Genomic DNA, 55,980 nt, shown 5'->3' with positions numbered 1-55,980 from the left:
CCCGCTTGATGTCGTTGTCCCACAACACCGGGGCGATCTCCGGTGGGCGGCCGAGGCTGACGTCCACATACGGCGCGAAGGCGTCGGACCCGGCCACCGCCGGCGGCGGCCCGAGCGGAGCGGGCTCCGGGCCGGGCAGGGCGAACGCGCATCCGGTGACCGACACGGTGCACAGGGCGGCGGCACACACCCACCCGCTGCTGATCGTCCGTCGAGTGCGCATCCGTCACCGGCCCGCCGGCAGGTCGGGAACCTCGACCGTGTTCGTGCGGCGAAGCTTGTGCCACCCCATCCGCACGCCCGAGACCGCGGTGACCACCGACTGGATCACGACGAGATACATGAGCTGGCGGTAGAAGATCTGTTGCAGCGGCAGGGTCCACAACGGCCGCAGCCGTTCGGCGTCCAGCCGGAAGGCGTACACCGCCGACAGCACCTGCAGCAGGAACAGACCCGACCACACCAGTGCGGTGCGCAGCGGGTCGAGGAACACCAGCCCGTAGAGCAGGTACCCGTCCATGACCGGCGCGATCAGCGGCAACAGCACCTGGAACAGCCCCAGGAACACCAGGCCACGGCGGCCGAGACGGCCGGCAGGGCCCCGGCGCAGGATGGTGCCGCGGTGCTTCCACATCGCCTGCACCGTGCCGTAACACCAGCGGTAGCGCTGTTTCCACAGCTGGCCCAGCGATGCGGGCGCCTCCGTCCAGGCCACGGCGCGTTCCTCGTACACGACCCGCCAGCCCGCACCGACCAGCGCCAGGGTGACGTCGGTGTCCTCGGCCAGCGTGTCGTCGCTGACACCGCCCACCTCGTCCATGGCCGCGCGGCGGAACGCGCCCACCGCGCCGGGCACCGTGGGCATGCACCCCAGCACGTCGTAGGTGCGCCGGTCCAGGTTGAACCCGACCACGTACTCGATGTGCTGCCACCGCCCGAGCAGGCCGCGGCGGTTGCCGACCTTGGCGTTGCCCGACACCGCACCGATTCCGGGGTCGGCGAACGGGGCCACCAGACGGCGGATCGTGTCCGGCTGGAACACCGTGTCCGCGTCGACGAACACCAGCAGGTCGTGGCGCGCGTGCGCGATCCCGGTGTTGAGCGCGGACGGCTTGCCCCCGTTGGGTTTCCGGATCACGCGCACGCCGGGCAGGTTCAGTTCCTCGACCAGGTCCGCGGTGCCGTCGGTGGAACCGTCGTCCACCACGAGGATCTCGAACTCCGGGTGGTCGCTGGCCGCGAGTGCTCGCACCGTGGCCTGGATGTGCTCGCACTCCTGGTAGGCGGGCACCACCACCGACACCGGTTCCGACGGTGTCGCGGCCCAGCCGTTCCGGCGTCGTCTGGCGTGCCGCCGGGCGATCGCGACCAGCAGCAGCACCCGGCCGAGCATGAGCACGCCCACCGCGGACAGGAGAACCTGGAGCGCCACGGAGACCGCGACGGAGGCGCGGTAGGCCCACAGCACCGCCTCACCGCGCCAGCGCTGTGCCGGAGTCGCCGCAGCGTTCCCGCTCGACAGTCCCACCGCGGCGCTCGCCGTCGTGAAGCGGTAGCCGCGTTGCTGGAGCCGGTCGATGAGTTCGTCCAGCGCGGCCACCGTCTGCGCGCGGTCACCGCCCGCGTCGTGCAGCAGCACGATCGCGCCGTCGTCGCCCTGCGGCATCGCGTTGTTCACGATCTGGTCCACACCGGGCCGCGCCCAGTCCTCGCCGTCCCGGTCGGCGAACACGGTGACATAGCCCAGCGCCGCGGATCTGCGCACGACCGCCCAGTCCTTGTCGTCAAGGGAGTCGGAGTTGGACGCGTACGGTGGGCGCAGCAACGAGGTCGCCAATCCTGTGGTGCCTGCCAGCGCCACCTCCGTCTGGGACAGTTCGAGACGTTGCCGCCACGCCGGGACGCCGCCGAGGTCGGCGTGTGTGAAGGTGTGCGCGCCGATCTCGTGGCCCGCGGCCACCTCCTGGCGGACGAGGTCCGGGTACTGCAGCACGTGCGCGCCGAGGACGAAGAAGGTCGCCGGAACGTGGCGGCGTGCCAGCACCTGGAGCACCTGTGGTGTCCATTGTGGATCAGGTCCGTCATCGAAGGTCAGCGCGACCGTGCGCGGCGAAGGTTTTCGCGCCCGCAGCGGACCGTGCTGCAGATCCACCACCGGCCCGCCCTCGCGCAGCGACTCCGGCACCGAGTCCGAACCCGCGGCCGGATGGCCGGTCGTCGAGCCGCCCACGTCGTGCCGCACGTAGCCGTACAGCAACAGGGCGGCGGCCATCGTCAGCAGCACCGCCACCAGCACCACCCAATGCGCCCGCGGCAGAACCTCGCGGGCGGTTCGTCCGCGCCTCACGATTCCGGTTCCTCCGCGGGATGCGCCACCCGGTGCGCGGGCGGAACGGAGACCCGCGACGGCGCCGGCGGCACGATTCGCACCGGCTTCGTCGTCGGCGGCTGTATGGCCGCGACCGCCGTCGGCGGCGGGGCAGGAGGTGTTGCCGGCGCCGGTCGTGCGGCCGGTCTGTGTGACGTGGCGGGCGCGGGCGGGGTTGCCGCGTCATGCCGGGGCGGGCTCGCCGGCATCGCACCACCGTGCCGGCCGTCGGCTACTTTTCCGTGCGGTGCCTCGTAATCGGGCTGCCAGGGCGGAGCCGGATTCGCGACGAAATCACCGACGAGTAACAGAGCGTATGCCAGGCATACCGCTCCGGCGGTATATCCCGCGCGTCGCAGGGCCCGCCCGCGCCGGCCCGTCACGTCGACGAACACCGGAACCCGGCCACCGCTTTCCACGGGCACGCTGCACCTCACGTCCTGCTGGATCGACGACATCACCGGCGGTTTCCGCGTTCGCGATCGGTTTTCTCAAACCGCTGCGGGCACGGTAAGGTTCGGTTCCTGTGCGGGAACTGAGAATCGAATGAACAGAATCTGTCTACCTGGGACAAACGCCGATCAGACGCTATTAATGTGCAATTTGACGCGAAATTCCCGGAAAGAAATTGGTTGTTATCCGAAATGAACATTTCCATCGATGAGGCGGCGGCCGCGCTGGCCGTGGCGATCCGCACCGGCGACGTCGCGAAGCTGCGTGAGGTCCTGGCCGGCCACCCGCACCTGGCATCGGCCCCGCTCGGTGGGGCCCTGCGGATGCGGACCGCGTTGCACGTGGTGACCGACTGGCCCGGCTATTTTCCGAACGGGCCGCAGATCGTCGGCATCCTGGTGGCGGCGGGCGCGGACCCCGACGCCCGCGCGAAACCGGGCGGGGAGACGCCATTGCACTGGGCGGCGAGCAGCGACGACGTGGAGGTCGCGGAGGCCCTGCTCGACGCCGGCGCGGACGTCGAAGCCCCGGACGGTTCGATCGGCACCCCGCTGGCCAATGCCGTCGGCTACGCGTGCTGGCACGTGGCCCGGCTGCTGGTGGCCAGGGGCGCGGCGGTGGACGAGCCCTGGCAGGCCGCGGCGCTGGGCATGACCGGCAGGCTCGCGCAGCTGCTGGGCGAGCGGCCGGAGCGGGAGGAAGTGTCGAAGAAGGCTTTCTGGCACGCGTGCTCGGGCGCGCAGCGTCGCACGGCCGAATACCTGCTCTCCCGCGGCGCCGACCTGAACTGGGTGCCCGGCTACGCCAAGGGAACCCCGCTGGACGCGGCAAGCGACGACGGCACCCGCCGGGGGCAGGTCGTCTCGTGGCTGCGCGAGCTGGGGGCGCGCTCGGCGCGGCCCGGGGCGTAGTGGCTATTCCTTACCGAGAATGCGGTCCTGGTAGAAGGACGTGATGTGGTCGGCGACGAGATCCGCGGCGCGTTCGCCCTCGCCCTTGTCGATCGCCTCGACGATGGCCTCGTGTTCGTCGATCAGTGTCGACGCGACCGTGCGCCAGTCCGCGAAACGCGTGAACGTCGCGGCCATTTCCGACTCCACCGCGCCGCGCAGCGCCTGCATCAGGTCCACCGACAGCGCGTTGCCCGAGATGCGCGCGATGCTGACGTGGAATTCGGTGTCCAGGGCGTTGAATTCCTGGTAGCCGGACTCGGCGTTGCGCATCGCGGTCAGCAGGTCCTTCATGCGCCGCACGTCGTCGGCGGTATGCGCGGACGCCGCGGCGCGGGCGGCGTTGCGTTCCAGCTGCACGCGGGTTTCCACCAGATCGGCGAGGCTGATCCTGGCCAGCGCGAGATGCAGCCGCAGCAGGTTGGTCAGCGCCGGGGTGGACTTGCCGGTGACGACGGCGCCCGCGTTCTGCCCGGAGCCGGTGCGGGCCTCGATGATGCCCATCGCTTCCAGCGCCCGCAGCGCCTCGCGCACGCTGGTCCGGCTGACGCCCAGCGCCGTGACCAGTTCCCGCTCACTGGGCAGCTTCTCCCCGGCACGCAGGGTGCCGTCAAGGATCTTCTGCTCGATCTGGGCCAGCACCTGCTCGTGGGTGCGGACGCGCCGGACCGGCTCCCACGCCGCTTCGCTCGTCACGATCGGCCCCCGGCAACCGCCATCATGTCTTCCTCCTTGGGCTCTTGCGACCCAGTCAAGGATGGCCGCGGATCGAGGGTCTGCCTGCGAACCACGCCGTGCGGGCGGGGTCCGATCACAGTGGCGCGACCGGCCCGGAGTCTCACCGGAGTTCCTCTTCACCGCGAAAACTGTCACTCCAGGTAATCAGAGCAGCCAGGGGCTGTCAATATGACCTCTCTGTTGGTCTGACCACATCGATGCACAAACCCAGCGGCACCTGGCCCCGCTCGTGCTCCTCCGCGCGAAACGCCGCGGTGAGCAGGACATCGGCGAGCAGGTCCAGGTAGTCGCGAACGGGTCCGCGCGCAGCGGTGTGCGCGGCCCGCCGGACGACGGTCCGGGCGAGCTTGAGCAACCCACCGCCGGGGCTGAGGCCGCCGAGGACCGCGAACCCGCGTGGCGGTTCGGCTGTGTGCGCGCCGGCGAGCACCTTTTGAAGCCGATCCGGCGGCGGGGGGCTCGCGCCCGTGGTGAGTGCGTCGGCGAGGTCGAGCAGGTCTTGCTGGATGTCGCCGAGCAGGTCTTCCAGGTCGCCGGGCAGGGACTGGGTGGAGATCGCCGCGCCGATCGCGGCGTTGGCTTCGTCGACGGCGTCGCGGGCAGGGTTCATCAGGGCACCATCCAGGACAGGATCGGGGTGGACTGCAGGTACACGAGCACGCACATCAGCGGCACGAACACCGCCGACGCGGCCAGCACCCGGCGGAAGAGCAGGCCCTCCTTGCCTGCCAGGCCCACGGCACTGGCGCCGATGGCGAGGTTCTGCGGACTGATCATCTTGCCCAGCACGCCACCGCTGCTGTTGGCGGCGGCCATGAGCAGGGGCGAGAGCCCGGCCCCGTTCGCCGCGCCGACCTGCAGCGCGCCGAACAGCGAGTTCGACGAGGTGTCGGATCCGGTGACCGCGGTGCCGAACCAGCCGAGCAGCGGCGACAGCAGCGCGAACAGCCCGCCCGCCCCGGCCAGGAACAGGCCCAGCGTCGCGGTCTGGCCGGACATGTTCATCACGTAGGCGAGCGCGAGCACTGCCATCACGGTCAGCCCGGCCGTACGCAGTTGCACCACCGTCTCGCCGTAGGAGCGCACCGCTTCGCGCACCCGGAGCCGGAGCAACGGAACCGTCAGCAACCCCGCGACGAACAACACCGTGCCGCTGTTGGCGAGCCAGTCGAACTTGAACAACGCGAGGCTCAGCGGTTTGCCGCCGGCGTTCGCGACATGCAGGCCGGGCCAGCTGAACGTGCGGGTCGTGTGCGCGAGTGCGGTGGACACGGCGGGAACGGCCGCGACGGAGAACAGCACGATGACCGCCACGTAGGGCGCGAACGCGCGCACGACGTCGACACGGGTGTCGGTCCGCACGGCGGCGGTGCGCACGACGGTCGGCGCCCCGCCCGCGCCGGAGGGCGCCACGCCCGATGTGGGTGCCGGATCGGCGGGACGCGGCTTCCACACCCGCAGCAGGAGCAGCACGGCCGCGGCCGACACGAGTGCGGCGACGATGTCGGTCAGTTCCACCGCCCCGAAGTTCGCCATCAGGAACTGCGCGACCGCGAAACTGCCGCCGCACACCAGGGCCGCGGGCCACGCCTGCCGCAGGCCGCGCTTGCCGTCCAACACGACGATCAGCACCAGCGGGACGATCAGGGCGAGCAGCGGAACCTGGCGGCCGGTCATCGCGGACAGGTCCGGCAACGGCAGCCCGGTCACCTTCGCCAGCGTGATCACCGGGAGCGCGACCGCACCGTAGGCGACCGGCGCGGTATTGGCGATCAGCGCGATCGTTGCGGCCTTGATCGGTTTGAGCCCGACCGCGACGAGCATGACCGAGCAGATCGCCACCGGCGCGCCGAACCCGGCCAGCGCCTCCAGCAGCGCGCCGAAGGAAAACGCGATGATGATGCCCTGCACCCGCTGGTCGTCGCTGATCCGCGCGAAGCTGCGGCGCAGCACGTCGAAATGGCCCGAGCGGCGGGTCATCTGGTAGATCCAGATCGCGTTGACCACGATCCACAATGCGGGAAACAGGCCGAATGCCGCGCCTTCGAGCGCGGAGTTCAGTGCCGCGCCCGTGGGCATTCCGTACGCGACGATCGCGACGACGAGCGACAGCGCCAGCCCGACGAGCGAGGCGAGCCACGCCCGGACACGGAACACGCCGAGCAACACGAACAACACGAGCAGGGGGAGCGCGGCCACCAGCGCGGACCAGCCCAGCCCGCCCAACGGTGCGGAAACCTGGTGATACATGGGGACCTCCGGAACTCTCGACGTTGAGAGGGGACGGGTCAGAACACGGGGGTTTCGGTGTAGGTGCCGAAGATGTCGCGCAACGCGCCGGTGATCTCGCCCATCGACAGATGCGCCTCGACGGCCTCGATCGTGGCGGGCACGAGGTTGGCCGCCGGCTGCGCCGCGACGGCGAGCAACTGCTCCATCGCCGCCTTCGCGCGGCGAGGATCGCGGTTCCCGCGGACCTGTTTCAGGCGTGTGATCTGCCGGGCCTCGGACTCCGGATCGAGTTTGTGCGTCTCGATCTTCTCCCCGGCGCCCTCGTCGACGTGCTTGTTCACGCCGATCACCGGCCGGTCGCCGCTGGCCTTACGGCGCGCGTACTCGTAGGCGGTGTCGGAGATCTCGCGCTGGAAGAAGCCCTGCTCGATGGCGGCGACCACACCGCCGAGCTCCTCGATCTTCTCGAAATAGTCCGAGATTCCGCGTTCCAGTTCATCGGTGAGGTGCTCGACGTAGTACGAGCCACCGAGCGGGTCGATGACGTTGGTGATGCCGGTTTCGCCGGCGATGATCTGCTGCGTGCGCAGCGCGATCTTCATCGCCTGTTCGCTCGGGATCGTGTACGCCTCGTCCAGTCCGTTGGTGTGCAGGGACTGCGCGCCGCCGAGCACTGCGGACAGTGCCTGCAGCGCGGTGCGGATGATGTTGTTCATCGGCTGCGGTTTGGTCAGCGTCGCCGCCGCCGTCTGGGCGTGGAACCGCAGCCGCATGGACTCCGGCTTCTTCGCGCCGAAGGTGTCCTTCATCATCCGTGCGTAGAACCGCCGCACCGCGCGGAATTTCGCCACCTCCTCGAACAGATCGGCCTGGCTGACGAAGAAGAACGACAGCCGCGAGGCGAAGGAGTCGACGTCGATCCCGGTCGCCACCACGTCCTCGACATAGGCCTTGGTGATCGCCATCGTGAACGCGATCTCCTGTTGCGCGTTCGCCCCGGCCTCGCTGATGTGGTAGCCGCTGATGTTGACCGGGTTGTACCGCGCCATGTGCTCCGCGCAGTAGGCGATCGTGTCGCGCACGATGCGCATGCTGGGCTGGACCGGGAAGATCCATTCCTTCTGCGCCACGTATTCCTTGAGGATGTCGTTCTGAATGGTGCCGGAGAGCTTGTCGAGGTCGTAGCCGCGCTGCTTCGCGACGGTGACGTACATCGCGAGCAGGATCCACGCCGACGGGTTGATCGTCATCGAGACGCTGATCTTCTCCAGGTCGATCCCGTCGAACAGTGCCTCCATGTCGGGCAGGGTGTCGATCGCGACGCCCTCGCGCCCGACCTCGCCGAGGCTCATCGGATCGTCGCTGTCCAGGCCCATCAGCGTCGGCATGTCGAAGTCGATCGACAGCCCGGTCTGGCCCTGCGCGATCAGGTACTGGAAGCGCTTGTTGGTCTCCTCCGCCTGGCCGAAACCGGCGATCTGGCGCATCGTCCACGTCCGCCCGCGATACATCGTCGGGTAGGGCCCGCGGGTGAAGGGAAACCGGCCGGGCAGCCCGATGTCGCGCCAGTCCCCGGTCAGGTCGGCCGGGGTGTAGACGCGGTTGACGGGCAGCCCGCTGCCGGAGCGGTAGTGTTCGCGGGATTCCGGTTGGCGCCGAAGGAATGCGGCGAGTTCGTCGCCTTCCCAGTTCGCGAGGTCTTGGGCTGCCGCCTCGGCGAGCGCGTCGGTGGTCAGCCGGTACCGGTCGTCGTTCATGAAGTCCTCCTCCGAGTCAAAGCCGGGCGATCAGGTCGCGCGCGGCGGAGAGCGGATCGCCACGGCGCGCGGCCACGTCGTCGACGGCGCGGTCGAAATCCGCGCTGCCAGGCCGCAGCCTGTCGAGCACGAGATGCTCGGCGCTCCAGCGGATGCGGGTGGCGGCGTTGCGGCGGGCACGGCGTTCGCGTTCGCCGTGCTCGGTCATCCATGCCAGGTGCTGGGCGAAGCGCCCGGCCAGCTCCGGCACGCCCTGCCCGCTGGCCGCGACGGTCTGCTGGATCGGCACGTTCCACTGGCCGGCCTGCCTCCGGGACAGCCGCAGCATGTCGCGCAGCTCCGCGACCGTGCGCCCGGCGCCTTCCCGGTCTGCCTTGTTCACCACGTGCACGTCGGCGATCTCCAGCAGGCCGGCCTTGATCGCCTGCACGTCGTCGCCCATCCCCGGCACGCTCACCACGGCTACCGTCTGCGCGGCGCTGATGACGTCCACTTCGGCCTGCCCGACGCCGACCGTTTCCAGGATGACGACGTCCTTGCCCGCCGCGTCGAGCACGGTGATCGCGTCCAGGCTGGCGCGGGAGAGCCCGCCCAGCGCACCGCGGGTGGCGATGGACCGGATGAACACGCCGGGATCGCCGCCCAGATCGCTCATCCTGATCCGGTCGCCGAGAATCGCGCCGCCACTGTACACACTGGACGGGTCCACGGCGAGAACTCCGATCGTACGGCCGTTTTCCCGGTAGTGGCGGGACAACGCGGCGACGAGCGTGCTCTTACCGCTGCCCGGCGGGCCGGTCAGGCCGAGCACATGGGCACCACCCGCGTGCTGGTGCAGCTTCGCGAGCGCCTCGTCGACACCCTCGGTCCTGCGCTCGACGAACGTGAGCATGCGGGCGATCGCCGCGTGCTCCCCGGCGAGAACGCCGTCGACCAGTTCGCCCGGCGACCTCACGACGCGCTCCCGAGCCGGCGGAGCAAGTCGCGGTCGTCGATCACCCGCCGAGCCTTGAACTCGGTGCGGTCGAAGCTCTGGTGCGCCACCGGCACGACCTTGGCACCGACGCCGAGCACCTTCCGCAGTTCGTCGGCCATGGCGCCGGCCCAGGCCGGGAGCGCGGGCTGTGGCACGTCCTTGTACTCGACCTGCACGACCAGGCTGTCCATAGTGGACTCGCGGCTGATCACGATCCGGTGCTCGCCGCCGTAGCCGTCGGCCGCCATCACGACGTCGTCGATCGCGCTCGGGTACACGTTCTCGCCGCGGATCGTGAACATGTCGTCGATGCGGCCGTAGATCCCCCTCGGCAGGAACGGATATGTGCGCCCCCGTTCGGCCGAGGGGGCTTCCCAGCGCGTCAGATCGTTGGACAGCAAGCGGATCATCGGCTGGCTCGTGCGCTCCAGCGTCGTGTAGACCGGCGTGCCCTCGCGGCCGTAGTCCAGCCGCAGGTGATCCGACGGGTCGCACACCTCGGTGTAGACGAGGTCCTGCCAGCACAGCACGCCGGGCTCGTTGCCGCCGGCGCCCAGGTGCATCCACGGGCTGACCTCGGCCATGCTGCCCGAGTCGTAGACCTGCGCGTCGAACGCTTCGACGATGCGCGACCGGATCGCCGGAATGCTGGCTCCCGGCTCGCCGGAGAAGAACAGTTTGCGCAGCCCCAGCGACGCCGGATCGATACCCTCGTCCTGGGCTACCTCGGCCAGATGCAAGGCATACGAAGGAGTTCCGTAGAAAACGGTGACGCCCATCTGCCGCATCCAGCGCACGGTGCGTGCGGTCTGGCCCGCCGTGCCTGCCCCGAACGGGAAAACCCTTGCCCCGAGCCGTTCCGCTCCGATGTAGGCACCCCACGAACCCCAGTACAGGCTCAGCGGGGAGGCGACCAGCACGACGTCGTCCGGGCGGATCCCCATCGCCCACATCACCCGGGCGTGCGCGTTGGCCACGCTCCGCCAGTCGCGTTCGCTGATCCCGAACGCGGTCGGCCGCCCCGTCGTGCCCGAGGTGCCGTTGATGTGCTTGACCTCGCCGGGCGCTACCGCGAGATAGCTGCCGAACGGCTCGTGGGCGGCCTGGTCGGCGCGCAGTTCTTCCTTGCGCACCACGGGAACCTTCTCGAAATCGGCCAGGCTCCGTATCGAGGACGGGTGGATGCCCGCCTCGTCCCACTTGCGGCGGTAGAACGGCGCGTTGTCCCACGCGTAGGCCATCACGTCACGGATCCGGGCGAGGATCGCCTCGTCCCGTTCCTCCGCCGGCATCGTTTCCCGGTGCGGGAACCAGAACCGCTGTCCCGGCTCCGGCCGGTAGGACTCGTCGTAGCGCGGCGGCCAGCTCCACTGCTCCATCACGCCTCCCTCGCGAGTGCGGTCAGCTCGCGGATCCGCCCGACGATCGTGTCCGGAGTGGTGTCCTGCCCGAGCACCTCGGCCACGCCCATCTTCTTGAGCTCGTCCACGTCCTCGTCGGGCATCACGCCGCCCGCGACGACCGCGAACCGCGGCGGCTGCGGCATCGCGTCGATCAGCTGGAAGATCCGCGTGAAGATCGGCATGTGGGCGCCGGACAGCAGGCTGACCCCCAGCACGTCCACGTCCTCCTGGACCGCCGCTTCCAGCACCTGTTCCGGGCTGCGGTGCAGGCCCGTGTAGATGACTTCCATGCCGGCGTCCCGCAGGGTCCTGGCGACGACCTTGACGCCGCGGTCGTGCCCGTCGAGGCCGATTTTCGCCAGCATCACGCGGGTCGGCTCCTCGCTTGTGTCCATCTCAACTCCGAGGTCTGGTACGACAGCCATGTGGTATGACCATAGGCATGGTCGTACGAGGAGAGCAAGAACCAGCCGGGAATTCGTCCGGCGCCGCCGCGCCGGTTCTCGCCCGCCGGGAGGGAGTGCTCGGCAGGCTCACGCTCAACCGGCCACGTGCGCTGAACGCGCTGGACCTGCGCATGATGCAGGCGATGCTCGCGGCGCTCGACGCGTGGGAAGACGATCCTCGGGTGCGTGCCGTGCTCCTGGACGCGGTGGGGGATCGGGCCTTCTGCGCCGGTGGTGACCTCGGCGTGGTGTACCGCTCCGCGGGCGGCGATGCGGCACTCGCGCGGCGGCTGTGGCGCGAGGAGTACAGGCTCGACGCGCGGCTGGCGCGGTACCCGAAGCCGGTCGTCACGATCATGGACGGGATCACGATGGGCGGCGGCGTGGGCATCGGCTGCCACGCCGCCGTGCGGATCGTCAGCGAGCGCGTGGTGGTGGCCATGCCGGAGGTCGCGATCGGCCTCGCACCGGATGTCGGGGGCACTTTGCTGCTGTCCGGGGCGCCGGGCGAGACCGGCGCGCATCTCGCCCTGACCGGCGACCGGATCGGACCCGACGACGCTGTCTACTGTGGACTGGCCGATCACATTGCCGACCCGACGCGGTTGCCGGGGTTGGTCGCCGATCTGGCCGCCGGCGGCCAGATCGAGGCGACGGTGGCCCAGTACGCGCGGCCCGCGCTACCGGGGCGGCTCGCGGCCTCGCGGGAGTGGGTGGATGCCTGCTACGGCGGCGACGTCGAGGCCGTCGTCCGGCGTCTCGCCGCCCGTCCCGAGGAAGCGGCCCGCGCCGCGGCGGCCAGGATCAAGGCGGCGTCGCCGACCGCGGTGAAGGTGACGGCGGTGGCGATGGGGACGGCGCGGTCGATGACCGGGATCGAGGAGTGCCTTCGCCAGGATTACCGGCTGTGCAGCCGGTTTCTCGCACACCCGGACCTCGCGGAGGGGATCCGCGCGGCGATCATCGACAAGGACCGCAGGCCGTTGTGGGTTCCACCGGATCTGGCGGCCGTCGCCGACGCCGACGTCGCCGGCTTCTTCGCTCCGCTCGCGGACGATCTCGTGCTCACCTGAGCAGTCCTCATTGTGGTCGGACCACGGTCGAGTTAGGCTCGCGTAAATCCGCGCTGTCGGGGAGGCGACTTTTCGATGGGTGAGCCAGAGCCGGCCGAGGTGCTCTACCTCAGACCGCGCGGCGAGGTCGTGGCCGCCGTGCAGGACTGGATCGTGCGCTCTGAGCTGCGCGTGGGTGATCGCCTGCCTTCCGAGCGGCAACTCGCGCGCACGCTCGGCATGAGTGCCGGACAGGTGCGCCAGGCGCTGGGTGCGCTGGAATCGGTGGGACTCATCGAATCGCCTGCCGCCGGCGGCAAGATCGTCCGCGGCCCGCATTCGCAGGCGCTCGGCAACCTGCTCCGGCTGCACATGTCGCTGGCCGGTTTCACGGTCGCGGATCTGGTGTCGATCCGCGTGGATCTGGAGTGCGCGTCCGCGGCGCAGGCCGCGCTCGATGCGACACCCGAGGATCTGGAACGGCTGCGGCGGGTGGCCGCGGACATGCGCCGTCCCGGGATCACACCAGCCGAATTCGGCGACCTGGACTGCGAGTTCCACCTCCGCCTCGCCGACGCGGGCCGGAACGGGCTCGCGGCCTTCCTGCTGGGCACGCTCGAAGCCGCGATGAAAACCGGGATGCGCACCGGATATGGCCGGCGGAGCGGCTGGCCCGGCACGGCCGCCCGGCTGGCGGCCGAGCACCAATGGATCGTGGACGCCATCGAAGGCCGGGACGCCTCCCGCGCCGCGAACGAGGTCGCCAACCACATCTCCGGTTTCTACGAGGCCTCCGCCGACCACGGCTGAGCCGCCCCGGACCCTCGGTGTGAACAGCGGCATCCCGCGGCGCTTGACCTGTTCGGGGAGTGGATCGCGTTGCGGGGCTGAAGTCCGCATCGCGGGAGCACGGTGGCCCGGCGCATCCGCGAGTGGACCGAACCCGGCGGCGAGACGTTCATGCTCTGGTTCCAGCCGTTGGAGAGCGAGATGCGCCGCTTCGCCGGGCACGTCCTCCCGCGCGTCCGCCAGGACCTGAGGCAGACCGTTTGACCGGCGCCGGGCTGGGCCGTGCCGTGGTGAACCGTGCGGCCCGGCGGCGCACCCGGCGGGAGTGCGGCCGCGTCTTCGGTGCGCTGGGCGGCGCGGGCCTGCGGTAGAACAAGCGCTTCCCGAGTTCGACGAGCGCCAGGTAGCACACCACCATCAGCGCCAGCGCGGCGAAGAACCCGAACGGCAGTGGCTGGAAACCGAGGTCGGCGGCCAGCGGGGTGGCGGGCAGCACCGCGCCGACGAGCACCACCCCGAGCGCGGCCAGCAGCAACGGAACGCTCGGCCTGCTACGGAAGAACGGGATCCGCCGGGTACGGATGGCGAAGAGCACCAGCGTCTGCGTCGCCAGCGATTCGACGAACCAGCCGGTGCGGAACTCCGGCGGCCCGGCGTGGAACACCCACAGCATGACCCCGAACGTCGCGAAGTCGAACACCGAGCTGATCGGGCCGAAGCAGAGCATGAACCGCCGGATGAAGCCGATGTCCCAGCGCGCGGGCCTGGCCACCTGCTCGGCGTCGACCTCGTCGGTGGGGATCGCGAGCTGGCTGGTGTCGTAGAGCAGGTTGTTGAGCAGGATCTGCGACGGCAGCATCGGCAGGAATCCCAGGAACAGCGACGCCCCGGCGGCGCTGAACATGTTGCCGAAGTTGCTCGAGGTACCCATCAGGACATATTTCATCGTGTTCGCGAAGATGCGCCGCCCTTCCCGGACACCGTCGGCCAGCACGTGCAGGTCCTTCTCCAGCAGGATCACGTCCGCGGAGTCCTTGGCGACGTCGGTCGCGGAGTCCACGGAGATGCCGACGTCGGCGGCGTGCAGCGCGAGCGCGTCGTTGACGCCGTCGCCGAGGAACGCGATGTCGACGCCGGCGCGGCGCTGGACGCGCACGACCCTGGCCTTGTGCTCGGGGCTGACCCGCGCGAACACGGTCGTCTCGGGCAGCGCCCGGGCGAGCTGCTCGTCGTCGAGCTTGTCGAGGTCGGGACCGGTGAGCGTGCCCTTGACCGGCAGGCCGAGTTCCTCGCACACCTTGACCGCGACGGCGGGGTTGTCGCCGGTCACGATCTTGACGTCGATGCCGAGCCCGGCCAGCCGCCGCAGCGCGTCGGCGGCTCCCCGCTTGGGTGCGTCGAGGAAGACCAGCAAGCCGACCAGCCGCAGATCGCGTTCGTCGGCGGCGGTGACGGCGGAGCCGGTGGCGGGCCGCACCGCGACGGCGACGACCCGGTTACCGGCCGCGAACTCCGCGTCGAGCGCCGTCCGCGCGGACGGCGGCACGTCGGAGCACCGCGCCAGTACGGCCTCGGGCGCACCCTTCGTCACCAGCATCCTGCCCTCGCCCTCGACCAGTACGGACGCCATCCGGCGTTCGTGATCGAAGGGCAGTTCGGCGATCTTGCGCCAGCCCGCGGTGTCGAACCGGTGCGCGGCCGGCGACTCCCACAGTGCGGTGTCGAGCGGGTCGCCGTCGGGGTTGCTGCACAGCAGGCCCCAGCGCACCGTGTCGTCCGAGGGCGCGCCGTCGGTGCCCACCGCCCGCATGAAACTGATCCGGCCCTCGGTCAGGGTGCCGGTCTTGTCCGTGAACAACACGTCGACGTCGCCGAGGTCCTCGATACACACCAGCCGTTTGACCAGCACCTTGCGCTTGGCCAGCTGCCGTGACCCGGCGGCGAGGCTGGTCGAGACGACGGCGGGCAGCAGCTGGGGCGTGATGCCGACGGCGATCGCGAGGGAGAACAGCAACGCGTCGATGACCGGCCGCTGCAGCACCACGTTGATCACGAAGATGGAGGTGGTCAGCACCGCCGCGACCCGGACGAGCAGCAGCGAGAAGCGGCGCAGCCCGATCTGGAACTCGGTGTCGGAGCGTCGTGTGCCCAGACCGGCGGCGATACGCCCGAACTCGGTGCGCGACCCGGTCTCCACCACGATCCCGCGTCCCTCGCCGGCGTGCACGACGGTGCCCATGAGCGCGCAGCCGGACATCTCGGCCAGCGGGGTGCCGGGTGCGACCGTGGCGGTGTTCTTCTCCGCGGGCAGGGATTCGCCGGTCAGCACCGATTCGTCGCAGGCCAGTTCGGCCACCGACAGCAGGCGGATGTCGGCCGGAACGACGTTGCCGAGCCGCAGTTCGACCAGGTCACCCGGCACGAGCGTGGTCACGTCGACGTGGCGGGGCGTGCCGTCGCGGATGACGACGGCCTCGTGCCGGATCTTCGAGTGCAGCGCCTCGGCGGCCTTCTCCGCGCGGTACTCGTTGGCGAAGCCGAGCCCGACCGAGAGCACCACGATGACCCCGATGATGATCGCGTCGCTGCGCTCGCCCACGAAGTACGACGCGATGACCGCGGCCAGCAGCAGGCCCAGCAGCGGCGAGCGCAGCTGATGCCACAGCACCAGCCACGGGCGGGCGCGGTGCGAGACGACCGTGTTCGGGCCGAGGGTGGCCAGCCGCGCGGCGGCTTCGGAGGAGGTCAGGCCGCCACCGGCGGTGTGCAGGCCGTCCAGGACCCGCTCGACCGGTAACGTGCCCGCTGTGGCGACCTCCACCCCGGGCTCGACCGCACCGCGTGCCGGTGTGGTTATGCTCACCGGCCCACACCACCACGTCACGGTGCGGATCGATGAGGGCACAATGGCACTGATCGGTAGCCGATAGGCCCTCGCGATGCCGCACGGCGCCGCACGCGGGCAGTTCAGTCCATTGAGGATGGTCGGCTGCCGTGGCCACCCGGATGAAGGAATACGAGATGTCGACGCAACGCCGCCCGCCCCGCCGCGTCTGTCTCTTCGTGCCCACGAAGAAGACCAAAGCAGCCCTGGCTCTGGTAGCCGCGAGCCTGGCGGCCCTTTCCGCGTGTACCTCGCAAACCCCCGCGACCGCACCGAATCCGGCAACTTCGACAACACCCCCGCCGGTGGCGTCGGTGACTATTTCGGACAATAACGCCACGGCTCTCAATCCCCGCACACCGGTCGTCGTGACCGCGGCGAACGGCAAGCTCACCAAGGTGACCGTGACCAACACGGCGAAGGGAAACGCCGTCGGTGGCACGCTTTCCGCGGACGGCACGCGCTGGACCTCGAACGAGCCGCTGGGCTACGGCGCGACCTACTCGGTGGTCGCCGACGCGACCGGTACCGACGGTAAACCGGTGGAGCAGAACGGAACCCTGCACACGCTGACTCCGGCCGCGCAGGCGTATCCGGCGATGACGCCCGCGCCACCGGGCGCCGGGGCGACGTTCGGCGTCGGGCAGATCATCGGCGTGTCCTTCGACCACGCCGTCACCGACCGGGCCGCGGTGGAGAAGGCGCTGAAGGTGACCACGAACCCGCCGCAGCAGGGCAGCTGGCACTGGATCGACAACAAGACCGTGCACTACCGGCCGCCCACGTACTGGCAGGCGGGCACGACGATCACGCTGGCCGCGGATCTGTACGGCGTCGACCTCGGCGGCGGGGTGTACGGGCAGACCGACAGGTCCGTGACCTACCGGATCCACGACTCGTGGATCGCCAAGGCCGACGGCAACACCGAGCAGATGCAGATCCTGCACAACGGCACGCAGGTCGGCAGCATGCCGATCAGCATCGGCAAGGACTCCACGCCCACCCACGTCGGGCCGCACGTGATTTCCGACAAGCAGCAGCAGGTCGTGATGGACTCGTGCACCTACGGACTCTGCCCGCCGGCGCCCGGTGCGTACCGTTCGACCGAATACTGGGCGGAGCGGATCTCCAACGACGGCGAGTTCGTGCACGAGAACCCGAACACCGTGGGGGAGCAGGGAAGCTCGAACGTCTCGCACGGCTGTATCAACCTGAGCCCGGAAAACGCGCAGGCGTTCTTCGGCCAGTTCGGCTTGGGTGACGTGGTCGAGGTGACCAACTCCGGTGGCCCGCAGCTGCCGATCTACGACACCTACGGCGACTGGGAACTGAGCTGGTCGCAGTGGCAGGCCGGAAGCGCCCTGCACTGAGCGGGTGACGGTGCCGGCGGGGGACACCGCCGGCACCGTCACGCCCCTCTCAGCCCTGGCAGTTCAGCAGCTGCAGGGCTGCCTGCAATCGCTGGGTCAGGAACGTGCTCAGTGGCACGCCCGCATCGGGAGATTTGGCCTGTGCGAACAGGGCGTTGTCCGTGGCCAGCCGTGCTGTGCCCACGGTCCGCAGGTTCGTGCAGTAGGCCTGCGCCGTCTGGGACGCGGTGGCCAGCGCGGGCTGGTCGACGCCCGCTCGGTACAGGTTGGTCTTCGTCACACTCGGCTGTCCGTCGATCAGCGTCATCGGGTCGTTGGGCGGCACCAGTGCGACCGGTGCGCCCTGATGGGCGGCCGCCTGCAGTTCGTCGAGGGCCAGCGCTGTGCCAGGCGCGCCACCGACCGTCAGATCGGGTGCGGTGAACGACGTGCAGCCCAGCGCCGGGTCGATGAACGCGTTCAGCAGCCGGTTGTCGCTGCCGTTGACCAGCGTGGTGCCCGCACCCGTGCCGGCTTGGGCGGTGCGGCCGTCGGCGGTGGCGACGTAGGTGGTCGTGACGTTGTCGCTCTGATCCTGGTCCACGACGCCGAAATCGCGCACCGTCGGACAAGGCTGTCCGTCCGCGCCCGTGGCCAGCGGCGGAATCGTCAGCATGCCGGTGCCGATCGCCGCGTTGGCGGCCTTGAAGAACGCCGTGGCACCGCAGTAACCGAACTGGCCGAACGGCGATCCGGGTGCGCCGTTGACGCAGGCGCCGTCGCGCAGCGCGTTTCCCTCTCCGCGCAGGGTGAGCACGTCGCCGTTGAAGCCGAACCAGACGCCGACCACGGCACCGGCGGGCAGCGTGGGCGCGACCGGCGCGACGGCGGGCTGGGTGCCGCGGTCGATCACGAGCGGCCGGTACACCGACAGCTTGCCCGTGGCCGGATCGATGATCGTGGCCTCGACGAAGGCCGACTGCGCGGCGTTGGTCTCGTGGCAGGCGCCGCCGGGCTCGGTGCCGCTCAGCACGTACGGCGCGGCCAGCCCGGCCGCCGAGAGCGGATTCGCCGGAACGGTCAGTGTGCAGTTGGGATTCGTGCCCGGCGCGGCGGGCGGCTGATCACGTTTGCGGGGTTTGGGTTTCGCAGGTGTGGGCGAAGCGGCGGCCGGGGCGGGTGCTTTCGTATCCGCGGCGGTGACGACATTTCCCGTGCCCGCCGGATGTGCGATCAACAAAGCGGATACGGTGAGTAAAGCAGCGAGTACGAATGTGCCGAGAAGAGTGCGGCGGATGGGCCGCGCCCGATGGCGCCCGTGTCGGGTTGGCAAGGGTTTTTCTCCTTGAGGGTCGTGCCTTGCGGCGTTTTTCCGTCCCCCTGGTCGAACTGGACGCGAACGCTAGCACGAATAACGGAGCAATAACAGACCTATAACATGATCCTAAATGGAAGGAATTCGAAGGTCATTTTCCGCGTGCGGTAGATTCGCTGTATGGCAAGGCGGGGTGGCGGACATCGGCGTGCACCGGGCGAGCTGGAGACGGAGGTGCTGGCGGCTTTGTGGAGCGGGCACCGGCCGGCGACGGCGGCCGAGGTGCAGCAGAGCATCGGTGGTGAGCTCGCTTACACCACGGTGGTCACGATCCTGACCCGGCTCTACGACAAGGGTGCGGTGACCCGGGAGAAGCAGGGCCGTTCCTACGTCTACGCTCCGGTCGAGGACGAGGCCGGGATGGCCGCCCGCCGGATGGGCAAGCTGCTGGACGCCTACCCGGACCGGGCACGGGTGCTCGCCCGGTTCGTCTCGAACCTCTCGCGCTCCGACGAACGGACGTTGCGCGCCCTGCTCCGCGACGTCGAACGGGACTGACGCCCATGGACTCCGGCGTGTTCGTGCCGCTGTTGCTGCCGGTCGCCGCCTGGCCGCTGGCGCGGCTGGTCACCGCGGGCGCGCGCCCGAAGACCGGGGTGTGGTTACTGGTCGTCGCCGCGCTCGCGCTCGCCGGCGGCAGCACGGCCGCGCTGTGCGTCCTCGCGATCGCCGGGCTGTCGCTGGTGCCCGCGGTCGCCCGCTACGGCGAGTGGTCCGCGGAGGTGTTGCGGGGCATGGAGATCGCCAGCGTCCCGGTGGAGGTGCTCAGCGGTCTCCTGCTCGTGGCGATCGCGGTGTCCGCGGTGATCGGCACGGTGCGGCATCTGCGGTGGCTGCGCGGCGTCGTGCGCACGATCGACGGCATGCCCGCGGCGGCGCGACTGGTGGTGCTGCCCGACGCCGAGCCGCTGGCGTTCGCGATTCCCTGGCGTGGCGGCAGAATCGTGGTGTCACGCTCGATGCTGGACGCGCTCACCGCGGCGGAGCGGCGCGCGTTGCTCACGCACGAGCAGGCGCATCTGCGTTGCCGTCATCACCTGTTCCTGGCCGCGGCCGGGGTGGCGGCCACGCTGAATCCGTTGCTGTGGCCGTTGCGTTCGGCCGTCGTGTTCCTCGTCGAACGGTGGGCCGACGAGGCGACCTGTGCGCGGATGGGGGACCGGCGGGTGGTCGCCTCCGCCGTGGCGAAGGCGGCGCTGGCCACCCGGGGACGGGTCGTGCCCGTGCCCGCCGCGACCGCCGGTCCGGTGCCGCGTCGCGTCGCGGCGTTGCTGTACCCGGCCGCGCCGCGCGTGGACTGGCGGCTGGTCGCGGGATTCGCGGCCGCGGTGACGATCGCGGTCACCGCGTGGTCGGCGCAGGCCAGTATCGAGGCCGCGGCCGATCTGCACGCCGGGATCGAACTGGCCAGTGTCGGACATCACCACCACCGTCACTGGCCGACCGCGTGATCGGCCAGCGGGCCCACCCGCAGCGCGCGGTGCTCGCACTCGTCCAGTAACGGCCCCAGCGCGGCCAGTGCCGTCCGCCAGGAGCCGGGGCTGGCGGCGTGGTCGGAATCGTGCAGCAGCACGGTGCCGCCGCCGTCGAGGTCCTTGAGCACGGTGCGCAGCACCGAACGCGCGGTCGCGCGCGCGGTCCAGTCGAAGCCCCAGCAGGTCCACAGCACCGGCGTCAGCCCGAGCCGTCGCGCGGCCTGCAACGACGACGCGCTGAACACTCCGTACGGCGCGCGAATCCATTGTGGACGCTGCCCGCTCGCGCGGTCGATCGTGTCGACGGCGCGCGCGAGTTCGTCGTGCATCCGCCGCGGCCCGTACCGCAGCCAGCACCGGTGCGCCCAGCCGTGCACGCCGATCTCGTGTCCCGCGGCGGCGATCTCCTTGACCAGCCACGGCGCCCGCGCGGCCTGGGCGCCCAGCAGGAAGAACGTGGCCCGGACCTGGCGGATTTCCAGCAGCCGCAGGAAATGTGGCGTGCTCGCGGGGTCCGGGCCGTCGTCGAAGGTGAGCGCGACGTGGTCGGCGGCACCGATGCCGGCCAGCTCCGGCCAGTACCGGCCGCGCAGCGCGGGCACGAAGGCCGCGGCCGGTGCCGCGTGCAGCAACGCCCCGCCCGCGGCGATCGTCGCGGCCAGTCCCAGCCCCCGTGCGAGACTCATGCGGCGGGTACCTCCGGGATCCGCATGCCCGCGAGCCGGGCCAGCAGCCCGGCCGGGTCCGCGCCCGCGGGCAGTCCCGAGGGACGAGCGGTGGACAGCGCCTGCGCCAGCCCCGCCACCCCGGTCACCGACGGCACGAGGCCGATCTCGTCGAGCACCCGCGCGTTGGCCCTGCCGTGCCCGGGAAGGCAGCGGTAGGTGATCACCGGCACGCCGGTCGCGAGCGCCTCCAAGGTGCTCAGCCCACCGGCGTTCTGCACGACCACGTCGCACGCCCGCAACAGCGCGGGCATGTCGCGCACCCACCCGAACACGCGCGGCACCCCCGCGCGTGTCAGCCGCTCCCGCAGCGCCTCGTTGCGGCCGCACACCACCGCCGGATGCGCGACACCGGTCGCCGTCACGTCCGCGGTGATCTCCTCCACCTCGCCCACACCCCACGATCCGGACACGACCAGCGCGAGGCGCTCGCCGGTGGCCAGCCCGAACCGCCGCCGCGCCCGGTCCCGCTCGCCGGGCAGCGCGGGGCGGAACTCGGGTGCCACCACGGGGCGGGCGACCTCCGTCGCCGGTGCGCCGAACCGCCGGACGGCGGCGGCCGCGTGATCGTTGGGCGCGATGTGCAGATCGGCGTGCTGCGACACCACGAGGCGATGCACCGAGGGATCGGTCAGGTACACCGCCACCGGCGCGTCCAGTTCGCCCTTGCGGCGAAGGGCGCCGAGTGCCTGGCTCGCCAGCGGGTAGGTCGACACGACCAGTCGCGGCGCGGGCGCCAGCACCTTCCGCAGGTTCGGCAGCGCCAAGGCCGAGACCGCCCGCGCCAGGCCGGCCAGCGGCGCGTGGCCCATCGCGGCGAGCAGCCAGTCCCAGCTCGCCGGCGCGATCTCCAGCTCCCGGTGGTAGGCGTCGCACAAGCGTTGTCCCCACCGGCCCGGCAGCAGGTCGAGGTAGTCGAAGCGGTCCACCGCGAACCCGAGGCCGCTCAGCCGCCGCGTCAGTTCCCCGGCCGCGCCGTCGTGCCCGGCCCCGATGCGTGCGGAGATCACGACCGCACGACCTTCTACAGTCATGTCGTATTTCTACACTGCTGTAGTAGAGACGTGGTGAGGTGTCTGCGACTTCCGGCGTACCCGGTAGCCCCCAGGGTGCAGGCCCGCGCGCGGGAAATCAGCCGCGGGACCGTCGTGCGCGGCAGGGCGGCGGGCCTAGCTTCGGCCATACAGGCGGAAAGGGGTACAGCATGATCGAGGCACGGGCGCTGACGAAGAGATACGGCGAGAAGCTCGCCGTGGACGATCTGACGTTCACGGTCAAACCCGGCGCGGTCACCGGGTTTCTGGGGCCGAACGGGGCGGGCAAGTCCACCACGATCCGGATGATCATGGGATTGGACGCGCCGACCTCCGGCGAGGTGACGGTGAACGGGCGGCACTACGCCGAGCACACGGCGCCGCTACGGGAAGTGGGCGCGCTGCTGGAGGCGCGCGCCGTGCACACCGGGCGTTCGGCGCGTAACCACCTGCTGGCACTGGCCGTCAGCAACGGAATCCCGCGGCGGCGGGTCGACGAGGTGATCGGGCTCGTCGGCCTGGAGGGGGTGGCGAGCAAGCGGGTGGGCGGCTTCTCGCTCGGCATGGGGCAGCGGCTCGGCATCGCCGCGGCGCTGCTGGGCGATCCGGCCACGCTCGTGCTCGACGAACCGGTCAACGGACTGGATCCGCAGGGAATCCTGTGGATCCGCAACCTGTTGCGCGGGCTCGCGCAGGAGGGGCGCACGGTGTTCGTCTCGTCGCACCTGATGAGCGAGATGGCGCTGACCGCCGAGCACCTGATCGTGGTGGGACGCGGCCGGCTGATCGCGGACACGTCGGTGAGCGAGTTCATCGAATCGGCCTCGCGCAACTCGGTGCGGCTGCGCAGCCCGGAGGCCGCCCGGCTGCGGGCCGCGCTGGCCGGGCCCCAGGTGTCGGTCACCAGTGCCGAGGAGGGCCTGCTGGAGGTGTCCGGGATGACCGCCGCCGAGGTGGGCCGGATCGCGCTGCGGGAACAGGTGCCGCTGGAGGAACTGACGCCGGTGCGCGCCTCGCTGGAGGAGGCGTTCATGGAACTCACCGACGACGCGGTCGAGTACGGCATCCACCAGGAGGCGTCATGACCACCACCGCGTCGCGCCCGGAATCCGCCACCACCGTGCCGATGACCGGGGCACGCGTCACCCAGCTGCGGGTGCTGGCCTCGGAATGGGTCAAGTTCCGGTCACTGCGCTCGTCCTACGCCGCACTGGGCACGACGGTGCTGGTGATGATCGGGTTCGGGATCCTGATCTGCGCGGTCGTGGTCAGCCGCTGGACCAGGATGGCCCCCGGGGAGCGGGCGAACTTCGATCCGACGGTGACCAGCCTGCGCGGGCTGTTCCTGGCGCAGCTGATCATCGGTGTGCTCGGCGTGCTCGTGGTCAGCGGCGAGTACAGCACCGGGATGATCCGGGCCAGCCTGACCGCGGCGCCTCGGCGGTTGCCGGTGCTGTGGGCGAAGCTGGCCGTGTTCGCCGTGGTCAGTTTCGTGGTGAGCGCCATCGGCTCGTTCGCCGCGTTCCTCGTCGGCCAGGCGGTGCTGTCCTCGCAGCACATCCAGACGACGCTGGGTGCGCCGGGCGTGCTGCGCGCCGTCCTCGGCACGGCGCTCTACCTCACCGTCGTCGGCATGATCGGGATGGCGCTGGCCTGGATCATCCGGCACACGGCCGGGGCGATCGCGACCCTGTTCGGCGTGCTGCTGATCCTGCCCGCGCTGGTCTCGGCGCTGCCGGAGAGCTGGTCCAGCCACATCGACCCGTACCTGCCGAGCACGGCGGGGCAGGGGCTCACGCGCGTGCGGGTCGAACCGGGGTATCTCGCGCCGTGGACCGGGTTCGCGGTGTTCTGCGCCTACCTCGTGGCGGCCGTGATCGTCGCGGCGGTGCTGCTGCGGCGCCGCGATGCCTGAGAACGGCGGATGATGGTCGCATGACGGAGAGCACGGTGGCCACGCGCAGGCTGGGATTCGCCCGGATCCGCGCGTGGCCACGCGCGCATCCGCAGGCCGCCGACGCGCTGCTCACGTTCGCGGCCGCGCTGGCCGTGGTCGGGCGGGGCAACCGGTTCGAGCACTTCCACGGCGAGCAGCCGTGGGCCATCGTGTTCGCCGTGCTGCTGGTCGTCCCGCTGATCTGGCGGCGCCGCGCGCCGGTGCTGGTGTTCGGCTGGATGGCCCTCGTCGCGGGGGCGCAGTGGCTCGTGGCGCGGGTCGTCGTCGCCGACGCCGCGCTGCTGATCGCGCTCTACAGTGTCGCTGTCCTCTGTGGACGCCGGATGGCGGTGCTCGCGCTGGGGGTGCTGGAGTTCGGGATCGCGATCGCGGTACTGCGGTGGGCGCCGCCGGAGGGCATGTTCAACGCCTTCCTGCTGCTGTCCGGATCGGCGACCGCGGCGTTCGTGCTCGGCCGCAACGTGCGCACCCGGCGGGCCTACCTGGCCTCGCTCGAGGACCGGGCGCGCCGCGCCGAGCACGAACGCGACCAGCAGGCCCAGCTCGCGGCGGCGGCCGAGCGGGCGCGCATCGCCCGCGAGATGCACGACATCGTGGCGCACAATCTGTCCGTGATGATCGCGCTGGCCGACGGGGCGGCCTTCAGCGCCCGCGGCAAGCCCGAACAGGCCGAGGCCGCGGCCCGCCAGGTGTCGGCGACCGGACGGCAGGCGCTGGGCGAGATGCACCGGGTGCTGGGTGTGCTGCGCGGCGGGCAGGAGCCGCCACGCGCGCCGCAGCCGGGGATCGAGCAGATCGACGAGCTGATCGCGCAGGTGCGCGCGGCGGGCCTGCCGGTGTCGCTGACCGTCACCGGCACCCCGTTCCCGCTGTCGCCGACCGCGCAGCTCGCGGTGTACCGGCTGGTGCAGGAGGCGCTGACGAACGTCCTCAAGCACGCGGAGGAACCGGAGGACGCGTGGGTGCGGCTGCGCTACCGCGATCCGGTGGTCGAGGTCGAGGTCGCCGACAACGGGCGTGGCCGCCCGCTCGCCGCGGTGTCCGGCGGGCACGGGCTCGCCGGGATGGCCGAGCGCGCGGCCGTGTTCGACGGCGACGTCGAGGCCGGTCCCCGCCCCGGCGGTGGCTGGCGGGTGCGCGCGCAGCTGGCCTCGGCACGGGTGGCGCCGTGACCACCAGCGTGCTCATCGTCGACGACGAACCGTTGCTGCGGCTGGGATTCCGGTTGGTGCTGGAATCCCAGCCGGATCTCACCGTGGTCGCAGAGGCCGCCGACGGTGCGGCCGCGGTCGCCCGGACCGCGGAGCTGGACCCCGATGTCGTCCTGATGGACGTCCGGATGCCGGGCATGGACGGAATCGGGGCCACCCGGGCGATCGTGCGCGAGCACCCTCGGTCGAAGGTGCTCATCCTGACCACGTTCGATCTCGACGAGTACGCCTTCGCGGGGCTGAAGGCCGGGGCGAGCGGGTTCCTGCTCAAGAACGTGCCGCCCGAGGACCTGCTCTCGGCGATCCGCGCCGTCGCGGCGGGCGACGCGGTGGTGGCGCCGAGGGTGACGCGGCGGCTGCTCGACACGATGGCCGGCCACCTGCCCGATCCGGACGGCGTCGCGGGCCCGGCGCCGGACGCGCGGCTGTCCCGGCTGACCGAACGGGAGGCCGAGGTGCTGATCCAGGTGGCCGCCGGGCTGTCCAACGCCGAAATCGCGGCCGTGCTGGGCGTTTCGGAGGCCACGGTGAAGACCCACGTCGGCCGGTTGCTGGGCAAGCTCGACCTGCGCGACCGCGTGCAGGCGGTCGTGTTCGCCTACGAGACCGGGCTGGTCAAACCACGCTGACGGCGGTGGCGCAGCAACCGGATCCCGCCGATGAGCAGCGTGGCCGCGGTCGTGCCCGCCATCACCGGGAACTGGGGCAGCACGGGGGTCGCGATCGCGAGCAGGACGGCGGTCATGCCGCCCTGCACGCCCCGGTTGACCAGCACGCCCACCGCCGCGGCCAGCAGCAGTACCAGCGGCGGGACGAACATGGCGACGAACACACCGCTGTGGCGGACGAAGAAGGTGGCGGCCAGGCTGGCGAGCACGAAGGCGGCGCCGAAGAGAATGCCGAGCGTGTGGTTCACGCGAAGGTCGAACACGCTGCCCGCGACGGAGACCACGAGCACGCCGGGTATCGCCGCCGACGGCGGGATTCCCCAGCCGGCCCGGCGTTCGTCCGGTTCCGCTACTTCACGCATGGGATACCGCCTCCCGCGAGGGGACTGGGCGCGTCGCCGCTGTCGGCGGCGGGTGCCGGAGTGGGCGCCGTGGACACCGACGCGGACGCGGGCGTGGCCGGGAGGCTGAAGTCGGCGCCGAGCACGACCCTGACGTGGCCGGCGGGCACGTCACTGTCCGGCTGCACGGGCAGCCCGCCCAGCGCGGAGGAGACGGCGGTGGCGGCGTCCGCGGTTCCGGAGCCGTAGTAGATCGCCGAATGGCTCAGGTGCCGGGTGTCGGTGGTGGCCTTGCCCGCGGTGTCGCCGTGAGCGGCGAGCACCTGGCTGACCTCGGCGGCGAGACCGTTGCGGCTGGTGGCGTTCACGATGTCCACTGTGGCCGAGGGCGGGCGCGCGCTCGCCGGCGCGGCGGTGGTCGCGGGCGCCGACGAGGTGGGCGTGCCCAGCAGTTGCGCCACGGTGGCGCGAATCTGGGCGAGGTTGACGACGTTGACGTCCTCCCCGGCGGGGTCCTTGCCGAAGTGGTCGATGGGCAGCGTGACGAAGGCGATGTTGCCGCTGGTGAGATTGGCGGCCTGTTTGGCGAGTGCGAGCAGGTCCAGACCGGAGTCGATCGCGGTGTTCTGCTTCGCCACGTCGAGAATCCCTTGCAGCTTGGTGGGATCGGTGAACGCGCCACCCTGCTTGAGCTGGTAGGCAAGAGAAGCGATGAACGCCTGCTGGCGGCGTTCGCGGTCGAGGTCGGTGAAGTTCAGGCTGGGGTGGACGTAGTCGCGGCGCTGCCGCACGAACGCGACGGCCTGTTGCGCGTTGATCTGCTGCTGTCCTTTGTGGAAGTTCGCGCCGGAGTAGCTGTCCTGTGTGTCCTCGCTGAGACACACCGTGACCGGCTGGACGACCTGTGCGATCTGGAAGAACGCGACCAGCGTCACCTCGGCGAAGTGGTCGACCGGCACGCCGCCGAGGAACTGGCGCACGGTGTCGATCTCGGCCTTGCGGCCGGCCTCGCGGGACTGCTGCTCCAGTTGTGTCTTGTCGGCCAGCCCCTGCGCGACGAGCTTCTTGTGCTCGGCGTCGAAAGCCAGCCCGTAGGCCTGCTTGATCTTGCCTTTGCACTGTTTGTCCGGACAGCCCGCCAGATCCACGTAGTCGTCACGCGGGATCGAGATCGACGTGGCCTTGCCGCCGTCGGCCGGGACGTGCAGCAGCATCAGCACGTTGGCGTTGTACCCGCCGTCCTGCTGGTCGCCCGCGTGCAGCGCGTCGTAGATGCTCTGCGGCAGCGGATCGCCGTTCTCGTCCAGGCGCGAGTCCAGGCCCATGATGAGGATGTTGGTGTCACCGCCGAGCGAGGCCGACTCGCCGGCCAGCGCGTTGGAGGTCCGCAGCCCGCTGACCAGGCCGTGATAGGCCGACCAGCCGTAACCCGCTCCGGCCAGCACGAGCACCGCGACGATGCCCATCGCGATCTTGCCGGCGAGCAGCGCCCTGCGGGCACGCCGGTGTGGCACCCGGCCCCGTGGGGCCGGGTTCGTGAACGTTCGTGTCACCACACCCTCACTTCACACCAGCCGCCTCCGACGGGAGGCACCCACCATGAAACGACATTTCCGGTTAACAGAGCGCGAAGTCGGCGAGCCGGTGAACCGCTCCATGCGGCCGTGCGTGAACAATGGCCTTCAGAATAAGGCCCGGGTCCGCGGGGGTGAGACCCGCGGTGGTCAACTCGCTTCGCCGGCCAGCCGCAGGGCGAGCGTGGGACAGGCGGCGACGGCGGCGCGGGCCTCGGGCAGCAGCGCGGGCCCGACGCTTCGGCGGTCGATGACCGGGTAGCCCCATTCGTCCAGTTCGATCAGTTCGGGAAGCAGTTCGGCGCACAGCCCGTGTGCCTTGCAGGCAATGGGATCGACGGCCAGTCGTTGTTCCCGGCGGTTCATCGGGCCGGTGTCTTTCCGCTCGCGGTCACGATCCGCCCGAGCTGCCGTAATGGTGGCTGCTGGAGCCGCTGTTGTAGTTGTAGTTATAGCTGTAGTTGTCGCCGGATCCGGCGCTGGGAGCCTGCGTCGGCGCCTGACTGGGCGCCTGCAACTGGGGCGCGGCCGGGCTCTGCGTGGCGTCTCCCTCGGATGCGGGCGGAGCCGTGTTGTCCTCCGGCTGCGACGTGGCCGCGGCGCTGTGCTGCGTGAGCACGACCGCGAACGCCGCGGCCAGCGCACCGCCACCCACCGTCGCCCATCTGGTGGCCAGCCGCACCCGGCGACGTGCCTGGTCGCGCAGGGTGAGTCGGACACGCTGGCTGCGGTTCACGGCGGACTCCTTCGCTCGGACGGCTTTCACCGCCATCCAGTATCGCCGTAATTTCTTGGTGAAATCGTGGAACCGGCCGTTCTCAGAATTCACCAAGACGCGATGACCACACTGGTGGTCATGACAGGGATGGGCGCCGCGCGGTTTCCCGCGCTGGGCACGGCCGCGGAGGTCATCGTGACTGACGCGGCCGCGCTGGAGCGCGCCCAGGAGGTCGTGCGCGGGCACGTGCGCGAGATCGACCGGACCTGCAGCCGGTTTCGGGAGGATTCGGAGATTTCGCGGCTGCACGCCGGTGCCGGGCGTGCGGTACGGGTGAGCCCGCTGCTCGCCGAGGCGCTGGGGGTGGCGTTGCGCGCGGCAGAGCTGACCGGTGGACTGGTGGACCCGACCGTGGCGCACGCGGTGCGGCACCTGGGCTACACCGGCGATTTCGCCGGACTGGACCACGACGATCCGCGCCCGGCGACGGCGGCGGGCGCGGCGCCGGGCTGGTGGCGCGTCCAGCTGGACACCGACCGGGGGGAGGTCGTGCTGCCACGCGGTGTGTCGCTCGACCTCGGCGCGACCGCCAAGGCGCTGGCCGCCGACCGCGCCGCGGCCGACGCCGCCGAGCGCACCGGCTGCGGGGTGTTCGTGGGCCTTGGCGGGGACGTGGCCGTGGCCGGGCCGGGACCGGACGGTGGATGGCGGATCGTGGTCGGTGACGACCACGCGCGCGCCGACCCACGGCGCGATCCCGTGATCGCCGTTGTCTCCGGCGGGGTCGCCACCTCGAGTACCACCTGCCGCGCCTGGCGGCGGGCGGGCCGTCCGGTGCACCACATCGTGGATCCGCGCACCGGTGACGTGCCGGATGCGTTGTGGCGCACGGTCAGCGTCGCGGCCGCGTCCTGTGTGGACGCCAACACGGCGAGCACGGCCTCGATCGTTCTCGGGCACGCCGCTCCCGGCTGGCTCGCCGGGCAGCGCCTGCCCGCGCGACTGGTCACTGTGGACGGTGATGTGACGGCGGTGGCGGGCTGGCCGGAGGAAGCGAAGGTGGCCGGATGACGGCGCTGTGGTACCTCAGCAGGGCGACCGGGCTGGCCCTGCTGATCATGCTGACCTCCGTTGTCGTGCTCGGTGCGCTCCACAGTGGACGGTTCGCCGCCCGGAAGTGGCCCCGGTTCGCGATCGCCGAGGTGCACCGCAACCTCTCGCTGGTGACCGTGGTGTTCCTGGTCGTGCACGTCGCGACCGCGATCATCGACCCGTACGCCGGTATCCACTGGCTGGACGCGGTGCTGCCGTTCGTGTCCTCGTATCATCCGTTCTGGCTGGGACTGGGCGCCTTCGCCTCCGACCTGTTCCTCGCATTGATCATCTCCAGCCTGCTGCGGCCGCGGATCAGCGCGCGCGCCTGGCGCGCGCTGCACTGGACGGCGTATGCGTGCTGGCCCTTCGGGCTCGTGCACGGGCTGGGCATCGGCGGCGCCGACTCGCGGCTGGCGTGGGTGCTGCTGCTGATGCTGTGCTGCGGGGTGGCCGTGCTGATCGCCGTGGTGTGGCGGTACAACGCGCGGCACCCGGACACCGAGGCCCGCCGCCGCCCGTGGACCGGGATGCGCTGAACCCATGTCCCAAACCAGCACCGACACCGGCCCGCCGGTCCCGCCGGCGGCGGATCCGCACCGGCTTTTCGCCGGATGGGTCCGCACCGCGCGCGCCGCGGATTTCGCCGCGCACCAACGCCAGTACGGTCCGCTTCCGGTGGCCGCCTACCCCGGCCGCTCCGGCCGGGCCCGGTTGATCGAAGCGGTCGAGGCCGCCGGACTGCGCGGCCGCGGCGGGGCGGGTTTCCCCACCGGCCGCAAGCTGCGCGCGGTCGCGGCGGCGGCCCGGCGCGGGGCGGTCGTGATCGCCAACGGCTGCGACGGCGAACCGGCCGGCGACAAGGATCACGCGCTGCTGGACGTCGCGCCGCATCTGGTCGTCGACGGGGCGATACTGGCCGCGTACGCGGTCGGCGCGACGGAGATCATCCTGTGCGTCCACCGCGACGACGACCTCGCGGGCAGGCTCGCCCGTGCGCTCGCCCAGCGGCCGGGCGGCGAACCGGCGGTACGCGTGACGCCGGTACCGGCGAGGTACGTCTCCAGCGAGGCCTCCGCGCTCGTGAACTTCCTCGAGACCGGCGACGGCCGCCCCACCACCAAGCCCCCGCACGTCTCGGAGCGTGGGGTGCGCGGACGGCCCACGCTGGTGGACAACGTCGAGACCCTCGCGCACCTCGCGCTGATCGCCCGCTACGGAGCCGAATGGTTCCGCGGCTGCGGCACCGCCGACTCGCCGGGCACGGCGTTGTTCACCGTCTCCGGCGCGGTGTCCCGCCCCGGCGTCTACGAAGCCGCACTGGGCACCCCGCTGGCACAGACACTGCGGCTGGCGGGCGAACCCGTGGCACCGGTGAACGCGGTGCTGGTCGGCGGTTACGGCGGCAGCTGGCTGCCGATGCCGGCCGCCGCCGAGCTGCCGCTGGACCACGCGAGCCTGCGCACCGCCGGAGCATCGCTGGGCGCCGGCTCGCTGTGGGCGCTGCCGTCCGCCTCGTGCGGGCTGGCCGAGACCGCGCGCTTGCTGCGGTACCTGGCGGGCGAGTCGGCCGCGCAGTGCGGTCCCTGCATGTTCGGGCTTCCGGCCATCGCCGCCGATTTCGCCCAGCTCGCGCTGGGCACCCGCGACGCTCCGGCCGCTGTGCAGCGGGTGCGCCGCAGGCTGCCGGTGATCACCGGCCGTGGTGCGTGCGGTCACCCCGACGGTGCCGTGCGGCTGGCGGCCAGCGCTCTCGAGACGTTCGAACCGGACCTGCGCGCGCATCTGGCGGGCCGCCCCTGCCGGTGGACCCGGCACGCCCGCCTGCCGTTGCCGCCACGGCAGCACCGCAGCGGCGACTGGAGCTGATGCGTCAGGGACGCAGGTACCAGCCGAACCAGTCACGGCTGGCGGGGTGCAGGTAGTGCTCCGGCGGCACCTGCTCGGCCGGGAAGAGCTGGAAGCCCTTCGGCGGGCCGGTGGGGGAGTCGTGGAAGTAGGTGCCACTGACCCAGGCCGGGTTGATGTCGAGCTCCATTCCGCGCACCACGCCCGCGGCCTGCAGGATGTTGCCGAGCGTGCACACCGACAGCGCGGGCCCGCCGACGTAGACCTCGGCCCCGTCCGCGGTCACACCAAACGCCGACCGGTGAATGTAGGCGGCCTGGCCGATGGTGCTGCCCCACTCCGCGGTGCCGCCCGTGGCGCAGGTGGGATTGACCTGACCGTTGTCGACGAGCATCACGAGGTTCTGCCGCACGCTGGCCACCTGCGGGCTCATCCGGATCTCGCGGTTCCACGAGCCGACGGTGGCCGTGCCGTCGGTGCGCATGACGAGGCTCGCGGCCCCGTCGACGAGTGGCACCGCGGTCCGGCCATCGCTGTAGTAGCCGCCGTGACTGGCGCCGTTGAGCCGGAATCCGGCGTTGAACGCGGCCGCCACGCTGTGCTGCAGCGCCGGGGTGATCGACGTCGCCTCGGGCCAGGACCCGCCGGGATCCTGGAAACCGGGCTGGAGCTGACCGCGGACGAGCGTGGGGTCGATCCACATCACGCCGGCGACGAAGGAGGTGTGCTGCCCGTCGGGCCGCAGTGAGGCGACCCGGACCGCGGGCTGGCTGTGATCGGTCACGACGGTCTGCCATTGGCCTTCACCTGGCAGCAGCGCCGCCCCGGCCAGCGACAGGATCGGGGCCGGCGCCGGTAAGCCGTGTGCGGCGGTGCCGGAGGGCGCGGGGGCGACCGGCACGGCACCGGGCGCGACCGGGATCCCGCCGGCGGGCAGGCCACCGACCGCGGGCTGGTTGCCGGCGTACTGCTGTTTTTCCAGCCACGTGACCGCACCGCCGAGCCCGTGGTCGCGTCCCCACTCGGCGAGCCGGGCGGCGACGCTGTCGGTGCCCGGAGCGGTGAGCGCTCCGGTGATCGAAATGCCGACGACGACCAGGAACACGAGCGCGGCGCCCACTATGGAGCGCCGCAGCCACCGCGCCCACGAGCGGCGGGGTCGCCGAGGCGGGGTCACCGGCTCGAGATCGGTGGAGGTGCTCATTGTTTCCTTCCCCGGCGAAAAGCGCCCGCGAACGGGGGCCAGGAAAGAATACAGGTCCTTACCGCGCCACCGTTTCGTACAGTTTTTGGATGTCCTGATCGAAATAGGCGCTGTAGGACACGTCGGGTGAATCGCCGCCTTGTTCGTAACCGCCGATCACGCCGATGACCGTGCCGTTCCCGGTCGCCGGGTCGACGTCGGTGAGCCAGGGGCCGCCGCTGGTGCCGTCGGGGTAGCCGGGGCAGGCGATGCGCTGCTGATAGGCCGACTCCTGCGTGGTGGTGTCGCGGCAGATCACCGGCGACTGGGTCGAGTCGGGGTAGCCGACGAGGGTGACGTCATTGACGAATCCGCGGTCGATGCCGAGCTTTTCGGCGCCGGTCAGGCTTTGCACCGGCCGTGGGTTCCCGTCCTGGTGCACGATCAGGAAGGCGAAGTCCAGATCGGGATCGGCGCTGCTCGCCCAGCCGTCCGGAACGACGACGCTGGTGACCGGCCACATGCCATAGGGTGCGACACCGTCGTGGTAGGCGGGAGCGAAGGACAGATCTGCCGGGGTGCCCGCCTGGACGCAGTGCGCGGCGGTCAGCACGAGATCGCCGGCCGGACTGTCGACCACGCTCGCGCTGCAGAAGTGCCTGCCGCCGGAGAACAGGGCGCCTGCCGCCGCGTACAGCGGCGCGGCCGTGCTCGCGGCGGGCGGAATGGCGCTCGTCGTGGTGGTTTCCCGAATCTGGGTCATGGACACCGGAACGGGCGGGTCCACGGCCGCCGTACCGCCACCCACCACCGCCGTGGCCGCGACCACGAGTACGGCACACGATCGCGACCATGATCGCCACATGTATCCAGCACACCACAAGGCCGCACGGAAACCATGCGATCACCGGGTGTCCACAGCAAAGTCACAGCTGCCGCTCAGGGTTCGGCGGTGGCCGCGCCTCGTGCCCAGGTGGCGAGCACGGTCAGCAGCACCAGTTCGAGTGCGGCCATGAGCCGTTCGATCAGTCCTGTTGCGACAGTCGGGAGGACCTGCGTGCCGGCGACGGTGTTGAGGATGAACGGGACGATGAAGGGCAGGAAGAACGGGATCGAGGCCAGCGCGAGCCTGCGGGTCCAGACGGCCCAGCGCCACCACCGGGGATCGCCGCTGTGCCGCCGGGCGAGCGCGAGGCCCGCGACCGGCAGGGTGGCGCAGGCCACGGCCGTGGCCCCGAGGTGCAGCTTCCCGGTGAGCGAAACCGCGCCGCCCTGTGGGTCCTTGACGAACACGGCGACCGCCAGGATGCCGACACACCACGCGCTCAGGGCGAACCCGGCGATCCGGTCGCGCAGGATGCCGTTGCGGTGCAACGCGATCAACAGTGCGACCGAACCCGCGCTGGTCAGCGTGAGCGACAGCGCCCAGATCCAGCGGCCAGGGGTGTAGGCGTACTCGCTGAGCATCGCCGTCACGGGATCGAGGGCGTCACCCAGTGCGGGGATCAGATGCAGCAGCACGAGCAGCGCGGCGGCGGCCCCGAACGCGACGTAGGAGGCCAGTGCGAGCGGACCGGCAAGCTGGACCGCGCGCCGGCGATCGGGCAGTGTGGGGGCGGGGTTGGCGAGCGGCATGCCCCGGGACCATACCGATTTACGGCACGAGGGAAGACGCGGGTGTGCGCTCACCGGGCACGAATCGCCCGTCACGGTACTGTTGGCCACTGTCCACAGGAAACAGTCGGCAAACGGGTGAAGTGGCGACAAATGCGACAAGGTCGTTGGGTGATCAAGGTGCTTGTCGCAGTGGCGAGCGCCTCTGCCGCCGTCGTCATCACGGTCGCCGCACTCACTCCCGCGGGCCAGGATCCGGCACCCGCGGTCAGCACCGATCACACACCGCACGCGAACGTCGTCGCCTCACCCGATGCCGCGATCGGCCAACTGGTGTCCGGTATGCCCGCCGACAGCGTGTCGATCGCCGCGCAGAATCTGACCACCTCGCAGAGCTACCGCCACGGCGCCGATACCAAGGTGGCCGCCGCCAGCGTGATCAAACTGGACATCCTGGAAACCTTGCTACTGCAACAGCAGGATGAGGACGAACCGCTCACCGACGCCGAGACCGCGCAAGCCACCGCGATGATCGAGAACAGCGACAACGACTCGGCCACCCAGCTGTGGAACGAGGTCGGCGGGGCCGCCGGGATCCGTGCCGCCGACATCCGCCTCGGCGCCTCCGGCACGCACCCCGACCCCAAGGGCTACTGGGGGCTGAGCACGACCGACGCCGACGATCAGCTGACCCTCCTGCGTGACCTCGTCGCCCCGGCGAGCCCGCTCAATCCGGCGTCGCAGGCCTTCGCGCTGGGCCTCATGCGGCAGGTCGAACCCGACCAGGCGTGGGGAATCAGCGCGGTGGCCGATCCCGGCACCGCGACCGCCCTGAAGAACGGCTGGCTTCCGGTCGACGACGACAACGGCCTGTGGGCCATCGGCAGCGTCGGCATCATCACCCTCCACGGAGAACAGGTGCTGGTGGCGGTGCTCACACAGCACGACGACAGCCAGGGCGACGGCATCGAACTGACCCAGGCCCTGGCCCGCACCCTCGTTCCGTCGATCACCACACCGCTGCGGTGACGGCGGCGCGCCGGGCGTCTTAAGTGGACACTCTGCCGCCGGTGGACTAGGCGGGCGCCGGCTCGTCCGTGCCCGCCCAGCCGAGTGCGGTCTCGATGGCATCGGCGACGATCGGGGCCATTGTGGACAGATACGCCGCGGTGAGATGGTTGTCGTCCAGGTACAGCAGGACGTTGCCGATCACCGCCGGGCACACCTCGGGATCGCAGTAGTAGTCACCGAAATCCAGAAAGGACACGTTCGGCGGCACGCCGGTCAGCGAGCGGTACGGCGGCTCCGGCGCGTAGAGCTCGGTGCGGGGAGCGGAGCAGTCCGCGGCGTCGGGACCCAGCTGCTCGACGCAGGCCGACGGGGACCCGTCGTAACGGGGGTTGTCGCGCACGGCAAGCACCGGGATGGAGGCCGCGTCCAGCTTCTGCCACTGCGCGACGAATCCCGGCGGGGTCTGCTCGGTCAGCCCCAGCCGCACGTCGCGCGTCGCGGTCGTGAGCACGGCATCCGGGCGCAGGTCGAGGATCTCGTCGGCCGCCGCGGCATTCCAGTCGCGGCAGGCCTGGTTGTCCGGGTCGATCTCGGACTCCACGGAGAACGGGCAGCCACCACGGGAGAGCACGATGAGCTGCCAGTTGCGTTGTCGCGCGATGGGCAGCAGCGCGGCGATGAACTGCGTCGGATGGGAATCGCCGACGATCGCGACGCGTTTGGCGGGTGGTTCCTCGGTGCTGGTGCTGCACACCTGCAGCTCGTACCCGCGCGGCGAGTCCTCGCAGCTGTCGATCCAGGCCCAGTCCTCGGCCACCGAGATGAACGACGGCGCGAGCGCGGGATGCTCGGCGCCCTGGTAGACGAAACCGGGCGTCATCGCGAGCGCGCCGGGATGGTCGAGATCACCCGCGGTCACCGAGCGGGACCGCGCGAGCTGGTCGGCGGTCAGCTGCCAGGCGCCGGTGGCCACGAGCACCGGCGCCATCGCCAGCACGGCGAACCGGTAGGCGCCCCAGCGGGTACGCACCCCGATCCGCGAGTCCCGCACAGGTTTTTCGACCAGGTGATAGGTCGCGATCGCCAGCAGCAGCGAGGTGCCCGCGACCGCGGCCCCGCCGAGCGGCCCGACCTCGGCCCGGCCGCGCGCCACCAGGTAGAACACCAGTACTGGCCAGTGCCACAGGTAGAGCGCGTAGCTGAGATCGCCGAGATACCGCAGCGGCCGCGAGCTCAGCATCCGGTCCGCGCCCACCGGGCTGGCGGTCGCTCCCGCGACGAGAACGAGCGCCGCCGAGAGCGTCGGCCACAGCGCGACATACCCGGGGAACTCGGTGCCGACCGCGAAGAGCAGCCCGCACGAGACGAGCCCGGCGACCCCGGCCCAGCCGAGGATGATGCGCAGCAGGCGCGGCAGCACGAGCGCGTCGATCACCAGCGCGAGCAGCCCGCCGAGCGCGAACTCCCACACCCGGGTGAGCGAGTGGAAGTACGCCAGCGGCTGGTCGGCCCAGGTCAGCCACACCGAGAACGCCAGCGACGCCGCGAAGATCGCCACCAGCACCGCCGCGAGCACGCCCCGCACGTGCCGGCGCGCGAGGGCCGCGACCAGCGCCACCAGCAGCGGCCACACCAGGTAGAACTGGCCCTGGATCGCCAGCGACCAGAAGTGCTGGACCGGGCTGGCCTCGTTGTGCTGTGCGAAGTAGTCGGCCGAATCGGCGGCCAGCCGCCAGTTCTCGAAGTACAGCGCCGAGGCCACGACCTCGCGGATGGTCTGCCACCAGCGGGCCTGCGGCAGCACCAGCACGCTCAGCGCGATCACCACGGCCAGCACGGTCAGCGCCGGCGGGAACAGGCGCTTGATCATCCGGCTCCACATCGCCCGGAACTCGATCCCGCCGCGCGCGCGGGCGCGCACCAGCTGGCCGGTGATCAGGAAGCCGGTGATGACGAAGAAGACGTCGACGCCGCCGGAGATGCGGCCCAGCCACACGTGGTAGACGACCACGAGCGCGCACGCGAGCGCGCGCAGGCCCTGCAGTTCGGGACGGAAGGTGCGCCGCGTGCGGCCGGATGACTCGGACATGACTCGCCCCAGGATGTCGGAGGGGCACGGTGATGGGGTGCAGGGCACGCCGGAATTGTGATTAAAGTGACGATTGCGCGGTCTACGGCCTTCGCGTGGAAGTCGCGCGAGCAACTCGCGCAGCCGGGCTGTCCACCCGCGGTCCGGAACGACTGCTGCTCGCCCGGGATCAGCCCGGACAAAGTGAATCACCAACCGAGAGACATTTCGTTGTCCACTGTTCAACCCTGGCGGCGAGCCCGTTTCGGGAACTGGATATCTTGATGCCCCGATAACACAAGATGGGGGTTGAGATGACTCAGGTCCTCGATGCCGCGGAGGACATCGCCGAGCCGGGAGACAACGTCGGCGAGCGGAAACGAAGACGGAACCCGCCGCATCCGGCCTGGCTGACCGGCGCGCTGGCGCTGGTCGTCGGCCTGGCCTTCGTGGTCGTTTCGGTGCTGTGGAACGACGGCAGGCTTTTCGCTCCGCTCGACGACGTCTACATCCACCTGCAATACGGTAAGCAGCTCGGGTCCGGGCATTTCTTCCAATGGAATACCGGCGATGACATCAGTGCCGGAGCCAGCAGCATGCTTTACGCGTTCCTGCTCGGCACGGCTTATGCCATCGGGGCGCACGGCACGCTTTTCCTCGCCTTCGCCATCGCGTTCAACATTCTGTGTTTCGCCGTCTCGGCGGCCCTGATCACGCTGCTCGGCACGCGCCTGGTCAACCGCACCGCCGGCATCTGGGCCGGTGTGCTCGTCGCGCTGAGCGGACCGCTCGCCTGGGGCGCGGCCAGCGGCATGGAAGTCGGCCTGGTGATGATGCTGATCACCGGGCTGCTGCTCACTTTCTGCGTCGAAGCGCCGTCGGCGCGGTTCCGCTGGACGCCGCCGGTGGCCGCGCTGCTGGCGATCGCCCGGCCTGAAGGGCTGATCTTCGCCACCGCGCTGACCTGCGCCGTCCTGTGGACATTGTGGACTCGCCGCCGCGGCATCGGACTGGCCGTGTGGAGCCTGCTGCCGCTGGCCGCCGGCGCGGGACAGCTGCTGTTCTACAAGATCGCGACCGGCACCACCTCGGCCAACGGCGTGCAGTCGAAGTCGATGCTCAACGACGCCCCGGTGCTCTACCTCGGCGAGTTCGCCGACCGCGCCGTCAACACCCTGCGCAGCCTCGGCGGGATCTTCCTCGGCCTGACCAGCCAGGACTTCGTGTTCCCCGGCGCGCTGCTGGTGTTCGCCGCGGGTGCCGGATACCTGCTGCTGACCCGCGAGCGGCGGCCGCTGGTCTTCGCGATCGTCGGCGGGCTCGTGTGCGCGGTCGTGTCGCTGAGCACGCTCGACAGCGCCCTGGTGCACGAACTGCGGTACTTCCAGCCGTTCCTGCCGGTGTTCCTGCTGTTCGTGGTGATCGGCGTGTACGGGCTGACGAAGCTGGTGCGCCAGTCCAGGGTCCGGCGCCTGGCCCTCAACGGCGCGCTGACCGTCGCACTGGTCTTCTCCGTCGTCGCGCTGCCCACGTGGGGGATGCGGTACGCGCACTTCACCGCCGCGATCCGCGACACCGACGTGTCCTACGGTGTGTGGATCAAGGTAAACCTGCCGCCGGAGGCCGTGGTGGCCGTCAAGGACGTCGGCGCCGTGACCTACTTCAGCGACCACTACGTCGTGGACCTGCTGGGCCTGGGCACCAACGGGCTCGCCAAGGCCGCGAACAACGGTCTCGGCTCGATGTACGAGGCGGTGCGGCATCTGCCCAGACGCCCCGACTACTTCGCCACCTACGACACCGGCCCCGGCCCGTCGATGCAGCCACTGCGCGACGCCGGGATTCTCGACCACGACGCCGTGGGCTTCTTCGAAGTGAAGACGCCGCAGGACCTGCGCGGTATGACGGCCGTGCCGTTCAAGACCTTCGGCGTGTACCGCGCCGACTGGAGCCTCGCGGACAAGACCGACCGGTCGCCGACGCCGGGTGAACTGCGTGACTACCTCAACGTCGCCGATCTGGACTCCGAGTCCGCGCACGGCTACGAGCCGGTGATCGCGCAGTCCGGGATCCAACCGTGGACCAGCGTGGCGAGCGAGCACGACACGGTCGACGGTGGCCGCTCCATCGCCGGCGGCGAGAGGTTCACCGTCCGCGGGCTCACGCCGGGCAGGCCGATGACGCTCACCGGCCGCACCGCGATGCACGGCACCGTCCCGGAGATGGACGTGTTCGTCGACGGGCGTCCCGCCGGACTGTGGACCAGACAGAACGTGGACGGTGCGGCGTGGGGGACGTACACGTTCACGGTCCCGGCCGAGCTGATCACCTCGCCCGAGGCGAAGATCGAACTGCGGGCGCCCCGCCCGTTGCTCAACCCGTATCCGGACTACATCTCCTACGGATACTGGGCGACGCAGTAGCGGGTGCTGGCCCGGCCGCTCGGGGGGCTTTGCGGCCGGGCCTGCTCTTTACCCAACAAAGAGCCCTGCCCATGCGCGGTGTGCAGCACTCACACCAGGAAGAGGGTGAAGATCCAACAGCGGGACGCGGCCCGCCAAAGCTTCACCCAGACGAGTGAAATGACCAGGTCGGGTCGCGTGATTATGCGACAGACACAGCGCCCCCCGGTCCGCGCGAACGAGCTGATCGCCGCCTGCGCCGACGCCACCACGGGACGTTGAGCGCACGAAGAAAGAGCCGCGGCGAGACGCCGCGGCTCTTTCTTCGTTCTCCGAACCTCAGTCCAGGTAGTCCCGCAGGACCTGCGACCGCGACGGGTGGCGCAGCTTGGACATCGTCTTGGATTCGATCTGGCGGATCCGCTCCCGGGTCACGCCGTAGACCTGGCCGATCTCGTCTAAAGTGCGCGGCTGGCCGTCGGTGAGGCCGAAGCGCAGCCGGACCACGCCGGCCTCGCGCTCGGACAAGGTCTGCAGCACCGACTGGAGCTGGTCCTGCAGCAGCGTGAACGACACCGCGTCGACCGCGACGACGGCTTCGCTGTCCTCGATGAAGTCACCGAGCTGCGAGTCGCCCTCGTCACCGATCGTCTGGTCCAGCGAGATGGGCTCACGCGCGTACTGCTGGATCTCCAGCACCTTCTCCGGCGAGATGTCCATCTCCTTGGCCAGCTCCTCCGGGGTGGGCTCGCGCCCGAGGTCCTGGAGCAGCTCGCGCTGGATCCGGCCGAGCTTGTTGATGACCTCGACCATGTGCACCGGGATACGGATGGTGCGGGCCTGGTCGGCCATCGCGCGCGTGATGGCCTGCCGGATCCACCACGTCGCGTAGGTCGAGAACTTGTAGCCCTTGGTGTAGTCGAACTTCTCGACCGCGCGGATCAGGCCGAGGTTGCCCTCCTGGATCAGGTCCAGGAAGGCCATGCCACGCCCGGTGTAGCGCTTGGCGAGCGAGACGACCAGCCGGAGGTTCGCCTCCAGCAGGTGGTTCTTGGCGCGCTCACCGTCACGCACGATCCACTTCAGGTCGCGGCGCATCTGGGTGGCGAGCTTCTCGCCCTCCTCCTCGGCCACGCGGACGCGCTCGGCGGCGTAGAGCCCGGCCTCGATGCGCTTGGCGAGCTCCACCTCCTCCTCGGCATTGAGCAGCGCGACCTTGCCGATCTGCTTGAGGTAGGCGCGGACCGAGTCGGCCGAGGCGGTGAGCTCGGCGTCCTTGCGGGCCTGCCGCAGCGCCTCCGACTCCTCCTCGTCCCACACGAAGTCCGGGTCGTTGGAGGACTTGGGGCCGCTCTTCGCGCTTGCGCGCTCGGGACGGGGCGTCTCCTCGTCCTCGCTCTCGTCCGACTCCTCGGTGACGGTCGCGTCGACGACGTCGACCTCCACCTCCTCGAGGTCGGCGAGATCGGCGTCGAGGTCGACGTCCTCCATGTCCTCGCCGTCGCCGGGGCCGTCGCCCTCGCCCGAGCCCTCACCCTTGGTGTTGGCCTTGCGGGTCTTCGCCGGACCCTTCTTCGCGCCCGGCTTGCGGGCGGCAGGCTTCTTCTTGGCGGTGGTGCCGTTGCTCTCGGTAGCGGCGGCCTCAACGCCAGCGTCGGATTCCGCGCTCGCGCCGGCCGACGAAGCCTGGGCGGCGCTCGTTGTCTTCGTGCCGCTTCGGGTAGCGGTTTTTGCGGCTGCCACGTACGCCCTTTCGCAGCGGTCGATCACGGCGAGCCGAGCTGGTCCATCCCGGCTGCCTCAGATTCGGGGAACGTCCCGCGGCCTGCGGTTTTGCTGTCCGCGACCGTGGGCCGTGTTCCATTGTAACGACGATACGCCGAGCAGTTGCGGGCGATCATCGCTTCGTCACCGGCGTTTCGCCCGGCGGATCAGTGCTCGATGCCCTCGACGGCGGCCGCGGCGGCCCCTACGATCCCCGCGTTGTTCTGCAACGATGCCACCACGACCTTGGTCCGGATATCGAGCAGCGGAACCCACTTCTCGGACTTCTTGCTCACTCCGCCGCCCACGATGAACAGATCCGGCCAGATGAGGTTCTCGAGCACAGAAAGGTAACGGTTTACCCGCTTGGCCCACTGGTGGTAGCTCAGGCCCTCGTTGTCCTTGACCGACGCGGCCGCCTTCTTCTCCGCGTCGTGCCCGTCGACCTCCAGGTGGCCGAACTCGGTGTTCGGCACGAGCTTGCCGTCCTGGAACACCGCGCTGCCGATGCCGGTGCCGAAGGTCAGCAGCGTGGTCACGCCGTGCCGGGCGAGCGGATCGCCGAAACGCATCTCGGCCATGCCGGCCGCGTCGGCGTCGTTGAGCATCGCCACGTCGTCCACCGGGCGGCCCAGCCGCTTGGCGAACAACGCGTCCGCGTCGGTGCCGATCCAGGTCGGGTCGATGTTCGCCGCGGTCTGCGCGACGCCCTTCTTGACCACCGCGGGCAGCGTGATGCCGACCGGTCCGTCCCACGCGAAATGGCGCACGACCTCGGCCACCACGTCGGCGACGGCCTCCGGCGTCGCGGGGCGGGGAGTGTCGATGCGGAGGCGGTCCCCAATGAGCGCGCCCTTTTCCAGGTCGACAAGGGCGCCCTTGATACCGCTGCCGCCGATGTCGATACCGAAACCTCGGGTCGCCGTCATTGGCGTGTTCCCTTCCTTCTCGATTCAGAAGCCAGTACCCGGAACTTTAACCGGGTGTGGTGACATGGATGTGTGGGAGCCTTCGAGTCCGAATTGAAAGATACCGCCGTCCAGGTCGCGCGGGACGCGGCCGAGCTGGTCAGCAAGGCCCGGGAGGCGATGCTGACCGGCGAACCGGTGCGGGTCGACACCAAGACCACCGAGACCGACGTGGTCACCGCGGTGGACCAGGCCTCCGAGCAGCTGATCCGGCGCAGGCTCGCCGACCTGCGGCCCGGTGACGAGGTGCTCGGCGAGGAGCAGGGCGGCAGCGCGGGCTCGGGTGTCACGTGGGTCGTGGACCCCATCGACGGCACCGTGAACTTCCTCTACGGATCGCCGGCCTTCTCGGTCTCGGTGGCGGCGCAGATCGACGGCGTCTCGGTCGCCGGCGCGGTCGTGGAACCGGTCGGCGGCCGGTGCTGGACCGCGGTGCGCGGTGCCGGCGCGTGGCTCGACGGACGGCCGCTGCGCACGTCCGCGCCGCGGCGGCTGGACCTCGCGCTGGTCGCCACGGGCTTCTCCTACCAGGCCGAACGCCGTGCACGGCAGGCGCGCGTGATCGCCTCGCTGCTGCCGAAGGTGCGCGACATACGGCGGCCCGGCTCGGCCTCGCTCGACCTGTGCGCCGTGGCGGCGGGATGGGTGGACGCCTACGCCGAACACGGGCTGCACCGCTGGGACTGGGCCGCGGGCGCGCTGATCGCGCAGGAGGCCGGGGCCGTGGTCAGCCTGCCGGGAGAGGACACCGACCTCGGCCACGACGCGACGGTCGCCGCCGCCCCGTCGATCGCCGAGGAGCTGCGCGCGACGTTGATCGCGTGCGGGATGAAGGAGGTTTAGCAGGCGACGTTGCGCGCGGCGGAAATCAGCGCCGGGTCGATCACCGGCTTGCCGGAGGCCGACTGCTCGCCGCCCGCGCCGCCCGGATGCTGCGCCGACCACGCCTGCAACTGCTGCAGCACCTGCTGCGCCTGCTGCGTGGGCCGCACGTCACCGAAACCGCTGCCGATGGACAGATCCACCGACGCGTCCGCGCGGGTGTCCTTCACGAGCTCGACGCAGGGCACGACGATGCTGAGTGTGCGCGCCGCCGACACCCCGTTGTCGCCGAAGCGGATCTGGCCACGGCACTTGGCTTCCTGCACACCCGCATAGGCGGGGTCGTTCTCCGGCGGCGCGATCTGGGCGAAACCGAGCTGGCGGAGGCTCTCCGTGGTGATGGCCGCCTGTCCACGCATCTGGCTCGCGTTGAGCACCGTGACCGCGATCCGGTCGGGTGGCAGCGGCGCGGTGTCGTCCAGCGCCGTGTGGGTGAGCGTGGTGTAGGTCATGCCTTGCACGGGAGCGGGCGGCGGATCGCAGCGCAGCGTCTCGTCGATGTCGGCCTTGCTCACGATCGCCCGTACCCACACGACCATCGCGACCATCCCGAGCACCCCGATGAAGATCAGGGCAGGCATGGGACGGCGTCTGCGGTAGCCACGTTTCTTGCGGTTGCCGAAACCGATCCCCGACGCCACCTGCCCGATTCCCTTCCCGGATCCCCCGACAGTCTCCGCTACCCCGACCGTCGTTCCCAATTACCCTAAGCGTTACAGGGCACCCGCGAACCACCCGTACCCGATCGGCCGCGTGTCGCCGTTCCATCGCACGTCAGCCGCGTCGTTGTTCCCCCCGGCGGGTGACGTATGGGCACCTTCGTCTAACAGGTTTCGAGTTCGGGTAACCCGTGAGCTACCCTCTCCGGGCTCCGGCCGTAGATCAGGGTTTTGAGTACATACGTAGAGAAGAGACCTGCCTCACTACGGCGCCGGGCACAAACAGGGGCGCTGGAACGTTGTCCAGCGGCACGAAGGATCCGTGACGCGCAATCACGGACACCTTCAGGACAGATATCGATGCTGATCGCAGGGGTGAGGGACAATGGCGACCGACTACGACGCTCCGCGCCGCAGCGAAGCCGACGAGCTGGCCGAAGACTCGTTGGAAGAGCTGAAGGCCCGGCGTAACGAGAACCAGTCCGGCGTCGTGGACGTGGACGAGGACGCGACCGCGGAGAACTTCGAGCTTCCGGGTGCGGACCTGTCCGGGCTCTCCGGTGAGGACCTGACCGTCAAGGTGGTGCCGAAGCAGGCCGACGAGTTCACCTGTTCGGTGTGTTTCCTGGTGCACCACCGCAGCCGGCTGGCCGAGGAGAGCAACGGCCGGATGATCTGCCGCGACTGTGCGTGAGTCACGGGGCGGCCGGGCTAGTGCTTGCGCAATAGCTCGGCCAACGCCTCGGGCTTGCGCGTGCTGAAAATCCAGTACGGCGTGGGATCGCCCGGGTCGGTGAGATGCACGCGCAGCAGCGGGCCGACCCAGCCGCGGTGAACCACGAACGCCAGCGGGTCCAGTTCGGGCCCGAGTGCCTTGCGCTTGTGCTCCTTGTCGATCAGCTCCACCTCGCCGACGAACCCGAGCGGCAGATGCGCCTTGCCCACCCGCAGCTCGTCACCGACCACGGACACCTTCGTGCGGCTCATCAGCACCAGCCAGGCCGCCATCAGCGGCACCAGCACCACGTACGGCAGCCAGGCCCGCACGCCGGGGTAGCCCATGTGGATTTCGGCGGCGATGAGCCCGGCCGCGATCAACGGCAGCGGCCAGCCCCACCAGGATACGTACAGCCGCTCCGAATGACGCACCGCGGCGCCGGTCGCCGGCGCTTTGGCCGTACTTGCGTTCTCACCCACGCCTCCAGGGTAGTCTCGCCGCCCGTGTCCACTGTGCAGGTCCTGCTGACCCGGCTCGATCCGGATGTTCCGCTGCCCGCCTACGCGCGTCCCGGCGACGCCGGCGCCGACCTCGTGACCACCAATGACGCGGTGATCCCGCCCGGCGAGCGGGTGGTCGTGGGAACCGGCATCGCGATCGCGCTGCCGCCCGGGTACGCGGGGTTCGTGCATCCGCGCTCGGGCCTCGCGGCCAGGGCCGGCCTTTCCGTGGTGAACACACCGGGCACCATCGACGCGGGCTACCGCGGCGAGATCCGGGTGTGCCTGATCAACCACGACCCCCGTGAGCCGATCACCCTGAGCCGCGGCGACCGCATCGCGCAGCTGATCGTGCAGCGCGTCGAGACCGCGGAGTTCGTCGAGGTCGCCGAGCTCGAGCAGTCGGAACGGGGCGCGGGCGGTTACGGATCCACCGGTGGACATGCCACGCTGAACGGCGTGGCCGGGGAAGGAGCGAGAAGCTAGTGGGCATCTTCGGGCGGAAGCGGCGCGAGCCTGTTGAGCCGGTGCGACGCGGACGGCACGCCGCGCCGGAACCGGACGAGATCGACGACGAGATCGAGGTCGAGGAACCGGAACCGATCGTCGTCACCGACGGGCCGTTCGACATCTCCGACATGCCGGAGGACCAGGTGCCGCGCATCGACCTGGGTTCGGTCCAGGTTCCGGTGCCCGACGGTTCGCAGGTCCAGGTCGAGATGGACCCGGCGGCGGGCGGCGTCCGCGCCGTGCACGTCGTGACGCCGGTGGGGCAGGTGACGGTGAGCGCCTACGCCGCGCCGCGTTCGGGCGGGCTGTGGCAGGAGGTCGGCGAGGAGCTGACCGAGCAGTTGCGTGCCGACGGCGCGAAGGTCTCGCCCGGCGAGGGCGAATGGGGTTTCGAGCTGTCCGCGCTGCTCGGTGACGTGGCGCTGCGGTTCATCGGCGTCGACGGGCCGCGCTGGATGCTGCGCGGGGTCATCGCGGGCCCGCAGTCCGAGGCCGCGCAGGCGCCGGCGATGCTGCGGGAGATCGTGCGCAACACGATCGTCGTGCGCGGCGATTCGCCGATGCCGGTGCGCACCCCGTTGCCCATCACGCTGCCCGACGCCGTCGCCCAGCACATCGCGCAGCAGCAGGGCCAGCAGGCCTGATGCCGACCGGCGCGGAATGGCTGGTCTTTCTCGGCACCGCGGCGGTCTTCGCGATCACGCCGGGCCCGGGAATCCTCTACGTGCTGGCGCGGTCGCTGCGCGGCGGGCGTGGTGAGGGCGTTCGTTCCGCGGTCGGCAACGGGATCGGCGCGGCGGTGCACGTCGTCGCCGCGGCGCTCGGGCTCTCGGCGGTCCTGGCCGCGTCGGCGACCGCGTTCACCGTGGTGAAGTTCGCCGGTGCGGCGTATCTGGTCTATCTGGGACTGCGGGCGATCCGGCACCGCGGGGACGAGCGCAACGACCCGGCGCGCAAGCCGGCCGGTTCGCCGCTGGCGCAAGGCGTGCTGACCGAGTTGCTCAATCCCAAGACCGCTTTGTACTTCATGGCCCTGCTGCCGCATTTCGTGCATCCGGAACAGGCTCCGGCGCCGCTGGTGTTCATGCTGCTCGGCCTCGTCGCCCTTGGCATGGCCTCGCTGGCCGACCTCACGGTCGCGTTGTTCGCGGCGCGCCTGGGCAGCGGTGTCCTGGGCGCACCGCGCTGGCGGGTCCGTCAGCGCGTGGCCAGTGGCGCGGTGATGATCGGCCTCGGCGGCTTCGTCGCGGTGGCCGACTAGGGCTACCGCACGCTCAGCCACGCCTCGACCGCGGCGCGGCCCAGCGACTCCCGGTCCTCGCCCAGGGCCGTCAGCGTCGTCTCGCGCACGGCGGCGCGGGGCAGTGCCCGTGCCCACGCGTGCGCGACCTCGGCGGGATGCACCGGATCGTCGGAGCAGGCCGCGATGCCGACCGGGACGTCGAGTTTCGCCAGCTCCGCCGGCGTCGGCGCCGGATACGAGGCGGCGATGCGCAGGCCGGCCGCAAGACCGTCCCCGTGCCGCCGCCAGGCGCGGTTGAGCTCGTCGGCGAGCCACTGTGGCACGCCCGCGGTCGAGAGCCGCAGCGTGGCGTCCAGGCCCTCGTTCTCGATGAGGTCCGCCGAGGCCTGCGCGGCGCGTGAGGCGGGTGCGCCCGCGGGTTCGCCGGACCACGCGGGCAGCGCCAGCAGCAGCCCGGCGCACCGGTCCGGATGGGCCACGGCCCAGCTCGCCGCGAGATGCGCGCCGAAGGACACCCCGCCCACCAGAAGCGGGCATTCCCGACGTTCGGCAACGGAATCGATCATGGTGAGGAATCCCACTGCGAGGCGGCTGCCGTGCGGCGGCTCCGGCGCAAGGAGAGCGATCTCCGCCGCGGCCAGCGGACCTGCGAAAACAGAACGAACGAAAACCTCGTCGGAACCCGTGCCGGGAAGCAGCACGGCAGGCGGTTTCGGCATTGCGGAGGTCACGTTGCGATCTTGCCGCAAAGCGGTTTCCCTTGCCTGGAACGAGTTAGCCTTGACCACGTACGGGCCGTTTAAGTCGGGGGCCCCGGACCACAGGAGCACCGCCTATGTCCGCCAAAGACGGCGGCTACTTCAGCCGGTTGGTACGCAAACTGACCAGCGATGTCGAAGAGCTGGACGCAGACGACCTATCCGAAAAATCCGAGGCGGTCGGGGCGCAGCGTGCCTGCGACTGCCGTTCCGGCGAGGAAGTGACCGTTCTGGGAAGATTGCGCAGCGTCGAGCTGTGCCCCACGAACGAGGCAGCGACACTACAGGCTGAGTTGTTCGACGGGACCGACGGCGTGACGCTAGTCTGGCTGGGACGGCGCCGGATTCCGGGCATCGAGCCTGGTCGGACGATCAAGGTGCGCGGCAGAATGGCCGAGCGCGACGGTCGCAAGGTGCTGTACAACCCGTTCTACGAGCTACAGACGACTTCTTGAGTTGGTAACAACCTGTGACTGAACCCGCCGGCACCGACGAGCAGAGCGACAAGAAAGCGGAACCGACCCTCCTGGAACAGATGGGCGGTATATCCGGACTGATCTACTCGTCGGTCCCGGTGGTGGTCTTCGTTCTCGTCAACTCCTTCTTCGGGCTCCAGGCCGCGATCTGGGGCTCGCTGGGCAGCGCCGTCGCGATCGCGGTGCTGCGCCTGGTGCGCAAGGAACCGCTGCAGCCCGCGATCTCCGGCTTCTTCGGAGTCGCGATCGCCGCGTTCATCGCCTACCGCACGGGCTCGGCCAAGGGCTTCTTCCTGTTCGGCATCTGGGCGAGCCTGGTCTACGGCGGCGTCTTCCTGGCCTCGGTGCTGGTGCGCTGGCCGCTGGCCGGGGTGATCTGGAACGTCGTCAACGGCACCGGAACCGCGTGGCACAAGGACAAGCCCTCGCGCTACGGCTACGACATCGCCACGCTCGCGCTCGCGCTCGTGTTCGGCGCCCGGTTCGTCGTGCAGCGCTGGCTGTACAACGCGGACTACACCGGCTGGCTCGCGTTCGCCAAGATCGCGATGGGCTGGCCGCTCTACGCGCTCGCGCTGCTCGTCGTGGTGTGGGCCGTGCGCCGCTCCGACAAGCGCCTCAAGGCGATCGAGGAGGAGCGCGCGGCCGAGGAGGAGAACACCGAGGCCGCTCTGCGCCTGAAGTACTCCCGGACGCCGAACGAGGCCTGAAGTTGCATCCCGGCGGCGCGTGGCACCGCCGGGATCTTCCACGCGTCTAGTAGCCCAGCGCCTTGCGGACGTCCGGCTCGACCTCGGCCGAGGCCACGAACAGCAGTTCGTCGCCCGCCTCCAGCGGATCCTCCGGCTGCGGCACGATCACCCGCTCACCGCGCAGGATCGTCACCAGCGCCGCGTCCCTCGGCAGCGCGATCGCGCTGACGGGACGGCCGGCCAGTGGCGTCTCCTCGGGCAGCGTCAGCTCCACGAGGTTGGCCTGCCCCTGCCGGAACGTCATCAGCCGCACCAGATCCCCGACGCTGACGGCCTCCTCGACCATCGCCGCGAGCATGCGTGGCGTCGACACCGCCACGTCCACCCCCCACGCGTCGGTGAACAGCCATTCGTTGGAGGGGTTGTTGACGCGCGCGACCACGCGGCGCACCGCGAACTCCGTCTTCGCCAGCAACGAGACGACGACGTTGACCTTGTCGTCCCCGGTCGCGGCGATCACGACGTCGCAGCGCTCGATTCCGGACTCCTCGAGCGTGGAGACCTCACACGCGTCGCCAAGCACCCAGTCGGCCTGCTCGACGGTCTCCGGTTCGAACTGCGTGGACTCGCGCTCGATGAGCATCACCTGGTGCCCGCCGTCGATGAGCTCGGCGGCGATGGAGCGGCCCACCGCGCCGGCGCCCGCGATCGCGACCCGCATCAGCTTTCCTCCTCAGGGGCCCGCGCCGCGACACTCGTCACGTCGCTCACCGTGCCGGATTTCGCCGCCACGTAGACCAGATCGTCGGCCTGCAGCACGGTTTTCGCGTCCGGCAGCACCGGCGTGCCGAACCGCATGACGAACGCGACCCGCGCGCCGGTGGCCTCCTGCAGATCCTGGACGCTGCGGCCGACCCAGTCGTCGTGCAGCGGCAGTTGCAGCACCGCCACGTTGCCCGTCGGGTCGCGCCACGCGGACGCCACACCTTCGGGCAGGAGCGTACGCAGGAAACGATCGGTGGTCCACGGCACGGTGGCCACCGTCGGGATGCCGAGGCGCTCGTAGACCGCGGCCCGTTTCGGGTCGTAGATCCGGGCGACCACGTGCTCCACGCCGAAGGTCTCCCGCGCCACTCTGGCGGAGATGATGTTGGAGTTGTCGCCGCTGGACACCGCCGCGAACGCGCCCGCCCGTTCGATGCCGGCGTCGATCAGCACCTGCCGGTCGAACCCGATGCCGAGGACCTGCTGGCCGTGGAAGTCGCTGCCGAGCCGCCGGAACGCCTCCTGCGCCTTGTCGATCACCGCGACCTCGTGCCCGAGACGCTCCAGCGCCGCGGCAAGGGACGCGCCGACCCGGCCACATCCCATGATCACCACGTGCACGCGCTTGCCTCCTGTAAGTCACCCGAACAGCGGTTACCCGCGTTACGCCAGCGGTGAACCTACCTTGTCCGCGCCGCCTGCACACCCCACCCGTCTCCCTCAGGTGGGACGCCGCACGTCACCGTTACGCTCTTGGCGTGCCGAAGTTCGCGACCGTCGCCAAGCGGCTAGTGCTGGGCCGCCCGTTCCGCAGCGACCGGTTGTCCCACACGCTGCTGCCCAAACGCATCGCGCTGCCGATTTTCGCCTCCGACGCGCTCTCCAGCGTGGCCTACGCGCCCGAGGAGATCTTCCTGACGCTGAGCGTGGCCGGCCTGTCCGCCTACGCGCTGGCGCCCTGGATCGGCGTCGCGGTGGCCGTCGTCATGCTCGTCGTCGTCGCCTCGTACCGGCAGAACGTGCACGCCTACCCCAGCGGTGGCGGGGACTACGAGGTCGCCACCACCAACCTCGGCGGCAGATTCGGGCTGACCGTCGCCAGCGCGCTGCTGGTCGACTACGTGCTCACCGTGGCCGTGTCGACCTCCTCGGGTGTGGCCAACATCGGTTCGGCCATCCCGTTCGTCGCCGACCACAAGGTGCTCTGGTCGGTGCTGATCGTGGCGACACTCACCGCCCTGAATCTGCGCGGCGTGCGTGAATCCGGGAAAGCCTTCGCGATTCCGACATACGGGTTCATCATCGGCATTCTGGCCATGGTGCTGTGGGGGCTGTTCGAGGCGGTGCGCGGCACCCCGATGCGCGCCGAGAGCGCCGGTTTCCAGTTGCACGAAGAGGCCTCGCTGGCGGGTTTCGCGTTCGTGTTCCTGATCCTGCGGTCGTTCTCCTCGGGTGCGGCGGCGCTGACCGGTGTCGAGGCGATCAGCAACGGCGTCCCCGCCTTCCGCAAACCGAAGTCGAAGAACGCGGCCACGACGCTGCTGCTGATGGGCGTGCTCGCGGTGACGATGCTGATCGGCATCATCGCGCTGGCGATCATCACCGGCGTCAAGTTCGCCGAGGATCCGGCGACGCAGCTCTCCGGCGCGCCCGCGGGCTACCAGCAGAAGACCATCGTCACGCAGATCGCGCACGCGGTGTTCCAGGGTTTCCCGCCCGGCTTCTACTACATCTCCTTCGCCACCGGCATCATCCTGCTGCTGGCGGCGAACACCGCGTTCAACGGCTTTCCCGTGCTGGGCTCGATTCTCGCGCAGGACCGGTACCTGCCGAGGCAGCTGCACACGCGCGGCGACCGGCTGGCGTTCTCCAACGGCATCCTGTTCCTCGCCGCGTTCGCGCTGGTCCTGATCATCGCTTTCGACGCCGAGGTGACCCGGCTGATCCAGCTCTACATCGTGGGCGTGTTCGTGTCGTTCACGGTGAGCCAGGCCGGCATGATCCGGCACTGGAACCGTTTGCTGGCAAGGGAAACCGACCCGGCGGTGCGGCGGAAGATGCGCCGGTCGCAGACGGTCAACGCGGTCGGTCTCACCTGCACCGGGACCGTGCTGGTGATCGTGCTGATCACGAAGTTCCTGCTGGGCGCGTGGATCGCGATCGCGGCCATGGTGGCGATCTACCTGCTGATGACGGCGATTCGGCGGCACTACGACCGGGTCGCGCGGGAGCTCGCGGAGACCGACGGCCACGAACCGACCGTGCTGCCCTCGCGCAACCACGCGATCGTGCTGGTGTCGAAGCTGCACATGCCGACGCTGCGCGCGCTGGCCTACGCCAAGGCGGTCCGGCCGGACGTGCTCGAAGCCGTGACGGTGAACGTCGACGACTTCGATACGCGTGAGCTGACCGCGGAATGGGACAAGCACGGCTTCAAGGTGCCGCTGAAGGTGCTCGAATCGCCGTACCGGGAAATCACCAAACCGGTCGTGGACTACGTCAAGCGGGTGCGGGGGGACAATTCGCGCAACGTGGTCACGGTGTTCATCCCCGAGTATGTCGTCGGGCGCTGGTGGGAGCAGCTGCTGCACAACCAGAGTGCGTTGCGGCTCAAGGGAAGGCTGCTGTTCCAGCCGGGTGTGATGGTGACGAGCGTGCCCTGGCAGCTCGCGTCCTCGGTCAAGGCGGTCGACCGGGCCATGCGGGCGCGGCCCGCCGCGGGCGACGTGCGGCGCGGACTGTACGAATCGGCTGAGCGCAAGGAAAACCGTTGACCAACTGGGTCGGCCGTACCTTCGAGGCCGAGGTCGGCCCGGTGGCACACGGCGGTCATTGTGTGTCGCGTGTGGAGGGTCGTGTCGTGTTCGTCCGGCACGCGCTGCCGGGCGAACTCGTGCTCGTGGAGGTCACCGAGGACAAGGGCGGGTCGTTCTGCCGTGCCGACGCGGTGCGGGTGCTGCGCGCGGCGCCGGAACGGGTCGAGCCCCCGTGCCCGCTGGCCGCGCCGGGGCGCTGCGGTGGCTGCGACTGGCAGCACGCGACGCCGGAGTTCCAGCGCGAGCTGAAGGCGCGGGTGGTCGAGGAGCAGTTGCGGCGGCTGGCCGGCATCGAGCGGGCGGTGACGGTCGAGGCGCTGCCCGGCGGGCCGTTGCGCTGGCGTACCAGGGTGCGGCTCGTGGCGGGCCCGGACGGGCGCGCCGGATTGCGCGCGCACCGCAGCCACCGGGTCGTGCCGCTCGACGACTGCCCGATCTCGGTGCCGCTGGATCCGGTGCTGTCGCGGCGATGGCGGCCCGGTGCCGAGGTGGAGTTCACCTCCGACGGTGACGGGCAGGCGCACGTCCGCGAACTCGGGGTCGTGCGGGGCAAACGGCGCGCGCGTCAGGTGAGCGGCGGGCTCGCGGTACAGCACGCCGCGGGGCGGGACTGGAAGCTCGACGCACACGGCTTCTGGCAGGTCCACCCGGCGGCGGCGGAGGAGTTCGCGGCCGTGGCGGGAGAGTGGGCCGCGGCGCCGTCCGGCGGGCTGGCCTGGGATCTTTACGCCGGTGTCGGGTTGTTCGCGTCGGTGCTGGCCGGTCAGGTCGGCCAGGACGGCGAGGTGGTCGCCGTCGAGTCCGGGCGGCGCGCGGTCGCCGACGGCGAGGCCGCGCTGGCCGACCTGCCGCAGGTGCGGTGGCGATCCGGCCGGGTCGAGCACGTGGTGCGGGATCTGCCGGGGCGACCGGACGTCGTGGTGCTGGACCCGCCGCGCTCGGGCGCGGGGCGCGCCGTTGTGGAGTCCATTGTGGAGCGTGAACCGGCGCGTGTCGTGTACGTCGCCTGCGATCCGGCGGCGCTGGCGCGTGATCTGGCGACGTTCGGCGAGTCCGGGTACCGGCTGGCGCGGCTGCGCGCGTTCGACGCGTTCCCGATGACGCATCACGTGGAGTGCGTCGCGCTCGTGCAGCCGGACGAGGCCTGACCTGCGCGAACCCGGAATTGTCGGTGGGTCGCGGCATGATGTGCCGCATGAACCCACTCGAGAACTTCGATCGCGCGGCGGCCACCGTCGGCGGCATCATCGGCGCGATCCGGCCCGAGCAGCTCGGCGTGCCGACAGCGTGCACGGACTGGTCCGTTCGCGACGTGATCAACCATGTGGTGCAAGGAAATCTGAAGACGGTCGCGTGGGCGCACGGCACCGAGCCGCCACCGGATGCCGATCATCTGGGCAGTGATCCGCCGGGTGCGTTCGCCCGGTCCCTGCGTGAGGTCCGGGCCACGTTGGGCGAGCCCGGGCTGTTCGAGCGCATGGTCACCACGCCTATCGGCACCGCCCCCGGTGCGCTGCTGGTGCACCTGCGAGTGAACGAGTACCTGGCGCACGCCTGGGATATCGCCGACGCCACGGGCCAGCCCACTGATTTCGCTCCGGATCTGGCCGAGCAGGCGCTGGCGGACTGGCAGCAACGGTTCGGTGCCACGGGCCGCTCGCCCGGTGGGCCGTTCGCGGGGGAGAAGCCCGCCCCGCGCGATGGCAGTGCGGCCGACCGGCTGGCCGCGTTCCTTGGCCGTGAGTCCGTGCGAAGAGGGGAGTGACATGCGAGATCTGGACTAGACCACTGGGAGAGGGTTCCGTGCGTGACCTGGAGCGGATCACCGAACTGCTGTTGCACGCCGCGACGGATGCGCGCCTGCGCGCGCCCGTCGTGCGCGAGCTGACCGGTCCGGCGTTCGACGGGCGGGGGCGGCTGGTGGCCACGGCCGCGGATCTGGTGTTGCTGGAGGTGGTCGCGCGGCTGCTGCGTCGGGGGTGGCAGCCGTGGGACGTGCACCAGATCGCGCTGCGGCGTGCCGGGCCCGAGGGCACATCGCTGACCGGCGACGCGGTCGCGGCCGAGGTCGATCGCCGTCCGGCGGGGGCGCTGCATCCGCGATGGCGGGAGCAGCTGGCGCGGATGGGGGCGGCGGTGTGGTGGCGGCCGGACCGGCCGCGGCTGAGCCAGTGGGCCGAGCGGCACGGCCACGCGCATCCGGACGCGCTGGGTTTCGCGGTCGGGGCCGTCGGGGTGCTGGCTCCGCTGCCCGCGTTGCCGGAGCTGCCGCTGCCCGCGGAGCCGGTGCGGGGCGTGGACGCGAAGATGCTGGGCCGGGTCCGTGCGCTGCTGGCGAAGGCGGAGTCGACGACGTATCCGGAGGAAGCGGAGGCGCTGTCGGCGAAGGCGCAGGAGCTGATGAGCCGGTATGCCTTCGAACAGGCGCTGGTCGCCCCGGCTGCGCGGAGCCCGGGTTCGGCGCGGCGGTTCTGGCTGGAGGACCCGTACGTGGCGGCGAAGTCGTCGCTGGTCTCGGCCGTCGCGTCGGCGAACCGCTGTCGCGCGGTGTCGTACGAGAAGCTGGGTTTCCTGGCCGTGGTGGGGCATGAGGTGGATCTGGACATCGTCGAACTGCTGGCGACCTCGCTGCTGGTGCAGGCGACGGAGGCGATGCTGGCCGCGGGCAGGCACGTCACGAGCGGTGGGCGTTCGCGCACCCGCTCGTTCCGGCACGCGTTCCTGCTGGCGTACGCGGCGCGCGTCGGGGAACGCCTCGCCACCGCGGACCGCACCACGAGCGAGACGGTGGCCGACACCCGGCTGCTCCCGGCCCTGCGACGGCGGCGGGAGGAGGTGGATGCCCTCTTCGCCGACATGTTCCCGGCCGTGGGCCGCCGCACCCACACCCTGAGCAACGGCGCGGGCTGGCAAGCAGGCCGCGCCGCCGCGGACCAGGCCCGCCTGACGGTTGACCGCGAACACCTCCCCGATTCGGCGTAGCCACGAGGCGGCCGGGCCTCGGTGCCGGTGGGAGTTGGTGCATGAGGGAGGTGAGGCGGCCGGGGGCCGTTGCCGGTGGGAGGTGAGGCGGCTTGGGGCCGGTGCTGGCGGGAAGTGAGGCGGCTGGGAGCCGGTGCTGGCGGGAAGTGAGGCGGCTGGGGGCCGGTGCTGGCGGGAAGTGAGGCGGCTGGGGGCCGGTGCTGGTGGGAGTTAGTGCTGGTGGTGCCGGTGGAAGGTGAGGCGGTTGGAGGCAGTGCCGGAGGGAGGCGGTGCGGACGGCGGGCGGATTCAGCGGTGGCGGATGACGCTCGTCTCGCGGTGATGTCGGCGCGCTAAGGCGGATGGCAGGTCGGTTCCAAGCCCCGCGCCCCATCCGGGTGGGCAAGGCCGTGCCCCGCGGTCGGGCGCGGCCTCCGGGCGGCCGCAAGCGTGGCCCCAAGCCTCGGGCGTGGCCGCCATGCGGTGCCTGCCGTGACTCGGTCGGGCGCGATCTCCAGCCGAGCCCGGGCACCGTCCGCCCACCGAAACCCGCCCACCACGCCGCGCCCCGCGTC

54 protein-coding genes (1 of these 54 only partly in view) are annotated in these 55,980 nt (G+C 70.6%); 26 read left to right on the top strand and 28 right to left on the bottom strand.

Going from position 1 to position 55,980, the window contains the following annotated elements:
• Both HFP15_RS24320 and HFP15_RS24315 read right to left on the bottom strand, forming a co-directional pair.
• A protein-coding gene (locus HFP15_RS24320; RefSeq protein ID WP_168519049.1) for a chitinase crosses the window boundary here: on the bottom strand, positions 1-223 show its beginning. Its footprint begins 812 nt before the window's first position; only the first 223 of its 1,035 coding nucleotides appear in the window; its start codon is at positions 221-223; its stop codon lies off the left edge, out of view.
• Between the two features lie 3 nt (positions 224-226).
• The gene (locus tag HFP15_RS24315; protein ID WP_312871726.1) at positions 227-2,347 is read right to left on the bottom strand and encodes a bifunctional polysaccharide deacetylase/glycosyltransferase family 2 protein; all 2,121 of its coding nucleotides are present in this window, start codon (positions 2,345-2,347) and stop codon (positions 227-229) included.
• Positions 2,348-3,012: 665 nt separating this feature from the next.
• On the opposite strand from HFP15_RS24315, the gene HFP15_RS24310 reads away from it, so the two are divergent.
• Positions 3,013-3,732: an ankyrin repeat domain-containing protein gene (locus HFP15_RS24310; protein WP_168519048.1), complete on the top strand. Its 720-nt coding sequence runs from the start codon at positions 3,013-3,015 to the stop codon at positions 3,730-3,732.
• Positions 3,733-3,735: 3 nt separating this feature from the next.
• Here the strand turns inward: HFP15_RS24310 and HFP15_RS24305 are convergent, their stop codons facing one another.
• The 7 genes from HFP15_RS24305 to HFP15_RS24275 form a co-directional block, all read right to left on the bottom strand.
• Positions 3,736-4,467 carry a FadR/GntR family transcriptional regulator gene (locus HFP15_RS24305; protein WP_312871725.1) on the bottom strand — a complete coding sequence of 244 codons (732 nt, stop codon included), beginning with the start codon at positions 4,465-4,467 and terminating at the stop codon, positions 3,736-3,738.
• A 205-nt stretch (positions 4,468-4,672) separates the two neighbouring features.
• Positions 4,673-5,119: a cobalamin adenosyltransferase family protein gene (locus HFP15_RS24300; protein WP_168519047.1), complete on the bottom strand. Its 447-nt coding sequence runs from the start codon at positions 5,117-5,119 to the stop codon at positions 4,673-4,675.
• Positions 5,119-6,759, bottom strand: a complete 1,641-nt coding sequence (locus HFP15_RS24295; protein WP_168519046.1) for an L-lactate permease — start codon at positions 6,757-6,759, stop codon at positions 5,119-5,121. Before HFP15_RS24295 ends, HFP15_RS24300 begins: the two co-directional genes overlap by 1 nt.
• Positions 6,760-6,797: 38 nt before the next feature.
• Complete coding sequence (locus HFP15_RS24290; protein ID WP_168519045.1) at positions 6,798-8,498, bottom strand: methylmalonyl-CoA mutase family protein; 1,701 nt, start codon at positions 8,496-8,498, stop codon at positions 6,798-6,800.
• A 16-nt stretch (positions 8,499-8,514) separates the two neighbouring features.
• The gene (meaB, locus tag HFP15_RS24285) at positions 8,515-9,453 is read right to left on the bottom strand and encodes a methylmalonyl Co-A mutase-associated GTPase MeaB (RefSeq protein WP_168519044.1); all 939 of its coding nucleotides are present in this window, start codon (positions 9,451-9,453) and stop codon (positions 8,515-8,517) included.
• Complete coding sequence (locus tag HFP15_RS24280) at positions 9,450-10,853, bottom strand: phenylacetate--CoA ligase family protein (RefSeq protein WP_168519043.1); 1,404 nt, start codon at positions 10,851-10,853, stop codon at positions 9,450-9,452. The genes meaB and HFP15_RS24280 overlap by 4 nt, the downstream gene beginning before the upstream one ends.
• The gene (locus tag HFP15_RS24275; protein ID WP_168519042.1) at positions 10,853-11,272 is read right to left on the bottom strand and encodes a cobalamin B12-binding domain-containing protein; all 420 of its coding nucleotides are present in this window, start codon (positions 11,270-11,272) and stop codon (positions 10,853-10,855) included. The genes HFP15_RS24280 and HFP15_RS24275 overlap by 1 nt, the downstream gene beginning before the upstream one ends.
• A 35-nt stretch (positions 11,273-11,307) precedes the next feature.
• On the opposite strand from HFP15_RS24275, the gene HFP15_RS24270 reads away from it, so the two are divergent.
• Positions 11,308-12,396 (top strand): enoyl-CoA hydratase/isomerase family protein, encoded by a 1,089-nt coding sequence (locus tag HFP15_RS24270; RefSeq protein ID WP_246271981.1) that lies wholly within the window; start codon positions 11,308-11,310, stop codon positions 12,394-12,396.
• 75 nt (positions 12,397-12,471) lie between these two features.
• Positions 12,472-13,185: a FadR/GntR family transcriptional regulator gene (locus HFP15_RS24265; RefSeq protein WP_168519041.1), complete on the top strand. Its 714-nt coding sequence runs from the start codon at positions 12,472-12,474 to the stop codon at positions 13,183-13,185.
• 148 nt (positions 13,186-13,333) lie between these two features.
• On the opposite strand, the gene mgtA is transcribed toward HFP15_RS24265, so the two are convergent.
• Entirely contained in the window at positions 13,334-16,027 is a 2,694-nt protein-coding gene (mgtA, locus tag HFP15_RS24260; protein ID WP_312871724.1) for a magnesium-translocating P-type ATPase, read from the bottom strand.
• A gap of 335 nt (positions 16,028-16,362) precedes the next feature.
• Between mgtA and HFP15_RS24255 the strand changes: the two genes are divergently transcribed.
• The gene (locus HFP15_RS24255; RefSeq protein WP_446680252.1) at positions 16,363-17,418 is read left to right on the top strand and encodes a L,D-transpeptidase; all 1,056 of its coding nucleotides are present in this window, start codon (positions 16,363-16,365) and stop codon (positions 17,416-17,418) included.
• A 49-nt stretch (positions 17,419-17,467) separates the two neighbouring features.
• Here the strand turns inward: HFP15_RS24255 and HFP15_RS24250 are convergent, their stop codons facing one another.
• Positions 17,468-18,637 (bottom strand): hypothetical protein, encoded by a 1,170-nt coding sequence (locus tag HFP15_RS24250; RefSeq protein WP_246271980.1) that lies wholly within the window; start codon positions 18,635-18,637, stop codon positions 17,468-17,470.
• A gap of 255 nt (positions 18,638-18,892) precedes the next feature.
• On the opposite strand from HFP15_RS24250, the gene HFP15_RS24245 reads away from it, so the two are divergent.
• Both HFP15_RS24245 and HFP15_RS24240 read left to right on the top strand, forming a co-directional pair.
• On the top strand, positions 18,893-19,270 hold the full coding sequence (locus HFP15_RS24245) for a BlaI/MecI/CopY family transcriptional regulator (RefSeq protein WP_168519040.1): 378 nt from the start codon (positions 18,893-18,895) through the stop codon (positions 19,268-19,270).
• A gap of 5 nt (positions 19,271-19,275) precedes the next feature.
• Positions 19,276-20,223, top strand: a complete 948-nt coding sequence (locus HFP15_RS24240; RefSeq protein ID WP_168519039.1) for a M56 family metallopeptidase — start codon at positions 19,276-19,278, stop codon at positions 20,221-20,223.
• Here HFP15_RS24240 and HFP15_RS24235 read toward each other — a convergent pair.
• Positions 20,205-20,933 (bottom strand): polysaccharide deacetylase family protein, encoded by a 729-nt coding sequence (locus HFP15_RS24235; RefSeq protein ID WP_168519038.1) that lies wholly within the window; start codon positions 20,931-20,933, stop codon positions 20,205-20,207. The genes HFP15_RS24240 and HFP15_RS24235 overlap by 19 nt on opposite strands.
• Positions 20,930-22,006 carry a glycosyltransferase gene (locus HFP15_RS24230; RefSeq protein WP_168519037.1) on the bottom strand — a complete coding sequence of 359 codons (1,077 nt, stop codon included), beginning with the start codon at positions 22,004-22,006 and terminating at the stop codon, positions 20,930-20,932. Before HFP15_RS24230 ends, HFP15_RS24235 begins: the two co-directional genes overlap by 4 nt.
• Positions 22,007-22,176: 170 nt before the next feature.
• On the opposite strand from HFP15_RS24230, the gene HFP15_RS24225 reads away from it, so the two are divergent.
• From HFP15_RS24225 to HFP15_RS24210, 4 genes are read left to right on the top strand one after another with little or no spacing between them, the layout of a single operon-like run.
• Positions 22,177-23,091 carry an ABC transporter ATP-binding protein gene (locus HFP15_RS24225; RefSeq protein ID WP_168519036.1) on the top strand — a complete coding sequence of 305 codons (915 nt, stop codon included), beginning with the start codon at positions 22,177-22,179 and terminating at the stop codon, positions 23,089-23,091.
• Positions 23,088-23,921, top strand: coding sequence for an ABC transporter permease (locus HFP15_RS24220; RefSeq protein WP_168519035.1), 834 nt, complete (start codon positions 23,088-23,090; stop codon positions 23,919-23,921). Before HFP15_RS24225 ends, HFP15_RS24220 begins: the two co-directional genes overlap by 4 nt.
• 20 nt (positions 23,922-23,941) lie before the next feature.
• Complete coding sequence (locus HFP15_RS24215) at positions 23,942-25,135, top strand: sensor histidine kinase (protein ID WP_168519034.1); 1,194 nt, start codon at positions 23,942-23,944, stop codon at positions 25,133-25,135.
• Complete coding sequence (locus HFP15_RS24210; protein WP_168519033.1) at positions 25,132-25,803, top strand: response regulator; 672 nt, start codon at positions 25,132-25,134, stop codon at positions 25,801-25,803. The genes HFP15_RS24215 and HFP15_RS24210 overlap by 4 nt, the downstream gene beginning before the upstream one ends.
• On the opposite strand, the gene HFP15_RS24205 is transcribed toward HFP15_RS24210, so the two are convergent.
• The 4 genes from HFP15_RS24205 to HFP15_RS24190 all read right to left on the bottom strand — a co-directional run bounded on the left by HFP15_RS24205 (position 25,773) and on the right by HFP15_RS24190 (position 28,493).
• Positions 25,773-26,204, bottom strand: a complete 432-nt coding sequence (locus HFP15_RS24205; RefSeq protein ID WP_168519032.1) for a DUF6542 domain-containing protein — start codon at positions 26,202-26,204, stop codon at positions 25,773-25,775. The genes HFP15_RS24210 and HFP15_RS24205 overlap by 31 nt on opposite strands.
• Positions 26,192-27,736 (bottom strand): LCP family protein, encoded by a 1,545-nt coding sequence (locus HFP15_RS24200; protein WP_312871723.1) that lies wholly within the window; start codon positions 27,734-27,736, stop codon positions 26,192-26,194. The genes HFP15_RS24205 and HFP15_RS24200 overlap by 13 nt, the downstream gene beginning before the upstream one ends.
• Positions 27,737-27,907: 171 nt before the next feature.
• Complete coding sequence (locus HFP15_RS24195; protein ID WP_168519031.1) at positions 27,908-28,123, bottom strand: ferredoxin; 216 nt, start codon at positions 28,121-28,123, stop codon at positions 27,908-27,910.
• Positions 28,124-28,148: 25 nt separating this feature from the next.
• Positions 28,149-28,493 (bottom strand): hypothetical protein, encoded by a 345-nt coding sequence (locus HFP15_RS24190; protein ID WP_168519030.1) that lies wholly within the window; start codon positions 28,491-28,493, stop codon positions 28,149-28,151.
• Positions 28,494-28,613: 120 nt separating this feature from the next.
• Here HFP15_RS24190 and HFP15_RS24185 point away from each other — a divergent pair, with 120 nt between their 5' ends.
• The 3 genes from HFP15_RS24185 to HFP15_RS24175 are packed head-to-tail and all read left to right on the top strand — an operon-like array spanning position 28,614 to position 31,436.
• Positions 28,614-29,546: an FAD:protein FMN transferase gene (locus tag HFP15_RS24185; protein WP_168519099.1), complete on the top strand. Its 933-nt coding sequence runs from the start codon at positions 28,614-28,616 to the stop codon at positions 29,544-29,546.
• Positions 29,543-30,106, top strand: coding sequence for a ferric reductase-like transmembrane domain-containing protein (locus HFP15_RS24180; protein WP_168519029.1), 564 nt, complete (start codon positions 29,543-29,545; stop codon positions 30,104-30,106). The genes HFP15_RS24185 and HFP15_RS24180 overlap by 4 nt, the downstream gene beginning before the upstream one ends.
• Before the next feature lie 4 nt (positions 30,107-30,110).
• A complete protein-coding gene (locus HFP15_RS24175) occupies positions 30,111-31,436 on the top strand; it encodes an NADH-ubiquinone oxidoreductase-F iron-sulfur binding region domain-containing protein (RefSeq protein ID WP_168519028.1) in 1,326 nt (441 codons plus the stop codon).
• 4 nt (positions 31,437-31,440) lie between these two features.
• Here the strand turns inward: HFP15_RS24175 and HFP15_RS24170 are convergent, their stop codons facing one another.
• The 3 genes from HFP15_RS24170 to HFP15_RS24160 form a co-directional block, all read right to left on the bottom strand.
• Positions 31,441-32,619, bottom strand: coding sequence for a phosphodiester glycosidase family protein (locus HFP15_RS24170; RefSeq protein WP_168519027.1), 1,179 nt, complete (start codon positions 32,617-32,619; stop codon positions 31,441-31,443).
• Positions 32,620-32,677: 58 nt separating this feature from the next.
• Positions 32,678-33,463, bottom strand: a complete 786-nt coding sequence (locus tag HFP15_RS24165) for a trypsin-like serine peptidase (protein ID WP_168519026.1) — start codon at positions 33,461-33,463, stop codon at positions 32,678-32,680.
• A 74-nt stretch (positions 33,464-33,537) separates the two neighbouring features.
• Positions 33,538-34,233, bottom strand: coding sequence for a DUF998 domain-containing protein (locus HFP15_RS24160; protein WP_168519025.1), 696 nt, complete (start codon positions 34,231-34,233; stop codon positions 33,538-33,540).
• 171 nt (positions 34,234-34,404) lie between these two features.
• On the opposite strand from HFP15_RS24160, the gene HFP15_RS24155 reads away from it, so the two are divergent.
• On the top strand, positions 34,405-35,241 hold the full coding sequence (locus HFP15_RS24155) for a serine hydrolase (protein ID WP_168519024.1): 837 nt from the start codon (positions 34,405-34,407) through the stop codon (positions 35,239-35,241).
• Positions 35,242-35,287: 46 nt separating this feature from the next.
• Here HFP15_RS24155 and HFP15_RS24150 read toward each other — a convergent pair whose 3' ends face one another.
• Positions 35,288-37,312, bottom strand: coding sequence for an acyltransferase family protein (locus HFP15_RS24150; RefSeq protein ID WP_168519023.1), 2,025 nt, complete (start codon positions 37,310-37,312; stop codon positions 35,288-35,290).
• Positions 37,313-37,605: 293 nt separating this feature from the next.
• On the opposite strand from HFP15_RS24150, the gene HFP15_RS24145 reads away from it, so the two are divergent.
• On the top strand, positions 37,606-39,714 hold the full coding sequence (locus HFP15_RS24145; RefSeq protein WP_168519022.1) for a DUF8728 domain-containing protein: 2,109 nt from the start codon (positions 37,606-37,608) through the stop codon (positions 39,712-39,714).
• Between the two features lie 318 nt (positions 39,715-40,032).
• Here the strand turns inward: HFP15_RS24145 and HFP15_RS24140 are convergent, their stop codons facing one another.
• Positions 40,033-41,436 carry an RNA polymerase sigma factor gene (locus HFP15_RS24140; RefSeq protein WP_168519021.1) on the bottom strand — a complete coding sequence of 468 codons (1,404 nt, stop codon included), beginning with the start codon at positions 41,434-41,436 and terminating at the stop codon, positions 40,033-40,035.
• Between the two features lie 188 nt (positions 41,437-41,624).
• The gene (ppgK, locus tag HFP15_RS24135; protein ID WP_168519020.1) at positions 41,625-42,386 is read right to left on the bottom strand and encodes a polyphosphate--glucose phosphotransferase; all 762 of its coding nucleotides are present in this window, start codon (positions 42,384-42,386) and stop codon (positions 41,625-41,627) included.
• Positions 42,387-42,479: 93 nt separating this feature from the next.
• Here ppgK and HFP15_RS24130 point away from each other — a divergent pair, with 93 nt between their 5' ends.
• On the top strand, positions 42,480-43,268 hold the full coding sequence (locus HFP15_RS24130; RefSeq protein WP_168519019.1) for an inositol monophosphatase family protein: 789 nt from the start codon (positions 42,480-42,482) through the stop codon (positions 43,266-43,268).
• On the opposite strand, the gene cei is transcribed toward HFP15_RS24130, so the two are convergent.
• Entirely contained in the window at positions 43,265-43,948 is a 684-nt protein-coding gene (cei, locus tag HFP15_RS24125) for an envelope integrity protein Cei (RefSeq protein WP_168519018.1), read from the bottom strand. The genes HFP15_RS24130 and cei overlap by 4 nt on opposite strands.
• A gap of 403 nt (positions 43,949-44,351) precedes the next feature.
• Here cei and HFP15_RS24120 point away from each other — a divergent pair, with 403 nt between their 5' ends.
• The gene (locus HFP15_RS24120) at positions 44,352-44,660 is read left to right on the top strand and encodes a DUF4193 domain-containing protein (protein ID WP_027947044.1); all 309 of its coding nucleotides are present in this window, start codon (positions 44,352-44,354) and stop codon (positions 44,658-44,660) included.
• A gap of 17 nt (positions 44,661-44,677) precedes the next feature.
• Here HFP15_RS24120 and HFP15_RS24115 read toward each other — a convergent pair whose 3' ends face one another.
• On the bottom strand, positions 44,678-45,163 hold the full coding sequence (locus tag HFP15_RS24115; protein WP_168519017.1) for a DUF3093 domain-containing protein: 486 nt from the start codon (positions 45,161-45,163) through the stop codon (positions 44,678-44,680).
• Positions 45,164-45,187: 24 nt separating this feature from the next.
• Here HFP15_RS24115 and dut point away from each other — a divergent pair, with 24 nt between their 5' ends.
• The 3 genes from dut to HFP15_RS24100 are packed head-to-tail and all read left to right on the top strand — an operon-like array spanning position 45,188 to position 46,955.
• Positions 45,188-45,670 carry a dUTP diphosphatase gene (dut, locus tag HFP15_RS24110; protein WP_168519016.1) on the top strand — a complete coding sequence of 161 codons (483 nt, stop codon included), beginning with the start codon at positions 45,188-45,190 and terminating at the stop codon, positions 45,668-45,670.
• Positions 45,670-46,338, top strand: coding sequence for a DUF3710 domain-containing protein (locus HFP15_RS24105; protein ID WP_168519015.1), 669 nt, complete (start codon positions 45,670-45,672; stop codon positions 46,336-46,338). The genes dut and HFP15_RS24105 overlap by 1 nt, the downstream gene beginning before the upstream one ends.
• Positions 46,338-46,955: a LysE family translocator gene (locus tag HFP15_RS24100; RefSeq protein ID WP_168519014.1), complete on the top strand. Its 618-nt coding sequence runs from the start codon at positions 46,338-46,340 to the stop codon at positions 46,953-46,955. Before HFP15_RS24105 ends, HFP15_RS24100 begins: the two co-directional genes overlap by 1 nt.
• A 2-nt stretch (positions 46,956-46,957) precedes the next feature.
• Here the strand turns inward: HFP15_RS24100 and HFP15_RS24095 are convergent, their stop codons facing one another.
• Positions 46,958-47,668, bottom strand: a complete 711-nt coding sequence (locus tag HFP15_RS24095; protein WP_312871722.1) for an alpha/beta fold hydrolase — start codon at positions 47,666-47,668, stop codon at positions 46,958-46,960.
• Between the two features lie 104 nt (positions 47,669-47,772).
• Between HFP15_RS24095 and HFP15_RS24090 the strand changes: the two genes are divergently transcribed.
• On the top strand, positions 47,773-48,150 hold the full coding sequence (locus tag HFP15_RS24090) for an OB-fold nucleic acid binding domain-containing protein (RefSeq protein ID WP_168519013.1): 378 nt from the start codon (positions 47,773-47,775) through the stop codon (positions 48,148-48,150).
• Between the two features lie 14 nt (positions 48,151-48,164).
• Positions 48,165-48,881: a DUF3159 domain-containing protein gene (locus HFP15_RS24085; protein WP_168519012.1), complete on the top strand. Its 717-nt coding sequence runs from the start codon at positions 48,165-48,167 to the stop codon at positions 48,879-48,881.
• A 46-nt stretch (positions 48,882-48,927) separates the two neighbouring features.
• Here the strand turns inward: HFP15_RS24085 and HFP15_RS24080 are convergent, their stop codons facing one another.
• Together HFP15_RS24080 and HFP15_RS24075 are read right to left on the bottom strand one after the other, a co-directional pair.
• Positions 48,928-49,584 carry a potassium channel family protein gene (locus HFP15_RS24080; RefSeq protein ID WP_168519011.1) on the bottom strand — a complete coding sequence of 219 codons (657 nt, stop codon included), beginning with the start codon at positions 49,582-49,584 and terminating at the stop codon, positions 48,928-48,930.
• A complete protein-coding gene (locus HFP15_RS24075; protein ID WP_168519010.1) occupies positions 49,584-50,249 on the bottom strand; it encodes a potassium channel family protein in 666 nt (221 codons plus the stop codon). Before HFP15_RS24075 ends, HFP15_RS24080 begins: the two co-directional genes overlap by 1 nt.
• Before the next feature lie 137 nt (positions 50,250-50,386).
• Here HFP15_RS24075 and HFP15_RS24070 point away from each other — a divergent pair, with 137 nt between their 5' ends.
• The 4 genes from HFP15_RS24070 to HFP15_RS24055 are packed head-to-tail and all read left to right on the top strand — an operon-like array spanning position 50,387 to position 55,426.
• Positions 50,387-52,402: an APC family permease gene (locus tag HFP15_RS24070; RefSeq protein WP_168519009.1), complete on the top strand. Its 2,016-nt coding sequence runs from the start codon at positions 50,387-50,389 to the stop codon at positions 52,400-52,402.
• Positions 52,399-53,592 carry a class I SAM-dependent RNA methyltransferase gene (locus tag HFP15_RS24065; RefSeq protein ID WP_168519008.1) on the top strand — a complete coding sequence of 398 codons (1,194 nt, stop codon included), beginning with the start codon at positions 52,399-52,401 and terminating at the stop codon, positions 53,590-53,592. Before HFP15_RS24070 ends, HFP15_RS24065 begins: the two co-directional genes overlap by 4 nt.
• 47 nt (positions 53,593-53,639) lie before the next feature.
• Complete coding sequence (locus HFP15_RS24060) at positions 53,640-54,209, top strand: TIGR03086 family metal-binding protein (protein ID WP_168519007.1); 570 nt, start codon at positions 53,640-53,642, stop codon at positions 54,207-54,209.
• A gap of 38 nt (positions 54,210-54,247) precedes the next feature.
• Positions 54,248-55,426 (top strand): DUF2786 domain-containing protein, encoded by a 1,179-nt coding sequence (locus HFP15_RS24055; protein WP_168519006.1) that lies wholly within the window; start codon positions 54,248-54,250, stop codon positions 55,424-55,426.
• Positions 55,427-55,980: the final 554 nt, after the last annotated feature.

It is taken from the genome of Amycolatopsis acididurans, assembly GCF_012328925.1.
GTDB classification, from domain to species: domain Bacteria; phylum Actinomycetota; class Actinomycetes; order Mycobacteriales; family Pseudonocardiaceae; genus Amycolatopsis_E; species Amycolatopsis_E acididurans.
This window is presented reverse-complemented; position numbering and strand designations above follow the sequence as displayed.

Bases quoted from the DNA above. Each gene is read 5' to 3' on its own strand.
- HFP15_RS24060 (WP_168519007.1), top strand. From the start codon at position 53,640: ATGAACCCACTCGAGAACTTCGATCGCGCGGCGGCCACCGTCGGCGGC.
- HFP15_RS24180 (WP_168519029.1), top strand. From the start codon at position 29,543: ATGACGGCGCTGTGGTACCTCAGCAGGGCGACCGGGCTGGCCCTGCTG.
- HFP15_RS24295 (WP_168519046.1), bottom strand. From the start codon at position 6,759: ATGTATCACCAGGTTTCCGCACCGTTGGGCGGGCTGGGCTGGTCCGCG.
- HFP15_RS24275 (WP_168519042.1), bottom strand. From the start codon at position 11,272: ATGGACACAAGCGAGGAGCCGACCCGCGTGATGCTGGCGAAAATCGGC.
- HFP15_RS24100 (WP_168519014.1), top strand. From the start codon at position 46,338: ATGCCGACCGGCGCGGAATGGCTGGTCTTTCTCGGCACCGCGGCGGTC.
- HFP15_RS24215 (WP_168519034.1), top strand. From the start codon at position 23,942: ATGACGGAGAGCACGGTGGCCACGCGCAGGCTGGGATTCGCCCGGATC.
- HFP15_RS24145 (WP_168519022.1), top strand. From the start codon at position 37,606: ATGACTCAGGTCCTCGATGCCGCGGAGGACATCGCCGAGCCGGGAGAC.
- HFP15_RS24090 (WP_168519013.1), top strand. From the start codon at position 47,773: ATGTCCGCCAAAGACGGCGGCTACTTCAGCCGGTTGGTACGCAAACTG.
- HFP15_RS24165 (WP_168519026.1), bottom strand. From the start codon at position 33,463: ATGTGGCGATCATGGTCGCGATCGTGTGCCGTACTCGTGGTCGCGGCC.
- HFP15_RS24300 (WP_168519047.1), bottom strand. From the start codon at position 5,119: ATGAACCCTGCCCGCGACGCCGTCGACGAAGCCAACGCCGCGATCGGC.
- ppgK (WP_168519020.1), bottom strand. From the start codon at position 42,386: ATGACGGCGACCCGAGGTTTCGGTATCGACATCGGCGGCAGCGGTATC.
- HFP15_RS24235 (WP_168519038.1), bottom strand. From the start codon at position 20,933: ATGAGTCTCGCACGGGGGCTGGGACTGGCCGCGACGATCGCCGCGGGC.
- HFP15_RS24120 (WP_027947044.1), top strand. From the start codon at position 44,352: ATGGCGACCGACTACGACGCTCCGCGCCGCAGCGAAGCCGACGAGCTG.
- HFP15_RS24160 (WP_168519025.1), bottom strand. From the start codon at position 34,233: ATGCCGCTCGCCAACCCCGCCCCCACACTGCCCGATCGCCGGCGCGCG.
- HFP15_RS24220 (WP_168519035.1), top strand. From the start codon at position 23,088: ATGACCACCACCGCGTCGCGCCCGGAATCCGCCACCACCGTGCCGATG.
- HFP15_RS24310 (WP_168519048.1), top strand. From the start codon at position 3,013: ATGAACATTTCCATCGATGAGGCGGCGGCCGCGCTGGCCGTGGCGATC.
- HFP15_RS24175 (WP_168519028.1), top strand. From the start codon at position 30,111: ATGTCCCAAACCAGCACCGACACCGGCCCGCCGGTCCCGCCGGCGGCG.
- HFP15_RS24265 (WP_168519041.1), top strand. From the start codon at position 12,472: ATGGGTGAGCCAGAGCCGGCCGAGGTGCTCTACCTCAGACCGCGCGGC.
- HFP15_RS24150 (WP_168519023.1), bottom strand. From the start codon at position 37,312: ATGTCCGAGTCATCCGGCCGCACGCGGCGCACCTTCCGTCCCGAACTG.
- HFP15_RS24225 (WP_168519036.1), top strand. From the start codon at position 22,177: ATGATCGAGGCACGGGCGCTGACGAAGAGATACGGCGAGAAGCTCGCC.
- HFP15_RS24280 (WP_168519043.1), bottom strand. From the start codon at position 10,853: ATGGAGCAGTGGAGCTGGCCGCCGCGCTACGACGAGTCCTACCGGCCG.
- HFP15_RS24205 (WP_168519032.1), bottom strand. From the start codon at position 26,204: ATGCGTGAAGTAGCGGAACCGGACGAACGCCGGGCCGGCTGGGGAATC.
- HFP15_RS24080 (WP_168519011.1), bottom strand. From the start codon at position 49,584: ATGCGGGTCGCGATCGCGGGCGCCGGCGCGGTGGGCCGCTCCATCGCC.
- HFP15_RS24195 (WP_168519031.1), bottom strand. From the start codon at position 28,123: ATGAACCGCCGGGAACAACGACTGGCCGTCGATCCCATTGCCTGCAAG.
- HFP15_RS24290 (WP_168519045.1), bottom strand. From the start codon at position 8,498: ATGAACGACGACCGGTACCGGCTGACCACCGACGCGCTCGCCGAGGCG.
- HFP15_RS24240 (WP_168519039.1), top strand. From the start codon at position 19,276: ATGGACTCCGGCGTGTTCGTGCCGCTGTTGCTGCCGGTCGCCGCCTGG.
- HFP15_RS24170 (WP_168519027.1), bottom strand. From the start codon at position 32,619: ATGAGCACCTCCACCGATCTCGAGCCGGTGACCCCGCCTCGGCGACCC.
- HFP15_RS24185 (WP_168519099.1), top strand. From the start codon at position 28,614: ATGACAGGGATGGGCGCCGCGCGGTTTCCCGCGCTGGGCACGGCCGCG.
- HFP15_RS24270 (WP_246271981.1), top strand. From the start codon at position 11,308: ATGACCATAGGCATGGTCGTACGAGGAGAGCAAGAACCAGCCGGGAAT.
- HFP15_RS24230 (WP_168519037.1), bottom strand. From the start codon at position 22,006: ATGACTGTAGAAGGTCGTGCGGTCGTGATCTCCGCACGCATCGGGGCC.
- HFP15_RS24245 (WP_168519040.1), top strand. From the start codon at position 18,893: ATGGCAAGGCGGGGTGGCGGACATCGGCGTGCACCGGGCGAGCTGGAG.